The 55,127-nt window shown below is 73.5% G+C and carries 44 protein-coding genes (1 of these 44 only partly in view); 24 read left to right on the top strand and 20 right to left on the bottom strand.

What is annotated here, in order from left to right; all coding sequences use genetic code 11:
- On the bottom strand, positions 1–235 hold a 235-nt coding region (locus LDL48_RS34070), incomplete at its 3' end, for a sigma factor (protein WP_272493118.1).
- Between the two features lie 209 nt (positions 236–444).
- Between LDL48_RS34070 and ppgK the strand changes: the two genes are divergently transcribed.
- Together ppgK and LDL48_RS34060 are read left to right on the top strand one after the other, a co-directional pair.
- Positions 445–1,236 carry a polyphosphate--glucose phosphotransferase gene (gene ppgK, locus LDL48_RS34065; RefSeq protein ID WP_225259248.1) on the top strand — a complete coding sequence of 264 codons (792 nt, stop codon included), beginning with the start codon at positions 445–447 and terminating at the stop codon, positions 1,234–1,236.
- Positions 1,237–1,250: 14 nt separating this feature from the next.
- Complete coding sequence (locus tag LDL48_RS34060; RefSeq protein ID WP_225259247.1) at positions 1,251–1,715, top strand: PPOX class F420-dependent oxidoreductase; 465 nt, start codon at positions 1,251–1,253, stop codon at positions 1,713–1,715.
- A gap of 14 nt (positions 1,716–1,729) precedes the next feature.
- Here the strand turns inward: LDL48_RS34060 and LDL48_RS34055 are convergent, their stop codons facing one another.
- Positions 1,730–2,317, bottom strand: coding sequence for a hypothetical protein (locus LDL48_RS34055; RefSeq protein ID WP_225259246.1), 588 nt, complete (start codon positions 2,315–2,317; stop codon positions 1,730–1,732).
- Between the two features lie 347 nt (positions 2,318–2,664).
- On the opposite strand from LDL48_RS34055, the gene LDL48_RS34050 reads away from it, so the two are divergent.
- From LDL48_RS34050 to LDL48_RS34030, 5 genes are all read left to right on the top strand, one after another.
- Positions 2,665–4,632, top strand: coding sequence for an alpha-1,4-glucan--maltose-1-phosphate maltosyltransferase (locus LDL48_RS34050; RefSeq protein WP_225259245.1), 1,968 nt, complete (start codon positions 2,665–2,667; stop codon positions 4,630–4,632).
- 34 nt (positions 4,633–4,666) lie between these two features.
- Entirely contained in the window at positions 4,667–6,442 is a 1,776-nt protein-coding gene (gene treS, locus LDL48_RS34045) for a maltose alpha-D-glucosyltransferase (RefSeq protein ID WP_225259244.1), read from the top strand.
- Positions 6,439–7,749, top strand: coding sequence for a maltokinase N-terminal cap-like domain-containing protein (locus LDL48_RS34040; protein WP_225259243.1), 1,311 nt, complete (start codon positions 6,439–6,441; stop codon positions 7,747–7,749). Before treS ends, LDL48_RS34040 begins: the two co-directional genes overlap by 4 nt.
- A gap of 19 nt (positions 7,750–7,768) precedes the next feature.
- Complete coding sequence (glgB, locus tag LDL48_RS34035; protein ID WP_225259242.1) at positions 7,769–9,922, top strand: 1,4-alpha-glucan branching protein GlgB; 2,154 nt, start codon at positions 7,769–7,771, stop codon at positions 9,920–9,922.
- Between the two features lie 101 nt (positions 9,923–10,023).
- Positions 10,024–12,015 (top strand): cellulase family glycosylhydrolase, encoded by a 1,992-nt coding sequence (locus tag LDL48_RS34030; RefSeq protein WP_225259241.1) that lies wholly within the window; start codon positions 10,024–10,026, stop codon positions 12,013–12,015.
- Positions 12,016–12,684: 669 nt separating this feature from the next.
- Here the strand turns inward: LDL48_RS34030 and LDL48_RS34025 are convergent.
- Positions 12,685–13,341 (bottom strand): FMN-dependent NADH-azoreductase, encoded by a 657-nt coding sequence (locus LDL48_RS34025; protein WP_225259240.1) that lies wholly within the window; start codon positions 13,339–13,341, stop codon positions 12,685–12,687.
- 96 nt (positions 13,342–13,437) lie between these two features.
- On the opposite strand from LDL48_RS34025, the gene LDL48_RS34020 reads away from it, so the two are divergent.
- From LDL48_RS34020 to LDL48_RS34010, 3 genes are all read left to right on the top strand, one after another.
- Positions 13,438–13,983 carry a MarR family winged helix-turn-helix transcriptional regulator gene (locus tag LDL48_RS34020; protein ID WP_225259239.1) on the top strand — a complete coding sequence of 182 codons (546 nt, stop codon included), beginning with the start codon at positions 13,438–13,440 and terminating at the stop codon, positions 13,981–13,983.
- 82 nt (positions 13,984–14,065) lie between these two features.
- Complete coding sequence (locus tag LDL48_RS34015) at positions 14,066–14,824, top strand: SGNH/GDSL hydrolase family protein (RefSeq protein WP_225259238.1); 759 nt, start codon at positions 14,066–14,068, stop codon at positions 14,822–14,824.
- 19 nt (positions 14,825–14,843) lie between these two features.
- Positions 14,844–15,203 carry an MmcQ/YjbR family DNA-binding protein gene (locus LDL48_RS34010; RefSeq protein WP_225259237.1) on the top strand — a complete coding sequence of 120 codons (360 nt, stop codon included), beginning with the start codon at positions 14,844–14,846 and terminating at the stop codon, positions 15,201–15,203.
- On the opposite strand, the gene LDL48_RS34005 is transcribed toward LDL48_RS34010, so the two are convergent.
- Positions 15,196–15,918, bottom strand: a complete 723-nt coding sequence (locus tag LDL48_RS34005) for a PP2C family protein-serine/threonine phosphatase (RefSeq protein WP_225259236.1) — start codon at positions 15,916–15,918, stop codon at positions 15,196–15,198. The genes LDL48_RS34010 and LDL48_RS34005 overlap by 8 nt on opposite strands.
- A 61-nt stretch (positions 15,919–15,979) precedes the next feature.
- Here LDL48_RS34005 and LDL48_RS34000 point away from each other — a divergent pair, with 61 nt between their 5' ends.
- Positions 15,980–16,957 carry a LuxR C-terminal-related transcriptional regulator gene (locus tag LDL48_RS34000; protein WP_372472252.1) on the top strand — a complete coding sequence of 326 codons (978 nt, stop codon included), beginning with the start codon at positions 15,980–15,982 and terminating at the stop codon, positions 16,955–16,957.
- A gap of 49 nt (positions 16,958–17,006) precedes the next feature.
- Here LDL48_RS34000 and LDL48_RS33995 read toward each other — a convergent pair whose 3' ends face one another.
- From LDL48_RS33995 to LDL48_RS33980, 4 genes are all read right to left on the bottom strand, one after another.
- Positions 17,007–17,789: a hypothetical protein gene (locus LDL48_RS33995; protein WP_225259235.1), complete on the bottom strand. Its 783-nt coding sequence runs from the start codon at positions 17,787–17,789 to the stop codon at positions 17,007–17,009.
- Positions 17,790–17,878: 89 nt separating this feature from the next.
- Positions 17,879–19,339, bottom strand: coding sequence for a GTPase (locus LDL48_RS33990; RefSeq protein WP_225259234.1), 1,461 nt, complete (start codon positions 19,337–19,339; stop codon positions 17,879–17,881).
- Entirely contained in the window at positions 19,336–21,276 is a 1,941-nt protein-coding gene (locus tag LDL48_RS33985) for a dynamin family protein (RefSeq protein WP_225259233.1), read from the bottom strand. The genes LDL48_RS33990 and LDL48_RS33985 overlap by 4 nt, the downstream gene beginning before the upstream one ends.
- 94 nt (positions 21,277–21,370) lie before the next feature.
- The gene (locus LDL48_RS33980; RefSeq protein ID WP_225259232.1) at positions 21,371–22,234 is read right to left on the bottom strand and encodes an IniB N-terminal domain-containing protein; all 864 of its coding nucleotides are present in this window, start codon (positions 22,232–22,234) and stop codon (positions 21,371–21,373) included.
- Positions 22,235–22,554: 320 nt separating this feature from the next.
- Between LDL48_RS33980 and LDL48_RS33975 the strand changes: the two genes are divergently transcribed.
- From LDL48_RS33975 to LDL48_RS33935, 9 genes are all read left to right on the top strand, one after another.
- Positions 22,555–23,622, top strand: a complete 1,068-nt coding sequence (locus tag LDL48_RS33975) for an Hsp70 family protein (RefSeq protein ID WP_225259231.1) — start codon at positions 22,555–22,557, stop codon at positions 23,620–23,622.
- Complete coding sequence (locus tag LDL48_RS33970) at positions 23,619–26,258, top strand: helix-turn-helix transcriptional regulator (RefSeq protein WP_225259230.1); 2,640 nt, start codon at positions 23,619–23,621, stop codon at positions 26,256–26,258. The genes LDL48_RS33975 and LDL48_RS33970 overlap by 4 nt, the downstream gene beginning before the upstream one ends.
- Positions 26,255–28,027 (top strand): sensor histidine kinase, encoded by a 1,773-nt coding sequence (locus LDL48_RS33965; protein WP_225259229.1) that lies wholly within the window; start codon positions 26,255–26,257, stop codon positions 28,025–28,027. Before LDL48_RS33970 ends, LDL48_RS33965 begins: the two co-directional genes overlap by 4 nt.
- Positions 28,020–28,427 carry a DUF742 domain-containing protein gene (locus LDL48_RS33960; RefSeq protein ID WP_225259228.1) on the top strand — a complete coding sequence of 136 codons (408 nt, stop codon included), beginning with the start codon at positions 28,020–28,022 and terminating at the stop codon, positions 28,425–28,427. Before LDL48_RS33965 ends, LDL48_RS33960 begins: the two co-directional genes overlap by 8 nt.
- A gap of 17 nt (positions 28,428–28,444) precedes the next feature.
- Positions 28,445–29,275, top strand: coding sequence for a cellulose binding domain-containing protein (locus LDL48_RS33955; RefSeq protein ID WP_225259227.1), 831 nt, complete (start codon positions 28,445–28,447; stop codon positions 29,273–29,275).
- Between the two features lie 106 nt (positions 29,276–29,381).
- Positions 29,382–31,739: a sensor histidine kinase gene (locus LDL48_RS33950; protein ID WP_225259226.1), complete on the top strand. Its 2,358-nt coding sequence runs from the start codon at positions 29,382–29,384 to the stop codon at positions 31,737–31,739.
- A gap of 41 nt (positions 31,740–31,780) precedes the next feature.
- Positions 31,781–32,203, top strand: a complete 423-nt coding sequence (locus LDL48_RS33945; protein ID WP_225259225.1) for a roadblock/LC7 domain-containing protein — start codon at positions 31,781–31,783, stop codon at positions 32,201–32,203.
- A 2-nt stretch (positions 32,204–32,205) separates the two neighbouring features.
- A complete protein-coding gene (locus tag LDL48_RS33940) occupies positions 32,206–32,550 on the top strand; it encodes a DUF742 domain-containing protein (RefSeq protein ID WP_225259224.1) in 345 nt (114 codons plus the stop codon).
- A gap of 20 nt (positions 32,551–32,570) precedes the next feature.
- Positions 32,571–33,131, top strand: coding sequence for a GTP-binding protein (locus LDL48_RS33935; protein WP_225259223.1), 561 nt, complete (start codon positions 32,571–32,573; stop codon positions 33,129–33,131).
- A gap of 10 nt (positions 33,132–33,141) precedes the next feature.
- Here the strand turns inward: LDL48_RS33935 and LDL48_RS33930 are convergent, their stop codons facing one another.
- Positions 33,142–34,215, bottom strand: coding sequence for a tryptophan dimethylallyltransferase family protein (locus LDL48_RS33930; RefSeq protein WP_225259222.1), 1,074 nt, complete (start codon positions 34,213–34,215; stop codon positions 33,142–33,144).
- 215 nt (positions 34,216–34,430) lie between these two features.
- On the opposite strand from LDL48_RS33930, the gene LDL48_RS33925 reads away from it, so the two are divergent.
- On the top strand, positions 34,431–36,833 hold the full coding sequence (locus LDL48_RS33925; RefSeq protein ID WP_225259221.1) for a Tex family protein: 2,403 nt from the start codon (positions 34,431–34,433) through the stop codon (positions 36,831–36,833).
- A 64-nt stretch (positions 36,834–36,897) separates the two neighbouring features.
- On the opposite strand, the gene LDL48_RS33920 is transcribed toward LDL48_RS33925, so the two are convergent.
- Positions 36,898–38,685 (bottom strand): serine/threonine protein kinase, encoded by a 1,788-nt coding sequence (locus LDL48_RS33920; protein ID WP_225259220.1) that lies wholly within the window; start codon positions 38,683–38,685, stop codon positions 36,898–36,900.
- Between the two features lie 206 nt (positions 38,686–38,891).
- Here LDL48_RS33920 and LDL48_RS33915 point away from each other — a divergent pair, with 206 nt between their 5' ends.
- Complete coding sequence (locus LDL48_RS33915) at positions 38,892–39,206, top strand: hypothetical protein (RefSeq protein ID WP_225259219.1); 315 nt, start codon at positions 38,892–38,894, stop codon at positions 39,204–39,206.
- Here the strand turns inward: LDL48_RS33915 and LDL48_RS33910 are convergent, their stop codons facing one another.
- The 3 genes from LDL48_RS33910 to LDL48_RS33900 all read right to left on the bottom strand — a co-directional run bounded on the left by LDL48_RS33910 (position 39,207) and on the right by LDL48_RS33900 (position 44,601).
- Positions 39,207–40,955, bottom strand: a complete 1,749-nt coding sequence (locus LDL48_RS33910) for a serine/threonine-protein kinase (protein WP_225259218.1) — start codon at positions 40,953–40,955, stop codon at positions 39,207–39,209.
- Positions 40,956–41,288: 333 nt separating this feature from the next.
- Entirely contained in the window at positions 41,289–42,758 is a 1,470-nt protein-coding gene (locus LDL48_RS33905) for an NADH-quinone oxidoreductase subunit NuoF family protein (protein ID WP_225259217.1), read from the bottom strand.
- A gap of 73 nt (positions 42,759–42,831) precedes the next feature.
- Positions 42,832–44,601 (bottom strand): translation initiation factor III, encoded by a 1,770-nt coding sequence (locus tag LDL48_RS33900; RefSeq protein ID WP_225259216.1) that lies wholly within the window; start codon positions 44,599–44,601, stop codon positions 42,832–42,834.
- A 494-nt stretch (positions 44,602–45,095) separates the two neighbouring features.
- On the opposite strand from LDL48_RS33900, the gene LDL48_RS33895 reads away from it, so the two are divergent.
- Both LDL48_RS33895 and LDL48_RS33890 read left to right on the top strand, forming a co-directional pair.
- Complete coding sequence (locus tag LDL48_RS33895; protein ID WP_225259215.1) at positions 45,096–45,896, top strand: hypothetical protein; 801 nt, start codon at positions 45,096–45,098, stop codon at positions 45,894–45,896.
- A 93-nt stretch (positions 45,897–45,989) separates the two neighbouring features.
- A complete protein-coding gene (locus LDL48_RS33890; RefSeq protein WP_225259214.1) occupies positions 45,990–46,601 on the top strand; it encodes a DUF3455 domain-containing protein in 612 nt (203 codons plus the stop codon).
- Here LDL48_RS33890 and LDL48_RS33885 read toward each other — a convergent pair.
- The 7 genes from LDL48_RS33885 to LDL48_RS45215 form a co-directional block, all read right to left on the bottom strand.
- The gene (locus LDL48_RS33885; RefSeq protein ID WP_225259213.1) at positions 46,588–47,367 is read right to left on the bottom strand and encodes an arginase family protein; all 780 of its coding nucleotides are present in this window, start codon (positions 47,365–47,367) and stop codon (positions 46,588–46,590) included. The two genes, LDL48_RS33890 and LDL48_RS33885, sit on opposite strands and share 14 nt — an antisense overlap.
- Before the next feature lie 16 nt (positions 47,368–47,383).
- On the bottom strand, positions 47,384–48,115 hold the full coding sequence (locus LDL48_RS33880; protein ID WP_225259212.1) for a PP2C family protein-serine/threonine phosphatase: 732 nt from the start codon (positions 48,113–48,115) through the stop codon (positions 47,384–47,386).
- 9 nt (positions 48,116–48,124) lie between these two features.
- Positions 48,125–49,909: an RCC1 domain-containing protein gene (locus tag LDL48_RS33875; RefSeq protein WP_225259211.1), complete on the bottom strand. Its 1,785-nt coding sequence runs from the start codon at positions 49,907–49,909 to the stop codon at positions 48,125–48,127.
- Positions 49,910–50,240: 331 nt separating this feature from the next.
- Positions 50,241–51,113, bottom strand: a complete 873-nt coding sequence (locus tag LDL48_RS33870; RefSeq protein WP_225259210.1) for a methyltransferase domain-containing protein — start codon at positions 51,111–51,113, stop codon at positions 50,241–50,243.
- Between the two features lie 20 nt (positions 51,114–51,133).
- The gene (locus tag LDL48_RS33865; protein WP_225259209.1) at positions 51,134–52,099 is read right to left on the bottom strand and encodes an endonuclease/exonuclease/phosphatase family protein; all 966 of its coding nucleotides are present in this window, start codon (positions 52,097–52,099) and stop codon (positions 51,134–51,136) included.
- Positions 52,100–52,164: 65 nt separating this feature from the next.
- The gene (locus tag LDL48_RS33860) at positions 52,165–54,687 is read right to left on the bottom strand and encodes a LamG-like jellyroll fold domain-containing protein (RefSeq protein ID WP_225259208.1); all 2,523 of its coding nucleotides are present in this window, start codon (positions 54,685–54,687) and stop codon (positions 52,165–52,167) included.
- 117 nt (positions 54,688–54,804) lie between these two features.
- Positions 54,805–55,127: the 3' end of a pentapeptide repeat-containing protein gene (locus LDL48_RS45215; protein ID WP_225259207.1), read on the bottom strand. Its footprint extends 643 nt past the window's final position; only the last 323 of its 966 coding nucleotides appear in the window; its start codon lies off the right edge, out of view; its stop codon occupies positions 54,805–54,807.

Genomic DNA, 55,127 nt, shown 5'->3' with positions numbered 1-55,127 from the left:
CGGGGTCGAACTTGTCGACGGCCTTGATGAGTCCGACGGTGGCGGTCTGGACCAGGTCGTCGGTGGGCTCGCCGCGGCCGGAGTAACGGTGGGCGAGGTGGCGGGCCAGCGGCAGCCACGCCTCGATGGCCTTGGCGCGCAGGTCGTGCCGACGGGGGTCGTGGAGCGGCGTTTCGGCCATGGCGGCCAGGAGTTCGCCGGCACCGTCCGTTGCTGTTTCACGCACAGTAGTCATGGGGTTGGTCCTCCATTACGGGCAGAGAGCCGTGCCCGCACGCGGCGACCGTTCGTTCCCTTGAGGCTAACCGAGTAGCTTAGGCCTGACTAGCCGAAAGTATGAGTGAACCCCCAACGTGCTGCAGTCTGAGGGGTGGCGCAACGATTCGACTTCGGCTCCGCGTGGTACAGAGCACTGCAGTGTCCGTACGAAAGACGGGAAACCAGATGGCCATCCTCGGCATCGACATAGGCGGCTCCGGCGTGAAGGGCGCACCGGTGGACACCGTGCGCGGCGAACTGCTCGCCGAGCGGCACCGGGTGCCGACGCCCCAGCCGGCCGACGTGACCGGCGTCGTGGAGGCGGTGGCCGAGGTGGCGGACGCCTTCTCCGGGTACGACCGGATCGGCGTCACGTTCCCCGGTGTGGTGGTGGACGGGGTGACCCGTACCGCCGCCAACGTCGACAAGTCCTGGCTCGACGCGCCCGCCGCGCAGTTGTTCTCCGACCGGCTCGGGCGGCCGGTGTCGGTGCTCAACGACGCGGACGCGGCCGGGGTCGCCGAGGTGGCGTTCGGCGCGGGACGCGAGCAGCCCGGCCTGATCATGATGCTGACGTTCGGTACCGGCATCGGCAGCGCGCTGTTCCTGGACGGCACGCTGATCCCGAACACCGAGTTCGGGCACCTGGAGCTGCACGGCGCGGACGCCGAGCTGCGGGCCGCCGACCGGGCCCGCGAGCAGGAGGAGCTGAGCTGGGAGAAGTGGGCCGACCGGGTGCAGGAGTACCTGCGGCACGTGGAGATGCTGCTGTCGCCGCGCCTGTTCATCGTCGGTGGCGGCGTGAGCAAGAAGTCGGACAAGTTCTTCCCGCTGATCGACATCCGTACCCCGATGGTGCCGGCCACGTTGTTGAACAACGCCGGGATCATCGGCGCCGCGGTCACCGCGGAGCAGGCCGGCGGGCACCCCGGCGCGATCCAGGTGGACGCGGCCGACGCCGGCAGCCGGCCGGACTGACCGGAGGAGAGACCGTGGCCCGGAGCATCGCGACGAACACCCGCGCGGACCGTGCGGAGCTGCTGGAGTTCCTGCGCCCGCGGCACCACGCCATCCTGATGACGACCCGCCGCGACGGGCGCCCGCAGTCCTCGCCGAACACCTGCGGCGTGGACACCGAGGGGCGGATCGTCATCTCCACGTACCCGGAGCGGGCCAAGGTGGCCAACATCCGGCGCCGCCCGCAGGTCTCGGTCTGCGTGCTGTCCGACGAGTGGAACGGCCCGTGGGTGCAGGTGGACGGCACCGCCGAGGTGCTGGACCTGCCGGAGTCGGTGGAGCCGCTGGTCGAGTACTTCCGGGTGATCTCGGGTGAGCACCCGAACTGGGACGAGTACCGGCAGGCCATGCGGGACCAGGGCAAGTCGCTGATCCGGGTGACGATCGACGCCTGGGGCCCGATCGCCACCGGCGGTTTCCCCGCCCGCCTGGCCGACTGACCGCGGCGGGGTCGCTACTGCGGCACGCCGAGATTCTCCGCTGCGCGCTCGACGCCCAGCAGGTAGTAGAGGTCGGCGCGGTGCATGGCGGCGACCGGCTCCAGCAGGTCGGGGTGGCGCAGCAGCGCGGCCGCGGCGCGGTCCCGGGGGTCCGGGGCGGTGAGCCGGCGGAACTCGCTCGGCAGCCCGCCGGGGCGGCGCGGCCGGGGCCGGGGGCGGTCGTCGGCCGGCGGTACCGCGGCGGCCACCGAGTCCACTCCGCGGACGGCCAGCGCCGGGTCGGCCAGCAGGCAGGCGGCCCAGCTGACCACGACCTCGTCGACCCAGGTACGCCAGCCCTCCTCGTCGGCCATCTCGTCGTCGGGTTCGCTGCCGACCCGCCAGTCCAGCACCGCCGAGCCGCCCGGTCCGGCGATCGCCACCAGCGCGGCGTCGATCGGCGTCGGGTAGCGCAGCCAGGCGGCGACCGTGACGGCCTGCCGGGCCTGGAGCTCGGCGAGGGTGAGCGCGACGCTGTCCGCGGTGGCCGGCGGGTACGCCCGGGCCAGCCAGTGCGTGCTCGCGGCGATCACCGGCGACAGCTCGGCGGACGGTCCGGCCACGTGCCACTCCCCTGGGTCGGCGACGGCCCTGGCGGCCGGCGTCACCGCTACTCCTCGGCGGGCGGCGGGGTGGCTTGAGAAGGGTGGCCGCGATGGCACCACATGGCAACCGACGCGCTCCGCCGATCGCAACGGTGCGTCACGGCACGCGAGGCCGGGCCGGCCGCGTTCACCGGCGGCGCGCGGGCCCGCCTGGACGCGCCATCGTCACCCGGCTCCGGTAGGTTTGACGGTGGCGTCGCGGGACAGTTTGCGAACGCTCCACTACGGAAACCTTCCCTTTCGACGGCGGTTGCATTTTCCGGCGCCGCCAGCCCGCCCATGCCAATCTGACTACGGTGGAGATCATGACCGGTCGCTTTCCGATCGAAGACGTCACGCCCTCGGTGTCGTGTGGCCGCTACCCCGCGAAAGCGGTGGTCGGTGAGTTGGTGCCGGTCTCCGCGGTGTCCTATCGCGAAGGACACCACGCCCTCGGCGTGAACGTGGTATGGCAGGGGCCGGACGGCGACGCGCGGCCGTTCACCCGGATGCGGCCCGGCGAGCCGGGGCTGGACCAGTGGCACGCGGTGATCCAGCCGGACCGGGTCGGCCGGTGGACGTTCACCGTGGAGGCGTTCGACGACCCGTACCGGACCTGGCGCGACGCGGTGGTGAAGAAGATCGGCGTCGGACAGGGCCTGGAGGATCTGGCGAACGACCTGGTCGAGGGCGCCGAGCTGCTGGATCTGGCCACCAAGATCGTGCCGGAGCCGGAGCAGGACCGGGTGCGCGAGGCGGCCGCCGCGCTGCGCGACGACCAGCGCTCGCTGTTCGCCCGGGTGTCCCCGGCGCTGGACCTGGAGCGGCTGCTCTGGGACCACCCGGTGCGGCAGCTGGTGACCACCACCCGGTCGTACGCGCTGTGGGTGGACCGTAAGCGCGCGCTCTTCTCCGCCTGGTACGAGTTCTTCCCCCGCTCCGAGGGCGCGGAGATCGGGCCGGAGGCGACGCCGATCACCCACGGCACGTTCGCCACCGCGGCCGAGCGGCTGCCGGCCGTCGCGGCGATGAATTTCGACGTGGTCTACCTGCCGCCGATCCACCCGATCGGCAAGGTCAACCGCAAGGGCCGCAACAACACGCTGGTGGCGCGCCCGGAGGACGTCGGTTCGCCGTGGGCGATCGGGTCGGACGAGGGCGGTCACGACGCGATCCACCCGCAGCTGGGCACGCTGGAGGACTTCCGGGCGTTCGTGGCCCGGGCCGAGGAGCTGGGCCTGGAGATCGCGCTGGATCTGGCGCTGCAGGCTGCACCGGACCACCCGTGGGTCACCTCGCACCCGGAGTGGTTCACCACCCGCGCCGACGGCACCATCGCCTACGCCGAGAACCCGCCCAAGAAGTACCAGGACATCTACCCGCTGAACTGGGACAACGACATGAAGGGCCTGCGCGAGGAGGTCCTCCGCGTGGTCCTGCACTGGGTCGGGCAGGGGGTACGGATCTTCCGGGTGGACAACCCGCACACCAAGGCGCTGAACTTCTGGCAGTGGCTGATCGCCAAGGTGAAGGCGGTCGAGCCGGACGTGCTGTTCCTGGCCGAGGCGTTCACCCGGCCGGCCATGATGAGCGGGCTCGGCAAGATCGGATTCACCCAGTCGTACACGTACTTCACCTGGCGCACCACGGCCCAGGAGATGCGTGAGTACTGCGAGCAGCTGCTCGGCACGCTGGACTGGATGCGGCCGAACTTCTGGCCGAACACGCCGGACATCCTGCCGGAGCACCTGCAGCACGGCGGGCCGCCGATGTTCAAGATCCGTACGGTGCTGGCCAGCATGCTCTCCCCGTCCTGGGGGATGTACTCGGGACTGGAGCTGTTCGAGCACGTGCCGCGGCCCGGCGCCGAGGAGTACATCGACAACGAGAAGTTCGAGCTGAAGCCGCGCGACTACGCGGCGGCCGAGCGCTCCGGGCGCTCGCTGGCGCCGTACATCACCCGGCTCAACCAGATCCGCCGGGACAACCCGGCGCTGCACTGGCTGCGCAACCTCGAGTTCCACGACATCGACAACGGCTCGTTGCTGTGCTGGTCCAAGCGCGACGCGGAGACCGGCAACACCGTCCTGGTGATCTGCTCGTTCGACTCCGGCAACGTGCAGTGGGGCAACACGACGCTGAACATGCCCGCCCTCGGCATGGACTGGCACGAGCGGTTCACGGTGACCGACGCGATCACCGGCGCCTCGTACGAGTGGGGCCAGCACAACGCGGTCCGGATCGACCCGTACGTCGAACCGGCCCACGTGTTCGTGGTGCACCGGCACCTCTGATTGAGAACCTGCGGCCAGGGTAGGTGGACTTCTGATGGACTTGACGAGCGATCTTGATCCGACGGTGGAGCATGATCCCGCGGAGGGCAGCCACGTCGAGGACGGTGTGGTCGAGCACCCCACCGCGGACGACTTCGGCCATGCCCGGTCGCTGCCTGCCGACCGCACCTGGTTCCAGCGTGCCGTCTTCTACGAGGTGCTGGTCCGGGCGTTCTACGACTCGAGTTCCGACGGCTCCGGCGACCTGCGCGGCCTGATCGAACGGCTGGACTACCTGCAGTGGCTGGGCGTCGACTGCCTCTGGCTGCCGCCGTTCTACGACTCCCCGCTGCGCGACGGCGGCTACGACATCCGGGACTTCTACCGGGTGCTGCCCGAGTTCGGCACGGTGGACGACTTCGTGGCGCTGCTCGACGCCGCGCACAAGCGCGGCATCCGGGTGATCACCGACCTGGTCATGAACCACACGTCGGACCAGCACGCCTGGTTCCAGGAGTCCCGCCGCGACCCGGACGGCCCGTACGGCGACTACTACGTGTGGAGCGACACCAGCGACCGGTACCCGGACGCCCGGGTGATCTTCGTCGACACCGAGGAGTCGAACTGGACGTTCGACCCGGTCCGCCGGCAGTTCTACTGGCACCGGTTCTTCTCGCACCAGCCGGACCTGAACTACGACAACCCGGCCGTGCAGGAGGCGATGATCGACGTCCTGCGGTTCTGGCTGGACCTCGGCATCGACGGTTTCCGGCTGGACGCGGTGCCCTATCTCTTCGAGCGGGACGGCACCAACTGCGAGAACCTGCCGGAGACGCACGCGTTCCTGAAGCACTGCCGCAAGGTGATCGACGACGAGTTCCCGGGCCGGGTGCTGCTGGCCGAGGCGAACCAGTGGCCGGCCGACGTGGTGGAGTACTTCGGCGACGCGGACACCGGCGGCGACGAGTGCCACATGGCGTTCCACTTCCCGCTGATGCCGCGCATCTTCATGGCGGTCCGCCGGGAGTCGCGCTTCCCGATCTCGGAGATCCTGGCCCAGACGCCGGCCATTCCGGACATGGCCCAGTGGGGCATCTTCCTGCGCAACCACGACGAGCTGACGCTCGAGATGGTCACCGACGAAGAGCGCGACTACATGTACGCCGAGTACGCCAAGGACCCGCGGATGAAGGCGAACGTCGGCATCCGCCGCCGCCTGGCGCCGCTGCTGGAGAACGACCGGAACCAGATCGAGCTGTTCACCGCGCTGCTGCTCAGCCTGCCCGGCTCGCCGGTGCTGTACTACGGCGACGAGATCGGCATGGGCGACAACATCTGGCTCGGTGACCGCGACGGGGTGCGTACCCCGATGCAGTGGACCCCGGACCGCAACGCCGGCTTCTCCACCGCCAACCCGGGCCGCCTCTACCTGCCCGCCAACCAGGACCCGATCTACGGCTACCAGTCGGTCAACGTGGAGGCGCAGCGGGACAACTCGACGTCGCTGCTCAACTGGACCCGTACCATGCTGGCGGTGCGGCGCCGGCACGAGGCGTTCGCCGTCGGCACGTTCCGCGAACTGGGCGGCTCCAACCCGTCCGTGCTGGCGTTCCTGCGTGAGGACGGCGAGGACGTCGTGCTCTGCGTCAACAACCTGTCCCGCTTCCCGCAACCCATCGAACTGAACCTGCAGCACTGGGCCGGTTACACCCCGGTCGAGCTCACCGGACACGTGAACTTCCCGCGGATCGGCCACCTGCCGTACCTGCTCACGTTGCCGGGCCACGGCTTCTACTGGTTCCAGCTCTGCGGGTCGGAGGAGAAGCAATGACGCTGCCCTACGCCGAATGGCTGCCGCAGCAACGCTGGTACGCCGGGCGCGGCCGGACGCTGGAGTCGGTCAAACCGTCCAGTGTCACCGCGCTCCGCGACGACCTCGAGCTGGTCCTGCTGGACGTCGCGTACACCGACGGCAGCACCGAGCGGTACCAGCTCTTCGTCGCCTGGGACTCCGGCCCGATCGTGGAGTACAGCGCGGTGGCCACGATCGGCACCGACGGCGACCGCACCGGGTACGACGCGCTGTACGACCCGTCCGCGGCCCGGTACCTGCTCGGCCTGATCGACTCCGGTGCGCTGATCGACTCGGTGCGCTTCGAACGGGAACCGGACGTCGCGCTGCCGCTGGACGCGTCGCCGCGCGTGTTCGACGCGGAGCAGAGCAACACCAGCGTGATCTTCGAGCAGGACGCGATCCTGAAGATCTTCCGCCGGGTGGACTGCGGCATCAACCCGGACATCGAACTGAACCGGGTGCTCGGCCGCGCCGGCAACCCGCACGTGGCCCGGCTGCTCGGCTCGTTCGAGACGACGGAGAGCGGCGAGCCGTGCCCGCTCGGCATGGTGACCGCGTACGCGGCCAACTCCGCCGAGGGCTGGGCGATGGCGACCGCGAGCGCCCGGGACCTGTTCGCGGACGCCGAGATGGGCGCCGACGAGGTCGGCGGCGACTTCCAGGGCGAGTCGTACCGGCTGGGTGAGGCCGTGGCCGAGGTACACAAGACGCTGGCCGAGGAGCTGGGCTCCGGGCCGTCGCCGTTCCCGGTGGACGCGGTCGTGGCCCGGCTGGTCAAGTCGGCCGGCGCGGTGCCGGAGCTGCAGCCGTCGGTGCCGGCCATCGAGGAACGCTTCCGCAAGCTCACCGGTGAGCAGATCACCGTCCAGCGGGTGCACGGCGACCTGCATCTCGGTCAGGTGCTGCGCACGCCGTGGGCCTGGCTGCTGATCGACTTCGAGGGCGAGCCGGGTCAGCCGCTGGACGAGCGGCGCCTGCCCGACTCGCCGCTGCGCGACATCGCCGGCGTGCTCCGCTCCTACGAGTACGCCGCCTACCAGCTGCTGGTCGACCAGGACGACGACGAGCATCTCGCCGCCCGGGCCCGGGAGTGGGTGGACCGCAACCGCGACGCGTTCTGCGACGGGTACGCCCATGCGGCCGGTGCCGACCCGCGGGAGCAGGGGCCGCTACTGGCGGCGTACGAGCTGGACAAGGCGGTCTACGAGGCCGCCTACGAATCCCGACACCGGCCCGGATGGCTGCGGATCCCGCTGCGGTCCATCGCCCGGCTCGTCGGCTGACATCCCCCCGGAGGAACCGATGATCGGGCACACCACCTCTGCGTTGGCCGCCGACCAGCGCGCGATGAACAGCGTGATCGCCGGTGACACCCACGATCCGCACGCCATCCTCGGCGCCCACCCGAGCGGCACGAACACCGTCGTCCGGACGCTGCGCAAGGGCGCCAAGGACGTGGCGGTCGTGCACGACGGCGAGCGCACGCCGATGACCCTGGTGCACCAGGACGGCATCTTCGCCGCCGAGCTGTCCGGCACGGTGCTGGACTACCGGATCGACGCCGACGGCACCGAGTACGACGACCCGTACCGCCACCTGCCCACGCTGGGCGAGCTGGACCTGCACCTGATCGGCGAGGGCCGGCACGAACGGCTGTGGACGGTGCTCGGCGCGCAGCCCAAGGGCGACGGCGTGGCGTTCGCGGTGTGGGCGCCGAACGCCCGCGGCGTGCAGGTGATCGGCGACTTCGCCGGCTGGGGCCCGTACGACGGCTGCCCGATGCGCTCGCTGGGTTCCAGCGGGGTCTGGGAGCTGTACGTGCCGGCCGCGCACCTCGGCACCCGGTACAAGTACAAGATCCTCGGGCCGGACGGCGTCTGGCGGGAACACGCCGACCCGCTGGCCCAGCACACCGAGGTGCCGCCGGCCACCGCGTCGGTGGTGTACCGCTCGGAGTACGAGTGGCAGGACGCGGAGTGGATGCGGCAGCGCGCCGGCAAGCAGTGGCACCAGGAGCCGATGACCGCGTACGAGGTGCACCTCGGCTCGTGGCGGCCCGGCCTGTCCTACACCGAGCTGGCCGAGCAGCTGGTCGACTACGTGGTGCAGACCGGGTTCACCCACGTCGAACTGATGCCGGTGATGGAGCACCCGTTCGGCGGTTCCTGGGGCTACCAGGTCACCGGCTACTACGCGCCCACCTCCCGGTTCGGCACGCCGGACGAGTTCCGCCACCTGATCGACAAGCTGCACCAGGCCGGCATCGGGGTGATCTTCGACTGGGTGCCCGCGCACTTCCCCAAGGACGAGTGGGGCCTGGCCCGCTTCGACGGCACCCCGCTGTACGAGCACGGCGACTGGCGGCGCGGCGAACACCCCGACTGGGGTACGTACGTCTTCGACTTCGGCCGCACCGAGGTCCGCAACTTCCTGGTCGCCAACGCGCTGTACTGGTGCGAGGAGTTCCACGCCGACGGCCTGCGGGTGGACGCGGTCGCCTCGATGTTGTACCTGGACTACTCGCGCAAGGACGGCGAGTGGACGCCGAACCAGTACGGCGGCCGGGAGAACCTGGACGCGATCAGCTTCCTGCAGGAGATGAACGCGACCGTCTACAAGAACTACCCCGGCGTGGTCACGGTCGCCGAGGAGTCCACCGCCTGGCCCGGTGTCACCCGCCCCACCCACCTGGGCGGCCTGGGCTTCGGGTTCAAGTGGAACATGGGCTGGATGAACGACACCTTGTCCTACATGGAGAAGGAGCCGATCTACCGGCAGTGGCACCACCACCAGATGACCTTCGCCACGGTGTACGCGTGGAGCGAGAACTACATCCTGCCGATCAGCCACGACGAGGTGGTGCACGGCAAGGGCTCGCTGACCGGCAAGATGCCCGGTGACCGGTGGCAGAAGCTGGCCAACACCCGGGCGCTGCTGGGCTTCATGTGGTCGTTCACCGGCAAGCAGCTGATCTTCATGGGCGCCGAGATGGGCGACGAACGGGAGTGGAGCGAGGAACGCGGGCTGGACTGGGACCTGCTGGCCGACGAGCGCGGCGGGGGCGGCGTCCACCGCCTGGTCCAGGACCTGAACCGGGTCTACAAGGAGACGCCGGCGCTGTGGACCCAGGACACCGCGAGCAACGGCTTCCGGTGGATCACGTCCGAGGACTCGCAGCACAACACGTTCTCGTTCCTCCGCTTCGCCCCCAACGGTGACGCCCTGGCCTGCGTGGTCAACTTCGCGGCGGTCCCGCACGAGGACTACCGCATCGGCCTGCCGCGCGCCGGTCGCTGGCGCGAGGTGATCAACACCGACAGCGAGCTGTACGGCGGTTCCGGCGTCGGCAACCTCGGCGAGGTGCACGCCGAGGACGTCCCGTGGCACGGCCTCAACGCCTCGGCCTCGCTCCGGGTGCCGCCGCTGGGCGCGGTCTGGCTGCGTTACGAGCCCTGATCCGCGCCTACTTAACCGAGCTGTGCTCGTTGACATCGACGTTGGTCTAACTCTAGCGTGGCGGCTTAACCGGTTCACCTCACCCGCCCGGAGGCCCGTCCATGGGCAGACGTCTGCTTGCCGTTCTCGCCGCCGTGGCCACGGTGCTGGGCTCCGCCACGCCGGTCGTCGCCGCGCCGGTCGTCGCCGCGCCGGAACGGCCCACCCCCGGCTTCGTCATCCGCCAGGGCGACCGGCTGGTCCTCGACGGCGTTCCGTTCCGGTTCGGCGGCACCAACAACTACTACCTGTTCTACAAGAGCCGGGCGATGGTGGACGACGTGTTCGCCGACGCCCGGGCCGCCGGATTCACCGTCATGCGCACCTGGGGATTCGGCGCCATCGGCACGCCCGGCGGCGACGACTCGGTCGCGGACGCCCCGGACGGCGTCTACTTCCAGTACTGGGACGGCACCAAGCCGGCGATCAACGACGGCCCGGACGGCCTGGAACGCCTCGACTACGTGATCGCCGCGGCGAAGGCGGCCGGCCAGAAGCTGGTGCTGCCGCTGACCAACAACTGGTCCGACTTCGGCGGCATCGACCAGTACGTACGCTGGCGTGGCGCGGACCACCACGACGACTTCTACACCGACCCGGTGATCCGGGGCTGGTACCGCGACTACCTCGCGCACGTGTTGAACCGCACCAACACGATCACCGGGGTCAAGTACAAGGACGATCCCACGATCATGACGTGGGAGCTGGGCAACGAGCCCCGGTGCAAGGGCTCCGGGATCTACCCGCAGAGCCCCGACTGCACTCCCGAGACGATCACCGCCTGGGCCGACGAGATGTCCACGTACCTCAAGTCGATCGACCGCAGGCACCTGGTCAGCGTCGGCGACGAAGGCTTCTTCTGCGACGGCCCGAACAGCCCCGACTGGATCGACAACTGCGGCGAGGGCGTCGACACGGTCGCGCTCACCCGGCTGCCGTCGATCGACGTGATGTCGTACCACCTGTATCCCGATGGCTGGGGCAACCGGACCGCGCAGTGGGGTGCGGATTGGATCGAGCGGCACAACCGGGAGGCGAAGCTGGCCGGCAAGCCCGCCATGCTCGGCGAGTTCGGGTGGCGCGACAGGAACACCCGCAACCCGGTGTACCGGCAGTGGACCGAGGCGTTCATCCGTACCGGCGGAAGCGGTTTCCTGTATTGGATCCTCTCCGGCGTGCAGGACGACGGCACGTTGTACCCCGACTACGACGGGTTCACCGTGTACTGCCCGAGCCCGGTGTGCACCACCATCTCCAACGCCGCCCGGGAGATCCGCTCCGGGCAGCGTGCCACCGCCCCGGTCGCCGACCACGACACCGCGGTCACCGACTTCGGCACCCCCGCGACGCTGCGGCCCGCCGCCAACGACATCGCCTACCGCACCACGGTACGGCCGGACAGCATCGACCTGGACCCGGCGGCGTCCGGCATCCAGCGCAGCCGCACGGTCACCGCCGGGACCTTCGCCGTGGTCCCCGACGGCACCCTCACCTTCACCCCCACCGAAGGGTTCGCCGGCCGCGCCACCGTCGACTACACCGTCCTGGACCAGGCCGGCCGCCGCTCCAACGTGGCCACGGTGACCGTCACGGTGAAACCCGACCCGGCCGGTGTGCAGGTGCTGGCGTCGTTCGAGGACGGCACGGACGGCTGGGCGTCCGCGTCCTGGCAGCCCAACGGCGGCACGGTGACCCAGACCGGGGAGTTCGCCACCCACGGTACGCACGGGCTCCGGGTCGCCGCCGCGGACGGCGGCTGGTTCGGCATGACGTTCGCCGAACCGGTCGACCTGTCCCAGCGGATCGCCCTGAAGTACGACCTGCGGACCAGCGCCACGGCCGGCACGAACGTGGCGATCGCGGTGCAGACCGGACCGGAGCTGACGTGGTGCCAGTCCACGTTCAGCTGGGTCAACCAGGACAGCACCACGACGGCCACGATCGACCTGCTGTCCGCGATGTCCTGCGACGGCGCGGCGCTGGCCGACGTCCGCCAGCTGTACATCTACGTCAATCCCGGCGCCCACGACCTGGACCACGTGCGGGTGGAGTGACGCCGCCGGCCCACCGTGGTCCGGTATGCGACTTTCGGGCGGCAGATCTTGGAGGCCCGGTCAGATCTTGGAGGCTGGGCGAGATCTTGGAGGCGGAGACGAATCTTGGAGCGCCATGGCCCCCATAGGGGCGTTGCGGCTCCAAGATTCGTGTGGGCCTCCAAGATCTCGCCGGAATAAGACCGCATACCGGGCAAAGCCGCCCGCCGGGCAGGGCCGGGAGCCCGGGCAAAGCCGCATACCGGGAAGGCCGAGAGCCGGGGCAAGGCCGCCACCGCGAGGGCCGAGAGCCGGGGCAAGGCCCCATTTCAGACATGTCGGGGTCGCCGATCCGTCAAACCCGCCGCATCCCAGAGGAGTAGCCCGCCCGCCGGAAGCCGTTTAACCGACGGAAGCCGTTCCAGCCGCCTGAACCCGGCACCACCGCCCGGACGGTCACCCGTTTCGGACCAGATTCGTCGGAGCCTCCAAGATGTGCCGGGTCAGCGGCGAACATCTCGTGCATTTCCGACCCGGCGGAGTGGGTCGGCCACCTTCGCGCCACCTCACCCGGCGCGACCAGGGCGACGATCGAGGTCGGATCACGCCCGGCGTCCGGGTTCAGCAGGCGCCGGGGCTCCGGTTCCTCCCGCGCAGGGCGATGGTGAGCCGACGCCGGCCGCCGGTCTCTCAGGGGGCCGCCGTCAGCACGCTCCGGGCCAGCAACTCCCCGTGCCGACCGGCCGAGGCGTGGCCGGCGTCCAGGAGCTGCCGGGCCAGGTCGCGCAGGTCGGCCATCGCCGGGGTGGACTCGGCGAGGGTCAGTTCCACCTCGCTGACGTGCAGGTCCAGGCCGAAGAGGTCGCCGAAGATCCGCCGGTAGTACGGCGTCGCATGGTCCCAGCCCTCCTTCGGCGTGCCCGGGCCGTAGCCGCCGCCGCGGGTCACCACGAGCGCCGCCGGCCGGCCACGCATCGGCTGTTCGCCGGGGCGCAGGCGCGGGTCGGTGAGCAGCACGTCGAGCCAGGACTTGACGTGCTGGGACACCCCCCAGTTGTAGAGCGGCACCGCGAACAGGTAGGCGTCCGCGGCCAGCAGGTCGTCGGCCAGCGACGCGGCCCGTGCCACGGCGTCGGCGTGTTCGGGGGTGCGCTGGTCCGGCGGGGTGAACGCGCCGGCCAGTGCCGCGGTCCAGGTCTCCGTGCTCACCGGCGTGGCGGCCAGGTCGAGCCGGGTCACGGTGCCGTCGGGGTGGCTGCGGGCCCACGCCGCCTCGGCGGTGTCGGCGACGGCGCGGCTGACGGACTGGTCGCCGCGGATGCTGGCATCGAGTCGGTAGAGGTTCATGACTTCATCGTGCGCGCAGATGATTTGCAGTGCAACACGTTGTGCCTCAGATCATTGGTTAGACATCACGTTTGTCGGCTCGACTACTATGCGGGTATGCCGCGCCGGCCCGCCCGTTCCCAGCCCGTCGCGTCCGCGCCGCCGGACGTCCAGCCGGCCGCCGGCCTGCTCAAGGACGACTTCGCGTGGGCCCTCGGGGTGATCCTCCGGCGCTACCTGCGAGCGGTGGACGACATCATCTCGGACATTCCGGGCGGTCCGCGGGGCTGGCTGGTCGTCGCCAACGCGAGTCAGGACCTGGCCGCCAACCAGGTCGTGATGGCCGCGCAGCTGGGCATCGACCGCAGCGTCCTGACGTACCTCATCGACGATCTGGAGACCGCCGGCCTGGTGGCCCGTCAGCTCGACCCGGCCGACCGCCGGAACCGGCGGGTGGTCGCCACCGACGCGGGCCTGGCGCTCTGGAAGGAGCGCCGGGAGAAGATGCTGCGGGTCGAGGACGAGATCCTGGCCACGCTCGGCGACCGCGGGCCGGAGTTCAAGGAACTGCTCCAGCGGGTCGCCGTCTTCGCCGACCGGCTCGACCCCACCCGCAATCCCTGCGAGGCCGTGACCGGGCTCACCGACGACCCGACCTGCTGAGCGCCGTTCCGGGTGCGCGAAAACCCCCTCGGACGGGGCAAGATACCGGTGGGTAGCTTGCGGCGCGGACGGAGGACGGGGCATGCGGTACGTGGCGATCGGGGACAGTTTCACCGAGGGGGTCGGCGACGAACTCCCGGACGGCACGGTGCGCGGCTGGGCCGACCTGGTGGCCGCGGGGCTGGCCGGCGCGCTGGGCGACGGGGTGCGGTATGCGAACCTGGCCGTCCGGGGCCGCCTGCTCGAACCGATCGTGACCGAGCAGCTGGAGCGTGCGCTGGCCCTGACGCCGGCGCCCACGATGATCACGCTGAACGGCGGCGGCAACGACATGCTGCGGCCCGGCGGTGACACCGGCCGCCTGGTCGCGCTGACCGAGCGGGCGGTCCGGCGCTGCGCCGAGGCGGGCGTACGGCTCGTGCTGCTCAGCGGCGCCGACCCGTCCGCGCGGCTGCCGCTCGGCGGCGTCATGCGCCGGCGGGGCACGGCACTCGGCGCGGCCGTCGGAAAACTCGCCGCGCGGCACGATCTCACGTTCGTCGACGTCTTCGGCGACGCCGAGATCCGCCGGGCCGGCTACTGGTCGCCGGACCGGCTGCACCTCAACGCGGCGGGGCACCGGCGGGTGGCCGGCCTGGTGCTGACCGCGCTCGGGCACGCCACCGCCGCGCACGTGGTCGACCCGGGACCCGCGGAGAGCCGCCGGGTGCTGGCCGAGGCGCGGTACTACCGCGAGCACGTGCTGCCGTGGCTGCACCGGCGGGTCCGGGGCCGCTCGTCCGGCGACGGGCGGACCGGCAAGTTCGTCGACTGGGTCCCGGTCGACGCCACGGCCCCCTGACACCGGGCAGAATATCCGCGTGGACCTTGCCCGCCTGCGTACCGTCTGCCTGGCGTTCCCCGAGGTGACCGAGCGGCTCAGCCACGGGACCCCGGCCTGGTTCGTCCGCGACAAGAAGATGTTCGTGATGGTGTGGGACTCCGGCCATCACGATCTCGCGTTCGCGCACCTGTGGTGCGCGGCGCCGCCGGGCGCGCAGGAGGAACTCGTCGCGGCCGGCCCGGACCGGTTCTTCCGGCCGCCGTACGTGGGGCACCGGGGCTGGCTCGGCGTCCGGCTGGACCGCGACCCGGACTGGGCCGAGATCGCCGAGCTGTGCCAGGACGCGTACCGGACCGTGGCGCCGGCGACCCTGGTGCGCCGGCTCGACCTCAGTTGAGGCTGACCACGTCCGCGACGATCACCGTGACGTTGTCCGGTGCGCCGGCCTCCAGCGTGCGGTGGACCAGTTCGGCCGCGCAGGTCTTGCGGTCGGTGCAGTTCCGCAACGTCTCGGCGATCACGTCGTCGGCCACGTAGTCGGTGAGGCCGTCGCTGCACAGCAGGAAACGGTCGCCCACGTGGACCGGGATCATCCGGCCGGCCGGACGGAACGGGCCACCCTGCACGGCCTGGGTGACCAGTGCGCGCTGCGGGTGCCGGCGGGCGTCGTCCGGGGTGAGCACGCCCTGGTCGACCAGTGCCTGGACGTACGTGTCGTCGCGGGTCAGCTGGGTCAGCTCGCCGTCGCGGATCAGGTAGCACCGGGAGTCGCCCACGTTCAAGGCGGCGACCCGGTCACCGGCCAGCATCAGTGCGGTGACCGTCGTACCCATGCCGTCGCGGGCGTCGTCGTCCGCCACCGCGGCCTCGATCCGCCCGTTGGCCGTCTCCAGCGCCGCGATCAGGTCCTGCAACGGCTCGCCGCCGTCCGGCATCTCGTCCACCACGGCCAGCGCCCGGACCAGGATGTCGCTGGCCAGCTCGCCGGCGGGCAGGCCGCCCATGCCGTCGGCGACCACGAACAACCGGTTGCCCACGAAGACCGCGTCCTCGTTGTTGGACCGCACCAGGCCCTGATCGGTGGCGGCGACCGCGCGGACAGCAAGCGTCATGACACCAGATTGCCAAGAACCTGCCCGGCTGTCTCTAGTACCTACTACGTAGTGTTGGGTGGTGATGCCGGTGCCGATGGTGGGACGCGCCGCCGCACTCGAGGAGTTGCGGCGGGCCTGGACGCGTGTCCAGCACACCGGGCGGGCCGTGCCCGCCGTGGTCACCGGCCTGCCGGGGACCGGAAAGACCACGCTCGCGGCGGCCGCACTGCAGGCCATCGACCCGGACCGGGTGGTGCGCGGCTCGGCCCGGCTGCACACCCCCGCACCCTACGACTGGCTGGCCGCCGCGCTGGCCGGCCGCGACGTCACCGGATTGCCGGTGCCCCGGGACGCCCTGTCCTGGCTGGCGCAGGACCCGGATGTCCCCCGGGAGCGGTACACCCCGGAGGCGCTGCTGCGGATCGCCGTCGCGACCGTACGGGCGCTGGTGGACTGTGGCCCGGCCGTCCTCGTGGTGGAGGACCTGCACGCGCTGGACCCGGCGAGCCTGACCCTGATCGCCGAGCTGGCCGGCGCGGACGTCCCGGCGCTGCTGCTGGTCACCAGCCAGCCGCCGGACGCGGCGGTGTCCCCGCTGCTCACCTCGCGCACCCTGGCCCGGTTGTCCGGCGCGCCCGGCGCGGTGCGCCAGCATCTGGGCTCGCTCGACGCCGAGCAGGTGCGGCAGGTGCTCAGTCAGGTGTACGCGGACCACGAGGTGACGCCCCGGATGGCCGCCTCGGTGTGGCGCCGCACCGGCGGGAACCCCTACCGGCTCAGCGAACTGATCGCGGTCGAGGGCAGCGGCGGGCCGGGTGCGCTGGCCGGCGAGCCCGGCGACGCCCCGGCCACCGATCTGACGGCGCGCGAGCGGGAGGTGCTCGGCTGCCTGGTCGAGGGCATGTCGAACAAGCAGATCGCGGCGGCGCTGGGCATCTCGGTGCGGACCGTGACCGTGCACGTGTCCAATCTGCTGCGCAAGACCGGCGCGCCGTCGCGGACCGCGGTGGCGTTGTGGGCGGTGCAGCGCAACATCACCGAGGGCGCGGCGAGCTGAACCGGCGGCCCGCCGTACGGGCCGGCCGCCGGGCCGGAAGCGCCGTGGGTCAGCAGCCGACGCGCTCGGTGGCGAGCGCGATGTCGTCGATCCGGAGGCTGAACCGTTCGGGCGTGGTGCCGCCCTGGTACAGCTGCCAGCCGATCTTGACGGTGTCCACGGTGGGCAGGACGAACGGCACGTCGTTGCCGCCGTGCGCGTTCTCGGAGGCGGTGAGCACCGCTCCGGCGCCGCCGTCGAACCAGGTGGTCACGGTGTTGGTGGCCGGGTCGAGCCGCCACTCCACGCACTGCCAGCGGTCCTCGGTGGTCGGTGCCTCTTCGGTCCAGGCGGTCCAGTCACCGGTCGGGCCGCCGTCCGCGCCGATGCCCCAGAGCGAGCGGTCCAGGGTCGGCACGTACTGGCCGCCGACCGGCCGGACGATCTCCGCACTGCTCGACCCGGTGGCCTCGACCAGCGTGAAGTGAGCCCAGTCCGGCGCCGTGGGGAACGCGTCGACCCGCAGCCGCATCCGCCCGTAGAACCCGGTCGGCGGGACGGTGAGATCGTCCGCGCGCAGGAACGCGCGCCCGTTGTCGCGGGTGGTGATGTGCAGCTGCTTGCCGCCGCGGCGGGCCGGCTCGACGGCGAGCGTGCCGTTGCGGGTGTCCACTCCCCAGCGCAGCGTGCTGGGGCCGCCGGTGGGCAGGCGGTCGAAGTCCTCACAGAACAGCACGCCGGGCACGCGGCAGCCGCCCGGCCCGGCAGCCGCGTGCCCGGCGGCGTTGCCCCCGGCGACCAGGGTCAGGGACAGCGCGGCCAGGGCGGTGAGCAGACGGGTGGTGGTTCTCATGAAGTCCTCCGCATTGATGCACGTCAGTAGATGGGAGCGCTCCCATATTGGCAGACGGGTATCCTCGGGAACAGCCCGGCGGTACCGGGTCAGCCGAGTTGCTGCAGGATCGCCTCGCAGCTGCGCAGCACCACCTGCGCCGTGCGGCGCTCCCGGGTCGGCCGCCCCGGCTCCTGCGACTCCCGCCGCCAGCGCTCGGCGGCCGCCGCGGCCCGCGCCCACAGCTCCTCCGGCGGGGCCTCGGCCGGCAGCCCGAGCCGCTCGGACATGCTCGCCCCGGATCCACCGGCGAGGCGGCGCGCCTCCACCGCCATCTCGGCCGGCAACCCGGCCCGGCGGGTCCGCAGCGCGGCCAGCAGGCGCAGCTCGGCGAACTCGTGCGCCTCGCTCACCACCTGCTCGACCTCGGTCAGCAGGTAACCGGACTGCGGGCGCGGTTCCCGGTGGGCCAGCTGCTCGATCGCGGACAGCGCGACGCGCGCCTTCAGCACGCTGCGCCGCGCGGAGAACAGGTCGGCCACCACGGACTGCAGCTCGGCCAGGCCGCTGTGCCGCAGCAGCGCCTCGGCGAGCGCGCGCGGGTCCTGCGCCCCGGACCGGACCAGGGTGGTCGCCAGCCGGACGCCGGTCAGGCCGAACCGGTCCAGCAGCCGTTCCCGCCAGGCCGGATCCAGCGGGACCGCGTCGGCGGACCGGAAGCGGTCCACCGACAGCAGGTGCGGCTCCAGGTCGGTGCGGGACTGCACGGCCAGCGCGGCGAGCGCGTCGTACTCGTCCTGGCGCAGCGCGCGGGCGGCGTACCCGATCAGGCCGGACACCGCCACCACGTCCTGGCAGATCAGCGTCAGGTCGGGCTCGCGCCGCCGCCGGCGGGCGATCTGCTTGGCCGCCAGCAGCGCGTCCACCCGGCCCCCGGCGGTCTCGTCCGCCCGGGACAGCACGACCACGACGTGCAGGGGCAGCGCCGTCGCGGCCCAGCCGCCCCGGACCGGCGGCATCCGGCGCAGGTCGGCGGCCGACAGGGTACGGCTGAGGAACAGCACCGCGTCCGCGTCCTGCCAGATCCCGGCGGCCGTCTCCCAGCCCGCGTCGGCCGGCGGCAGGCCCGGGGTGTCCAGCAGATGGGTGTGCCGCAGCGACCGGCTCGGCCACTCCAGGAGCACCTGGTGGATCGCCTCGGCCCCGGAGGCGTACATCGCGGACGGTCCGGCCAGCCGCAGGCCGCGGTCGGCGCGGTGCAGCGGCAGCTCGTACGGATCGCCGTACCACGGGCTGACCTGGGCGCGCGGCTGCGGGCCGTCCACATACCAGGTCAGGTGCCCGGCGGCCTGCTCGGACGCGACCGGGGCGACGCTCTCCCCCACCAGCGCGTTGACCAGGGTGGACTTGCCGGTGCCGGGCGGCCCGGTGACGGCCAGCCGGAGCGGCCCGTCCAGCCGGACCAGGTGCTGGTGCAGCCACTCCTGGGCCGGCCCGTTGTCGTGGTAGATGCGGACCGCCTCGACGAGCAGGTCGTGCACCCGGTCGGCCAGCCGGTCGCCGGAGGTCACCCCGGCCCGATCCCGGTGGCCGCGATCGCCGGGCTGTGCCGCCCGGTCAGCGCCTGGGCCTGCGTGTAGAGGCCGGAGAGCTGGTTCAGCTCGTGCTCGATCCGCCGGGCGCGCTGGGCCCGCTCGGCCAGGTCGCGGTCCGCGGCGGCCTTGGCGGACCGCAGCGACTCCATGATCGCCTCGTGGATGTCCTCGGTGACGCCGCTGTAGTGGTCGCGCAGCGTGCGCTGCAGCCGGCGGACCGAATCCTTGGCGTCCTTGGCCAGGCCGATGAAGATCTGGTCGACGTGGCGCTGCACGGCCAGCTTCGCGGTGGCCTGGCGGCGCTTGAGCAGCGACTTGCCCTCCTCGCGGATGGTCCGGCCGCCCATCAGGGCACCGCCGCCGATGGAGAGCGGGTTGATCAGCGACATGCCGGCCATGCTGGTGGCCAGCCCGACCATCAGGATGCCGCCGTACGAGCCGCGCAGGCCGGTGAACAGCTTCTGGGTGGTGGTGAACTTCTCCACCGTGGGCGGGGTGAGGCCGCCGGACCGGTCCGGCACCTCGTCGACCGGCACCGACGCCCACGCGGGCAGCACCTGGTCGCCGTACTCGGGGAACTGCTCGGCCACCCGGTGGGCCAGCCACTCGGAGCGCTCGGCGAGCCAGGCGAAGCTGGACTCGGCCGCCTCCTGCACCGCCTGCCGCAGCCAGGGCTCGAACTCGTCCCAGGACCGCGCCGGGTCCAGCGTGTCGAGCGTCGCCTCCGCCTCGGTGAGCACCGCACGGGTGCGTTCCCGCAGGTCCTGTTCGATGTCGGAGAGCAGGTCGCCGGATTCGTCGGCCAGGCAGTTCTGCCAGCGGGTGGTGATCCGCCGGAGGTCCTCGAGCCGGCGCTGCGCCTCGTGCAGCTGGGCCACCGCGTCCGACGGTTCGGCGCTGCGCAGCAGATCGGCGCGCAGCGGGGTGGCGACCCGCTCGACCGCGAGCCGGCCCAGCAGGGCCACCGTGTTGCGGGCCAGCTCGTCCTGCTTGGTGGCGACCGTGTGCTGCAGGTGCGCGATCAGGTGCGGGTAGCCGGACTCGTCGTTCAGCGGGCCGCTGCCGGAACGCACGGCGTGCTGGCGCAGCGTGCTGGAGACGGCGATGACGGTCGCCGGCACCCCGGCCTCGGTCAACCGGTCCCGGGTCTGTGCCAGGGCGTCCCGCCAGCGCGGGGCCACATCGGTCTTGGTGAGCGCGACCAGCACGTGCGGGTACAGCCGGGAGAGGTCGGCGAGGACGTCGAGTTCCGCGTCCGTCACGTCCCGGGTGGACTCGCAGGCGAACAGCACCAGGTCGGCGCGGGCGTAGGTGACGAGCCCGCGCAGGTCGGCCACCGCGCCGGGGCTCTGCTCCGGCAGATCGGTCAGCGGCGGCGTGTCGATCAGCACCAGCCCCTCGGCGAGCAGCGCCCGGGGCACCTCCACCTCGGCGTGCAGCAGCGCGGTGACGCCGGCCGGCTGGGCCAGCACGGCCTCCGTGACCGCGTCGGTGAGACCCTCGGTACGCAACGGGATGCGGTCCCGCGGGCCGGCCGGCGCGGTCCACGGCGTGGTCGGCCCGGCCCGGGTCACCAGGTGTGCGGCCGGTGCCTCGCCGTGCCGGACCACGGTCGCCACGCTGGTCCGGGAGGTGTCCGAGACCGGGCACACCGGCGCGTTGATCAGCGAGTTGACCAGGTGACTCTTGCCCTGACCGGCGGCACCGGCGACGAGCACCCGCAACTGCGGATGGAGCAGCTGGGTGCGCCGGCCGGACAGCCACTCCTGCAGCTCGGCCCGGCCGTGCGCGGCGCACCGCTGGATCGTCGCGTCGAGGACCTCCAGCCAGCGCGGGGCCGCGGTGGACTGCAGCTCACCGCGGCCGTCGGGCGGCACCGGCGAGGTGGGGGCCACCGATGACGTAGCCCCCACCTCCCAGTGCTGCATCGTCCCGCCCGTCCTGCTCGTCCGAACTCGTGCCCTGCGTCGGACCGTTACCGCCCGGCTCCGGCGCGACCGGGCGCGCTCAGAACAGCAGGTCGGTGACAGCCCCGTGGTTGTCCACCTCGGTCTCCCGCTCCGGGCGGAGCCCGAGGCCGTCGACCAGGCCGGTCGCGGTCGACGTGACATCGCCGGCGACGTCGAGGGCGCCACCCACCGGATCGGCCGTGACACCGTCGAGCGTGTCGGAATCGGTCACCGTACCGACGACGGAAGAGACTGCCGGGTCGAGGTGGGCCACGTCAAGGTCCACGACGTCGGACAGCCCGGCCGAACCCGCCACATCGGTCACCACGCGCGAGGTGACGTCCAGCGTGGCGCCGGCATCGATACCGGTGGACGCGACCAGGCCGTCGCCGTCCGTGACGACCGTGGACACCACACTGGTGGCGGTGGACACGCCCGCGTCCAGGCCGAGGCCCGGGTCGTGCACCGCGGACAGCGAGTCGTCGGCCGGGGTGTAGGCCGGCGACTGCACCGTGACGGCGTGCTCCAGGCCGGCACCCACCACCGGGGCACCGGGCAGCAGGCCGTCGCTGGTCACCATGACCGCGCCGGCGGTGGCCGCGGTCAGGTCGGCGGCCGGGTGGCCACCGGTGGAGAGGTGGGCGGTGACCGCCTGCAGGTGGGTGACGGCGCCGGTGACGTCCAGGTCGGCCACGCCGCTGGTCACCTCCGTCACGCCGAGCGACCCGACGACCGAGCCGACCTCGGCGAGCGGCGCGAAGTCGACGACGAGCGGGATGACCTCCTGCACGTCCGCGGCGGTGACGTCACCGAGCCCGGCACTCTCCAGCACGCCCTGCGGGTCCAGCTCGAAGGCGTTGCGGGCCAGCGGGTCGTAGATCAGGTTGAGGACGAAATCCTGCAACGTGGGGGAGGAATCCATTGTGGGGTGCTCCTGTGATTGTGGTCGGTTCGGCGGCTGCCGGGAGGGCCGTACCCGGCAGCCGCGGTCGAAGGAGCCGGATCGTCACCCGGCGAGTCCTCACGGTAGGGATCGGACCGCCCGGGGGGCATCGGGGCGGACTCCCCTTTCCCAGGTGGGCCGCCCGGTGATCGGCGCCCGCGCCGGATTAGGGGCTTAGGGGATCCACACGCCGAACTTTGGGGGACGATCTTCGATGCCTGATCTGGTACGAACGTTACGGCCCTATCCGTACATCTTGATCGCCGCCGGTCCGACACCGGCGGCAAGGAGCGAACCACGTGCCGTACCTGCTCGGAATCGACATCGGCGAAAGCTCCGTGGCGGCTGCCGTGTGCCGGCGGGTGAACCGCTCGCCGCACGGCCGCGCCCCGGAGGCCGCCGACGCGCACTGGGGCCCGGCGCAGCCGGTGAACCTCGGCGCCACCGATCCGGCGGTCGCCGCCACGCTGCTGCTCGCCCCGGGCGGCGGACTGGTCGCGGCGGACAGCGGCACCGGGCCCGGCCGTCCCGGCGAGTACGCGGCCGGCTTCCTCAGCCGGGTCGGCGACGACGTCGGTGTCCGGCTGGCGTCCCGGGGCTTCCCGGCGCAGACGCTGGTGGCCGGGATGGTGGGCTGGGTGGCCGGCCGGCTGTGGCAGCTGCAGGGACAGGCGCCGGAGCAGATCGCGGTGGCGCATCCGACCGGCTGGGGGCCGTACCGCCTGGGCCTGCTCCGCACCGCCCTGGCCGAGGCGGGGCTCGGCGAGCCGGCGCTGGTGTCGCGGGCCGGTGCGGTGGTCACCGCGTTCCAGGCCGCGGACCGTCTCCCGCCGACCGGTACGGTGCTGCTCGTGTTCCGACTCGGCGCCACCGGCCTGGAGGTGTCGCTGGTCGCCCTGCACCCGTCCGGCCAGCACGAACTCGTCAGCACGGTGGAGTGCCCGGACGTCAGCGGGTCCGACGTGGACGATGCCGCGGACGCCGACCGCCGGGCGCTGCTGCAGGCCGGGGTGGACCTGGCCGTACGGACCGTGACCGCGTGCGGGATCCCGGCCACCGACCTCTCCGCCGTGCTGCTGGCCGGTGACGCCGCCGGGCACACCGTGCTGTCCGATCTGCTCGCCGCCGCGTTCGGGGTGCCGGTCCTGCAGCACGGCGACCGGCGGCTGACCGTGGCGTGCGGCGCCGCCCTGTCGGTGCGCCCGCGGATCCGCCGGCCGGCCGCCGTACCGGCCGTGCCGGACTTCCCGACCAGCGAGGCGCCGGTGATCGGCCCGGCCGAGACCGTCTCGCCGGGCCCCCAGGCGGTGCTGCCGCCACCCCGGCCGCCGGTCCGGGTCAGCGCGGCATCGGTGGGCGGTCGATGAGCCCGCCGGTGGCCACCCTGTCGGCCGCGCTGCTCAGCGCCGCGGCGGCCGCCCTGGTGGAACAGGTCCGCGCGGATCCGGCCGCGCCGCTCAGCGTCGCGGTGAGCGGCGCCGGCGGGTACGGCAAGACGACCCTGCTGCACGAACTCGCGGCGGCGTACCGGGCCGCGGGCGTACCGGTGGCGACGCCGTGGCAACCGGCCGGCGGCGATCCGGAGTCCGCCGTGCTGCTCGTCGACGACGCGCACCTGGTCGACGACGCCCGCCTGCGGGACATCGCCGGGCGGGCGGAACGCCCCGGCGTGCGGACCCTGGTGGCGTACCGGCCCTGGCCGCGGCCCGACGCGCTGCCCGCCCTGATCGACGTGTTGCGCCGGCACCGGGCGCCGGTGTCGCTGCCGCCGCTGACCGGCCCGCAGGTCCGCGACCGGGCCGCGCCCGCGCTCGGCGGCGACCCGCCGCCGGCCTGGACCGAGTGGATGCTCGCCCAGAGCGGCGGCGTGCCGCGCTACCTGGACCGTCTCGTTCCGGCGCTGAGCGGCGCCGACCTCGCCGGGCCGCCGCCGGACCGGGCCCCGGCGGCGGCGCTGGCACCGTTCGCGGCGGACTTCGAGGACCTGGACCCGGACCTGCTCACCGTGCTGCTGGCCGTCGAGGCCGGGGCCGGGCTGTCACTGGAACTGGTCGGCGCGCTGCTGGACCGCGACCCGGACCGGGCCGCCGCTCTGGTGGCCGCTGCGAAGGCCACCGGCATGCTGGCCGGCACCGGCACCCTGGTACCGCTGGCCTGGCAGGCACTGGCCGTGCACGGCCCGGTGGCCCACCGCATCGACATCCGGCAGCGCCTGGCCGGCTGGCAGCTGGCCCGGGGCGGGCCGGTGCTCGCCCTGATCAGCCCGCTGCTGCGGTTCATGCCGGACACCGGGCCGGACGCCGCGATCGGTGGACCGGCGGTCGGCCTGGTGCCCGGCGCGGACGGCACCGGACTGGGCGACGCGTTCCTGGCGGCCGGCGACGAGGCGCTGCGCGGCGACCCCGCGCTCGCGGCCCGGCTGTTCGCCGCCGCGTCGCGGGCCGGCCGGCCGGCCACCGCCCGGCGCGCGCTGGCCACCGCGCTGGCCGGCGACCTCGACCTGGCGTCGCTGCTCGCCGACCAGGCGCTGGCCGGCGGCCCGCCGGACCAGCGGGCCGAGGCGGCGTGCGTGGCCGCGGCGACCCTGGCGCACCGCAACCAGCTGGCCCGCGCGGTGGAGCTGTACCGGTGGGCCACGCCCCGGCTGGCCGCCGGTTTCGGCGCGGTCGGCCTGGTCGGCACCGGCCGGCTCGACGCCGCCGAACGGCTGCTGGCCGCCGCCCCGGACGAGCCGGCCGATCCGCTGGCCGGTCCGCCGACGCTGCTGAGCACGGCCGCGTACGGGATGGCCCGGGGCGTCTGCGACTCGGCCGGCGGCTCGCCGGTGACCGCACTGTCCGCGCTGGTGCAGGCGGCCCAGCTGCTCGAACCGTCCGGTTCGGCGGTGCTGCTGCCGGACAGCCCGGCCGCGCTGGCCGCCCTGGTGGCCGTGCACGGCGCCGAGTTCGGCACCGCGCAGTCGGTCCTGGAGCGGGCCCTGGAGACCGGGCTGGGCGGCCCGCTGTTCGTCCGGCGGCACCGCCTGATGCTGGCCTGGACGCTGATGGCGCAGGGCCGGCTGGCCGCCGCGGCCGAGGAGGCGGCCCGGGCCGGCGTTCCCACCGGCGCCGCGGCCGCCACCGCCGCGCCGGAGCCGTCCGCGCTCCCGGGACGCGACCTGGTCTTCGCCGCCGCGCTGCGGATCGCCCTGGCCCGCCGCAACAGCGACCTGGTCGGGCTGCGGGCGGCCTGGCCGCAGGCGGCGCAGGCGCTGATCGGGCAGCCGGTCGACCTGTTCACGCTGCTGCCGCTGGGCGAGATCGCGGTCGCCGCGGCCCGGCTCGGCGAGCAGCGGCAGGTGCAGCCGGCGCTGGCCGCCGCGGACGACCTGCTGCGGCGGCTCGGCGACCCGGCACTGTGGAGCGTTCCGCTGCACTGGGCCCGGCTGCACGCGGCCACCCTGACCGACGACCGGCCGGCCGGCGAACGGCACCTGGCCGCGATGCGCGAGCAGCAGGACCGCAGCCCGTACGCGGCGGCGCTGGCCGCGGCCGGACAGTGCTGGCTGGACCTGCTCGCCGAGCGGATCGACCCGGACGCCGTCGAGGCCGCCGCCCGCGCCATGGCCGAACTCGGGCTGGCCTGGGACGGCGCCCGCCTGGCCGGGCAGGCCGCGATCCGCACCCCGGACCGCAAGGCGATGACCGCGCTGCTGGACTGCGCCCGCTCGCTGCAGGCCCGGCCCACCGCGGCGGAACCGCGTACCGCCGGGGACCGCCCGGCCCGGCCGGTGCTCAGCGACCGGGAACAGGAGGTCGCCACGCTGGTGCTGGCGGGGTTGACGTACAAGCAGGTGGCGGACCGGCTCTACATCTCGGCGAAGACCGTGGAGCACCACATGGCCCGGATCCGGCAGCGGCTCGGCTGCACCGACCGGCGCGACCTGCTGGCCCGGCTGCGCACGCTGACCAGCGAACCCGCGGCACCGGCCGGACCCCGGGACACCGGCGGGGGGCAGCCGTGACCGAGACCGCCGGGCGGACCCGGACACGGCTCTGGACCCAGGTCGGCGCGGGCCTGCTGATCCTGTTGTGGGCGGCGGCCGCCGTCCCGCTGACCATGGACGCGGTCGAGGTGGTCCGCACGCACACGGTGACCCGGGTGCTGGGCGCGCCCACCGACGAGGTGGTCGTGCAGCTGCAGGAGGAACGCCGGCTGTCCGCCGGTTACCTGGCCGGCGTGGTGGACCGCGGCGCGCTGGCCGCCCAGCGGGCCCGGACCGACCGGGCCGGCGAGCGGCTGCGTACCGCGCTGTCCGGCCGCGTCCGGAGCACCGCGGCGGGCGCGGAGGCGGTCCGCCGCACCGACGACCTGCTCCGCGCGTTCGACGGCCGGACCCGGCTGCGGGCCACCGTGGACGCTCGCTCGGCCGCCCTGGAACCGGTGCTGGCCGGGTACACCGGGATCGTCGCCGCGGCCTTCGCCGGCGCGCCGTGGCTGTGGCCGGACCGCACCACCGGCACCGGCTCGGCGCTGCTCGCGCTGGGCCGGGCCCGGGAGGCCCTGTCCCGGGAGGACGCCGCGCTGGTCGGCGGGTCCGGCCGGGCCGGGCTGGACGGGCCGGCCCGGGCCCGGGTGGCGGAGCTGGTGCTGACCCGGCGGGTGCTGCTGGCCGAGGCCGCCGATCAGCTCCCGGCGGCGTCCCGGCCGGACTTCCGGGCGCTCGCCGACGGTCCGGCCACCGGCCGGCTGCGGGCGCGCGAGGACGAGCTGATCGCCGCGGCGCCGGACGACGTCGACGCGGCCGCCACGGCCCGGTCGACGGAGCTGGACGAGTACCGCACCCGGCTGCGCGGGTTCGAGGTCGCCGCGGTCCGCGAGGCCCGCCGGGCCGCGGTGCCCGGCGCGATGGCCACCGTGGCGGGCGCCGGCCTGCTCGCCGGGGTGGGCCTGGTCGCCGTGGTGGCGGTGCTGGCCGCCCTGCGCCGCATCGTGGGCCGGGCCGGTGCGCCGGCCGCCGCGGCCCCGGTCGTGGCCGGCGCCGGTTCGCCCGGCGCCGGCGCTCCCCTGCTGCACCTGCTGCTCGAGCAGAACCGGCGGAACCAGGCGCTGCTGCACCGGCTGCTGCGGCTGCTCGACGGCCTGCAGCGCCGGGTCGGCGACGACGCGACGCTGGGCGAGCTGTTCCGGATCGACCACCTCGCCAGCCGGGTACGCCGCAACGTGGAGAAGAGCGTGGCGCTGACCGGCGGCACACCCGGCCGGCGCTGGACCCGGCCGGTGCCCCTGGAGGAGGTGGTCCGGGCGGCCGCGGCCGAGGTGCCCGACTTCGAGCGGGTGTCCACCGCACAGGTGGAGCCGGCCGGGCTGGCCGGTGCCGCGGTCGCCGACGTGATGCACCTGCTCGCCGAGCTGATCGAGAACGCGGTGGTGTTCTCCCCGGCGGAGACCCGGGTGCGGGTCTCCGGCCGGCGCGACGCGGACGACTACCTGCTCACCGTGGCCGACCACGGCCCCGGAATGTCCGACGACGACCTGCGGACCGCCGCCGAGATGCTGGACCGGCCCACGCCACCGGAGACCGACACCTGGCACGGCCTGTACGCCGCCGGTCGCTTCGCCGAGCGGGCCGGCGTCGCGGTGCGGTTGCACAGCGACGACGACGGCCTGCGTGCCGAGGTGCGCCTGCCGGCGGCACTGCTCGTCGCGGACGCCGGGCCGGCCACCGACCGGCCCGCACCGCGCCGGGTCCGGCCCGGCGCCGCCATGGCCGGGGTGGGTGGCGATGACTAGCCGGCTGATCGGCCACGGCCCGGCGCGACCGCGCGGCGGGCCGGAGGACGCCTGGTACGACGAGCAGGCCGGCCCGATCGTCCGGCTGTACGCGACGACCGGCGGGCGGGCGACCGCGGCCGGCCACGAGTTCACCGTCAGCACCCTGGTCCGCCGCACCGGCGACCGCACCGAGGGCGCCGATCTGTCCGCGGACAAGTCGGCGATCCTGCGGTTGTGCACGCGGGCGCTGTCCGTCGCCGAGATCGCCGCCTATCTGGGCCTTCCGCTCGGCGCGGTGGAGGAACTGCTGGGCGACCTGCGCGGCGCCGGGCTGGTCCGGACGCCCGAGGAGCCGCCGGACGGACATCCGCCGATCGACGTGATGGAACGGTTGCGCGACGGGTTGCTGACGCTGTGAGAGACGAGAGGCCCGGAATGTCGGACGCACCGCGGCGGGAACGCCGCTCCCCGATGGTGATGCTGCTGGACGCCGCCATGCGCCTGGCCGTCGCCGCGCAGTCGGGGCCCCAGCCGCGGCTCGAGGCGGCCGGCCGGCCGCGGCGGGCCGGGATGGTCTGGCTGGTGGCGGGTGCGGTGCTCGCGGTGGCGGGCACCGGCGTCGTGGTCGGGACGCTGCTGACCGGGCGGGACGATCTGGCGTCGCTGCCGCCGCACGCGACCGCGCGGGCACCGGTGGCCGACGCGGCACCGTCCGCACCGACCGGCACGCCGCCGGTTCCGTCCGCCACCCGGCCCGCCGCGGGGGCGACCGCGAGTGCCACCAGCCCGGCGCCGGGCGTGTCGACGACCGCACCCCGGCCGGGCGGCACCGGCACCGGTCCCGGCTCCGGCACCGGGAACGACAGCGGGAACGGCCGGCCCGCACCGCCGGCTCCGGCACCGCCCGCACCGGTCCCGTTGACCGCGAGCTACGAGTTCGCCGACGGCGGCACCGGGTTGCTCGGCTACGCGGCCGACGTGGCGGTCAGCAATCCCGGCGCGGCCGGGCGGGACGGCTGGCAGCTCACCCTGACCCTGCCCCGGCCCACCCTGCAGATCGCCAAGGTGTCCGGCGCGGTGGCCAGCCAGGACGGTTCGACGTGGACGTTCGAGCCGGACGAGACCACCCGGACGGTACCGGCCGGCGGGTCGGTGCGGATCTCCTTCCAGGTGCGCGGTGCCACGCTGCTGGCGGCGGCCCCGGAGGACTGCCGCATCGACGGACGGCCGTGCGCCGGGGTCGGAGGGGCGGCCCTGCCCGGATGAGCGGACCGGACGGCAACACCGGAGACGAGCACCAGCCCGGACGAACCGGGGAGGCGGCGGCCCGCACGGACCGTGCCGACTCCCCACGACCCAGATCGCGAGCACAGTGAGCAAGAACAGCGAACCCGACGAGGCTCTGCGCGGCCCGGAGAAGTCCATCAAGCGCCGCATCGCCCGCCTCATCCTCGTGCCCGGTGTGGCCGCCCTCGTGCTGTGGCTGGCCACGTCGACGTACCTGGTCTTCAACGGCTTCTACGACCGTGAGGTGGCCAACGGGGTGCGGCAGGTGTCCATCCCCGCGGTCCGTACGCTCGCCGCGATCCAGGTGGAGCGCCGGGAGAGCGTCGACTACCTCTCCAACCCGGCGCGGGACCTGCCGTCCCTGATCGAGCAGCGGCGGCAGACCGACGTGCTGGTGGAGCGGATGCGGACGGCCGCCGGTTCGGTGCTGGCCCGGGCGCCGCGGCGGATCGCGGTGCGCTGGGACGCGTTCTCCGACCGGCTGGACCGGCTGCCCGCGGTGCGCAGCACGATCGACTCCGGGCGGGCCGGGCGGGCGCAGACCACGGACTACTACAACGATCTGCTGGACTCGGCGATCAGCCTGTTCGACACCCAGGCGCGGGTGGTGCCGGGTTCCGAGGCGACGCAGGGCGGCATCACCGGCGTGGACGCGTTCCGGGCCGGCGACGAGATGTCCCGGGCGGCCTCGATCGTCTCCGGGGCGTTCGGTGCCAAGGTGCTCGGCGCGCCGGAACACCTGCAGTTCGTGAACCTGGTCGGTGGCTATCACAACACGCTCGGCGACGCGGCCCCCCACCTGCATCCGGACGCGCGCGCCGAGTACGACCGGATGATCGCCAGCCGCGAGTGGGCCATGCTGACCGCCGCGGAGAACGCGCTGATCACGGCCGGGCCGTGGCGGAACCGGCCGCCCAAGGCGATGCAGCTGACCCCCGAGCAGTGGGCCACGGTCAGCACCGCGATCTCCGACCGGCTGGTGAACCTCACGATCATCCAGGCCGACCGGGTCTCCGCCGAGACCCTGCGCGACGGCAACAACCAGCTGCTGGCCGCGGCCCTGGGCAGTGCGGTGGCCCTGCTGATCGCGCTGACCGCCATCATCTCCGCGATCCGGCAGTCGCAGATCCTGGTGAACCAGGCGCTGTCCGTGCGCCTCGCGCAACTCGGCAAGGACGCCGTCGCGGTGGTCGACGAGCGGCTGCCGGCGATCATCGCCCGGCTGCGCCGCCGGGAGAAGGTGGACGTCGCGCTGGAACTGCCCAACCGCGACTACGGCCGGGACGAGATCGGCCACCTGGCCACCGTGCTGAACCGGTCGCTGCACGCCGCGGTCGACGCCGCCGTCGAGGAGGCCACCACCCGGGCCGCGGGCATGGCGATGCTGATGGGTGTCGCCCGCCGCCCGCAGCGCCCGCTGCAGCACGGCCTCAAGGTGATCGAGGACCTGCAGAACCGGATCGGCGACGAGCAGATCCTGGCCGAGCTGTTCGACATCAACCACCAGCTCACCCAGACCCGCCGGTTCCTGGAGAACCTGATCATCCTGGCCGGCGGTCAGGCCGGGCGGCGGTTCGCGCGCCCGGTGCCGGTCCGGCGGGTGCTGCTGGGCGCGATCGCCGAGACCCGGCAGTACCAGCGGGTCACCCTGCGCCGCACGCCCGAGGTGGCGATCAGCGGCTCGGCCGTCGCCGGCATCACCCACCTGCTCGCCGAGCTGCTGGACAACGCGCTGGTCTTCTCGCCGCCCGACTCCGAGGTGTGGATCAGCTGCACCCAGGCGCACCACGGCGTGGTGATCGAGATCGAGGACGCCGGCGTCGGCATGACTCCGGAGGCGATGGACCGGGCCAACGTGCTGCTGTCCACCGCGCCGACGCCCGACCTGAGCGGGCTGAAGGGCGGCGCCCAGGTCGGCCTCTGGGTGGTCGCGGAGCTCGCCAAGCGCGGCGGCATGCAGGTCACGCTGCGCACCTCGGCGTACGGCGGGGTGCTGGCCGTGGTGCTGCTGCCGGCGAACGCGCTGGCCTCGGCGGACGACCTGCACCGGATCGCCCCGGACCCGGTGGAGGAGGAGGAGACGCTCGGCGCCGTGCCGCCGGTCGGTTCCTCGTTCTTCGAGGCCGCTCCCCCGCCGGCCGTACCGGTGCCGGCGCCGGTGAGCGCCGAACCGGTGCCGGTCCCGGTGGCCCGGGCCGCGACCGCCGGGCCCACGCCGCCACCCCGGTCCGCCTCGGTGGTCGCCACGGCGCGCCCGCCGCTGCCGCAGCGCCGCCCGCAGGAACACCTGGCGCCCCAGCTGAAGGACGACTCCGCGCAGGCCCAGGCGGCCGGGCCGGCGCACTCGCCGGAGGCGGCCCGGAACCGCTTCGCCAGCTACCAGCAGGGCTGGCGCGCCGGCCGGACCGGGGACATCACCCCACCGGCCCGCGGCAGCGAGTGACGTCACCCCACGCACCACAACCGACAGGGACGGGAAGAGCCATGGAATCCACCGCAAACCAAGACCTGACCTGGATGCTCGACGAACTGACGTCGGTGGACCAGGTGCTGCACGCACTGGTGCTGTCCACCGACGGCCTGGTCGTGCAGAAGTCCGCGTCGCTGGCCCAGGACGCCGCCGAGCTGCTCGCCGCCGCGGCGTCCTCGCTGTACAGCGTCGGCGCCGGGGTCGGCCGCCGGTTCGGCAGCGGCCCGGTGGACCAGATCATCATCGAGTTCCAGGACCGCACGCTGTTCATCGCGTCCGCGGGTGAGAACGCTCGGCTCGCGGTGCTCGGTGACGAGGACGTGGACATGGGCACGGTGGCGTACGAGATGGGCCGGCTGGTCACCCGGATCGGCGTGTACCTCGGTGCGCAGCGGCGGGACGGCACGTCCGCGGTCAATGGGCACGCCGGGGCCTGACCGTGCACAGCGACCGCGAGTCCGAACAGCTCGTACCGCTGTACGTGCTGGTGAACGGGCGTACCACGCCGCGTAACGCGGCCCTGGACCTGGCCACCCAGGTGGTCGCGCTCCCGGCCGACACCACCGTGCTGGAGCCGGAGTACCAGCAGATCCTGCGCCAGTGCCAGGACTGGATGTCCATCGCCGAGATCTCCGCCTACCTGTCCCGGCCGCTGACCGTGGTGAAGGTCCTGGTCGACATCCTGCTCGAACAGGGTTACGTCACGCTCGGCTCGGCCGCGCAGCGAACCGTCTACGACCGTGCCCTGCTGGAGACGCTGCTCGGCGGCCTCCAGCGGCTATGACCCGAGGATCTGACACACATATGGAACGCACATCGGTCAAGGTCGTCATCGCCGGCGGCTTCGGCGCGGGCAAGACGACCCTGGTGTCCTCGGTCAGCGAGATCGCGCCCCTGACCACCGAGGAGGTCATGACGGAGGCCAGCATCGGGGTGGACGACCTGGCCGGGCTGGAGTCGAAGACCCGGACCACGGTGGCCCTGGACTTCGGCCGGATCACCATCAACGACGAGGTGGTCCTCTACCTGTTCGGCACGCCGGGGCAGGACCGGTTCTGGTTCATGTGGGACGAGCTGACCCAGGGCGCGCTGGGTGCCGTGGTGCTGGTCGACACCCGCCGGCTGCCGGCCAGTTTCGCGTCGGTGGACTACTTCGAGCGGCGGAACATCCCGTTCGTGCTGGCGGTGAACACGTTCTTCGGCGAGTGCGCGTACTCCGACGACGAGATCCGCTCCGCGCTGCAGCTCAACCCGGACGTGCCGCTGGTGCGGTGTGACGCGCGCCGCGCCGGCTCCAGCGTGGAGGTGCTGATCGCCCTGTTGCAGCACGTCCTGGCCATGCTGCCGGCGGCGAGCGCGCCCTGACCGCACCGGGCTACCGGACCGGCACCGGCCGGGTGGGCGGGGTCCGCACCTGGTACGCCTCGGACGACAGATAGACGGTGACGCCGGGCCGCGGCTGCCCCACCCGCAGCGACACGTGGGCGATCAGGCCGCTGCCGGCCTCCAGCGGCCGCGCGGCGACCGCGGCGATCGCCGGGTCCAGCCGGTCCGGGTCGACGCCGTGCCGGCTCAGCAGGACCCGGGTGCGGTCGCGGGCCTGCCGGTCGTCGGTGACGTAGCTGCGGATCGGGACGTACACGCTGTAGCCGACCGGTCGGGCCGCGTCCGGCACGAACGTGTAGCTGCTGATCACCGGCCGCCCCGCGAACGGGCCGGCCGAACCGGTGGCGAGCCGGCAGAACTCGGTGACCTCGGCCGGGTCCACGCCGTCGACGACCGCGGCGGCGCGGGCCACATCGGCCAGGTCGGCGTGCGGGTGCGACACGTACAGCTTGATCCGGGACGTCGCCGCGTCGTGCAGGTCGAGCGCGAAGAACGTCAGGCGGTCCGCACCGGGCCGCAGCGCCCGGTGCCGGACCGTCCGGTAGGCGGGCGTCGCGCCGAGCCGCCCGAGGGCCTCGGCGACCAGCGGTCCGGCCTGGTCGGCGCCGCGGATCTCCGGGTTCAGGTACACCTTGAACTCGGGTGCGGCGCGCAGGATGAGCGAATGCCACATGCCGAAGACGCCCTGCGGGCGGTGCGTGGTGAACAGGTCACCCACCCGGTCCAGCCGGGACAGTGCGAGCCGGTGCCGGCTGCTCTGCCGGCGCAGGAAGGCCAGCGCGGGTGACAGGTCCGCCGGGGTGGCCGGGTCGGGCACCGCGGCCTCGGCGAGCACCCGCAGCGTGGCGCCGCCGTGGTGGTCGAAGGCGAGGGAGAACTCGACCGGGGTGTGGTCGTCGGCGACGTCCGAGGGCCAGGCCGGTCCGGCGTGGATCGGCCGCTGCCCGGCGGGTCCGAGCAGGTCACCGATCAGGTCGGCGGACATCGCCGGGTCGGCCCCGGCGACCCGGCAGAGGCGGGACAGCTGATCGGTGATGTGCGTGACGAGGGAGACGACCGCCACCCAGCCTCCACTAAGGACCCCACGACAAAAGCCAGACCTATTAGATCAGCGATCTTCGATAACGTCAGCGGGCTGTCGATCACTATCCGGTGTTGCGTTGATCACATTGCGCGCCCGGCCGGGATGATCCTCCGGGCCGACCGAGCGGGGCGCCGCGACAACCCGGATCGGGCTTCGGCAGAATCGGATCGTTGTCGACGCGGGAGAGGTGACGGGTGACCACCACGATTCATCAGCGCATCGCCGAGGAACTCGGGGTCCGGGAGAACCAGGTGGCCGCCGCGGTGGACCTGCTCGACGGGGGCGCCACCGTGCCGTTCATCGCGCGGTACCGCAAGGAGGTCACCGGCACCCTGGACGACCAGCAGCTGCGGGTCCTCGAGGAACGGCTCGGCTACCTGCGCGAGCTGGAGGAGCGGCGGACCGCCGTGCTCGAGTCGATCCGCTCCCAGGGCAAGCTGGACGACGCGCTGGAGGCGCAGATCCTGGCCGCCGACTCCAAGGCCCGGCTGGAGGACATCTACCTGCCGTACAAGCCGAAGCGCCGGACCCGCGCCCAGATCGCCCGCGAGGCCGGCCTGGAGCCGCTCGCGGACCTGCTGCTCGGCGACGCCGAGCGGGACCCGCGGGCCGAGGCGGCGGCGTTCGCCGACCCGGAGAAGGGCGTGGCGGACGCGGCGGCGGCGCTGGACGGCGCCCGGGCGATCCTGGTGGAACGGTTCGCCGAGGACGCCGACCTGATCGGCACGCTGCGCGAGCGGATGTGGACCCGGGGCCGGCTGGTCGCCAAGGTGCGCGACGGCAAGCAGACCGAGGGCGCCAAGTTCGCCGACTACTTCGACTTCGCGGAGCCGTTCACCAAGCTCCCGTCGCATCGCATCCTGGCGATGTTCCGCGGCGAGAAGGAGGGCGTCCTGGACCTGACCATGGAGCCCGAGGAGGGCGTCGAGGACGGCGCGCCCAGCTCGTACGAGCCGTTCGTCGCCGGCCGGTTCGGCATCACCGACCAGGGCCGCCCGGGCGACCGCTGGCTGAACGACACGGTCCGCTGGGCGTGGCGTACCCGGATCCTCATCCACCTCGGCGCCGACCTGCGGGTCCGGCTGTGGCAGGCGGCCGAGGACGAGGCGGTACGCGTGTTCGCCGCGAACCTGCGCGACCTGCTGCTCGCCGCCCCGGCCGGCAGCCGGACCACGATGGGCCTGGACCCGGGCTTCCGTACCGGCGTGAAGGTGGCCGTGGTCGACGCCACCGGCAAGTGCGTGGCCACCGAGACGATCTACCCGCACGTGCCGCAGAACAAGTGGGACGCCTCGATCGGCACGCTGGCCCGGCTCGCCGCCCAGCACCGGGTCGACCTGGTGGCGATCGGCAACGGCACCGCGTCGCGGGAGACCGACCGGCTGGCCGCCGACCTGATCAAACGGCACCCGGACCTCGGGCTGACCAAGGTGATGGTGTCCGAGGCCGGCGCGTCGGTGTACTCGGCCTCGCAGTACGCGTCGCAGGAACTGCCCGGGCTGGACGTCTCGCTGCGCGGTGCGGTCTCCATCGCCCGCCGCCTGCAGGACCCGCTGGCCGAACTCGTCAAGATCGACCCGCGTTCCATCGGGGTCGGGCAGTACCAGCACGACCTGTCCGAACAGAAGCTGTCCCGCTCGCTGGACGCGGTGGTGGAAGACTGTGTGAACGGGGTCGGGGTGGACGTGAACACCGCGTCCGCTCCGCTGCTCACCCGGGTCTCCGGCATCGGTGCCGGGCTCGCCGAGAACATCGTGCTGCACCGCGACACGCACGGGCCGTTCCGGAACCGCTCGGAGATCAAGAAGGTGGCGCGGCTCGGCCCGAAGGCGTTCGAGCAGTGCGCGGGCTTCCTCCGGATCCCGGACGGCGACGACCCGCTGGACGCCTCCAGCGTGCACCCGGAGTCGTACCCGGTGGTGCGGACCATCCTGGCCACCGCCGGCGCCGACCTGAAGACGGTGATCGGCAACAGCCCGCTGCTGCGGGCGCTGCGGCCGGAGACGTTCGTCACCGACACCGTCGGCCTGCCCACCGTCACCGACATCCTGCGCGAGCTGGAGAAGCCGGGCCGGGACCCGCGGCCGGCGTTCACCACGGCCACGTTCGCCGAGGGCGTGGAGAAGATCGCCGACCTGCGGCCCGGCATGATCCTCGAGGGCGTGGTGACCAACGTGGCGGCGTTCGGCGCGTTCGTGGACGTCGGCGTGCACCAGGACGGCCTGGTGCACGTGTCCGCGCTGTCCCACACGTTCGTGAAGGACCCGCGCGACGTGGTGAAGTCCGGCGATGTGGTGAAGGTGCGGGTGGTGGAGGTCGACGAGGTCCGCAAGCGCATCTCCCTGACCATGCGGCTGGAGGACAAGCCGGAGCAGCGCGGGCCGCGCCGCGACCCCGGAGACCAGCCGCAGAAGCGGCCCGGTGGGCCGGGTCAGGGCGGCAAGGGGAAACCGCGGCAGGAGGGACGCCAGGGCGCCCAGCGCCAGGGCGGCGGGCAGCGCCAGGGCGGCGGGCAGCGCCAGGGCGGCGGCCAGGGCGGCTTCTCCGGCGGCGCGATGGCCGACGCCCTGCGGCGGGCCGGGCTGACCCGGGACTGAGCCACCCGGCGGCTGCCGGGTCCCCGCCACCGCGGTCGGGGGCCCGGGCCGGACGGGTGGGCGGTCAGGGATCCAGCGCGTAGATGTCGACCTGGTCGAACGCCACCCGGTACGGCGGGATGTGGTCGGCCTGCTCCGGCTCGGTGAAGAGGCCGAGCACCACCCGGCCGCCGGTGATCTGCGGATCGGTCAGCGGCACCGAGCCGACCACCTTCCCGTCCCGCTGCACCTCCGCGAAGCCGTCCCGGGTGGTGAGCGTGATCCGGGTGGACGGCCCGCCCACCGGCACCGGCGCGCCGTCCAGCGGGAACGTGCGGTACACCTCGACGTCGGCGTCCTTGTGCGTGCCGACGTACACCGCCCGCTCACAGATCCTGACCTGGTAGCCGGAGTACGGCCGGAACCAGAACCAGAGGGCCGCGCAGCTCCCCTTGGCGAGCAGCCGCACCCCCACCTCCACCTGCAGGTTGTTCGGTTCGGCGTCGGCCGGGCCGCGGCACCGGAACGAGCCGACGGTCCGCCGGCTCACCACCAGCGCACCGTCGGCGAACGTGCAGCGGCCGCCCTCCTTGGTGTCCGAGGACTTCTCCCACAGCCGGGCGTCGTCCAGCGGGTCGGTGATCAGCAACGTGCGGCGCAGGTCGGGCGGCGGGGTGGTGACCACCGGCGCGACGGGACCGCCGGCCGAGGCCCATGGCAGGTCGCCGCGCAGCACCAGGACCGCGGCGACGACCAGGGTCAGCACGCACAACAGGACCAGCAGCGGCAGCAGCCGGCGCCGGCGGGGCAGCGGGCCGCGCAGCGGTGGCCCGCGGAAGGCGTCCGGGCGTACCACCCGGGTCGAGCGATCGTCGGCGGCCGGGCCGGGACCGGCCGGGGTGCCGTCCGGGTGGCCGGCCAGCCCGGGCGGCGGGGCCAGCGCGGTCTGGTGCCGGTGCGACTGGTAGGCGGTGGCCACCTGCGCCTCGTGTGCGGCGGCCCGCAGACCCGGCTGGCGGTCCAGCACGGCCGGCGTGGCGGGCCCGGCGACCAGCCCGTTGAGCAGTTCCCGGGCGGTCGGCCGGTCGGCCGGGTCCTTCGCCAGCGCGTGCCCGATCAGCTCGCGCAGCGGCCCGGTCAGGCCGGACAGGTCGGGTGGCTGGGTGAGGATGCGCGCCGCGGTGGCCGGCGGCGAGTCGGCGTGGAACGGGGTGCGGCCGGTGCCCGCGTAGGTGACCACCGCGCCCCAGGCGAAGACGTCCGCAGCCGGGGTGAGCGCGCTCGCCGAGTCCGGGCCGAACCGCTCCGGCGACATGTAGGCCACCGTGCCGACCATCTGGTCGGTGCGGGTGTGCTGGCTGGTCGCCTCCAGCGCCCGGGCGATGCCGAAGTCGATCACCTTGGGGCTGCCCGGCGGGAGCAGCACGTTGCGCGGCTTCAGGTCGCGGTGGATCACCCCGGCGCCGTGGATCGCGGTCAGCGCGGTGGCCACCCCGATCGCCACGCCGTGCAGGTTGGCGGTGCTGAGCGGGCCGCGTTCCTGCACCACCTCGGCCAGGCTGGGCCCGTCGACGAACTCCACCACCAGGTAGGGCTGCTCGGCGTCCAGGTCCGCGTCGATCATCTCGGCGGTGCAGAACGGCGGCACCTGCCGGATCCGGTTCACCTCGCTGCGGAACCGGCGGCGGAACTCCTCGTCCAGCGACAGGTCGCCGCGCACCATCTTGACCGCGACCTGGTTTCCGGACGGGTCCCGGCCCAGGTAGACGGTGCCCATGCCGCCCTCGCCCAGCCGGGCCAGCAGTTCGTACGGTCCGAGCTGCCGCGGGTCGCGGGGGTGCAGCGGCGCGTGCGCTGCCCGCTCGGCCGTCATGGTGATCCCGTACCCCTCATCCGCCCGGCCTCGCGGCCGCCGCCCCCCGGCAGACTGGCACCCTACCGGGCGCGCCGCGGGCCTGCGAAGACCCACCGGCCGCTTTGGCGCCGAATCGACACCCCGCACTGCGCCCGAGCACCCCGGCCGGCCGCCACCCGGGTGGGGGGTGTCGGCGCGGAGATCCGATACGGAAAACTGCGGACATGACCCCGGAGGATCGTTTCGACGCCCTCGTGGCCGAACTGTCCGCTGTGGACGGGGTGGCGACGCCGGCCGGCGGCCGCCGGTTCGGGGCGCAGGCGGTGCGCCGGTACGGCCGGATCGTCGCCATGCTGTCCCACGGCTGCCTGGTGGTGAAGCTGCCCCGGGTACGCGTCGACGAGCTGGTCGCGGCCGGTGAGGGCACCCGGTTCGACGGCGGCCGGGGCGCCCCGATGAAAGAGTGGTTCGTCCTCTCCCCCACGTCCGCGCTGGACTGGCACGGTCTGGCCCACGAGGCGGTCACGTACGCAGGCTAGTCAGAACGACCGGATGTCCACGTCGGCGAACGAGACCGCGAACGGCCCCGGGTCGTCCAGCGTCTCCACGGCGATGCCGAGCTGCACCTGGCCCTTGGTGAACCCGCGGGCCGGGAGCCGGACCGCGCCGGCGTGGGTGCCGTCGAGGAACACGTCCACGGTGCGGCCACGGACCACGACGTGCGCCCGGACCCGGTCCTTCACCTTGATCGGCCGGTCCAGTTCCAGCGTGCCGTAGACCCGGCGGTCGTTCGGCATGTCCGCGGCGATCCGGATCTCCTTCTCGCAGAGGTACGCCACGTGGCCGCCCAGCTCACCGCCGTTCCAGTGGAACCACACGCCCGCGCAACTGCCCGCGGCGGCCAGCGTGGTGTCGACCGCGACACCGAAGTCGTCGGCGATCTCCTCGTCCGGGCCGGCGCACTGGAAGACCCCGCGGTCGACCCGCTTGGCCTGCATCGTGCCGCGGATCACGCAGTCGGCGTTCTCCTCGCTGATCGAGCTGTCCAGCCACTGCCCCGGCCGGTTCAGCGGGTCCTGGATGATCGGCTCGCCGCCCCGGGGCTCCGGCTTGCGCGCCTCCGGTGCCGGCTCCGGGTCGGCGGGCAGGACGGTGCGCCGCACGGCCGGCTTGGAGGTGGTCGGTTTCCCGGACGGCGATCGCGGCGGCTGCCCGGACTGCGCCGGCGCGCCGGCCGCCGAGCCGTCCGAGCGCGCCGCGCCGGAGAGCGGGACGTCGCCGGCCGGGTTGTGGCCGACGACCAGCGCCGCGACGGTGCCGAGGCCGGCCAGCAGCAGCAGCGCGGCGAGCGCGGCCGCCCACCGGACACGGCGGGTGCGGTGCCGGGGCGTGGCGGCCGAGCCGGTCGAGGTGGCCAGGCGCGGGCTGCGCGGCGGTGGCGGCGGGCCGCCGGCCGCGCCGCTGACCAGCATGTCCAGCAGTTCGTGGGCGGTCGGCCGGTCCTCCGGGTCCTTCGCGAGCGCCAGTTCGACCAGGCCGCGCAGCGGCTCGGCCAGCCCGTTCAGGTGCGGTGGCTGGGTGAGGATGCGCGCCGCGGTGGCCGGCGGTGAGTCGCCGTGGAACGGGGTCCGGCCGGTGCCCGCGAAGCCCATGACGCAGCCCCAGGCGAACACGTCCGCGGCGGCGGTCAGCGCGGTGCCGGGCGCCGACGAGAACCGCTCCGGCGCCATGTACGCCACCGTGCCGACGAACTGGTCGGTGTTGGTGTGCTGGCTGGTCGCCTCGAACGCCCGCGCGATGCCGAAGTCGATCACCTTGGGGCTGCCCGGCGCGAGCAGCACGTTCTCCGGCTTGAGGTCGCGGTGGATCACCCCGGCGGCGTGGATGCCGGCCAGCGCGGTCGCCACCCCGACCGCCACCGAGTGCAGGTTGGCCGGTGACAGCGGACCCCGCTCGTCCACCACCTGGGCCAGGCTGGGTCCGTCGACGTACTCCACGACCAGGTACGGCGGACGGTGGTCGAGGTTCGCGTCGAGCACCTCGGCGGTGCAGAACGACGGCACCTGCCGCACCCGGTTGACCTCGCTGCGGAACCGGGACCGGAACTCTGAGTCACCGGCCAGATGCGCGTGCACGAGCTTGATCGCCACCGGGCCGCCGCGCGGGTCGCGGGCCAGGTAGACCACGCCCATCCCGCCGGAGCCGAGCCGCCCGACCAGGCGATACTCGCCCAGCCACGCAGGATCGCCCGGAAGTAACGGGCCGGCCCGCCGGCTGTCGACACTCATCCGCGCTCTCCTGCCACCATCTCGGCCGGTCGTCCGGTACCCGGCGTCCGGACCGCGGCGGTCCTTGATCGCCGGGTGAGCAGACTACCGGCTGTAGCGAGAAATGCCAGGCTCAGGAGCGCCCCCGCGAACCCTGCCGCGCCCACCCGGCCAACCACGTCACCTAACCCGTGCTGCCAGTCGGACACCACCGCGACGACCGGATCGTGCCCGGATGTGCCCCGATCTCTGCGCAGACGCAGCTCGTGCCGGCCGTACCAGGCCAGGCAGCCGCCGGCGACCAGCACCGAGAGGTACGCGGGCTCCTGGCGGTCCAGGTAGCCGGTGTGCACGTCACTTGCCGGCCTCGGTGAGGCGCAACGCCAGCGCCGGGCACACGTTGACCGCCTTGCGGGCGCCGTTCTCCAGCCACGGCGGCAGCGGCGTCTGCGGGAACGCCGGGAACCCGTTCGCGTCCAGCCGGATGATCTCCGGCGCCACCGCGGAGCAGAGGCCGTGCCCGTCGCACCGGGCCCAGTCCACGGCGAGCTTGCGGGCGCCCTGCTCGGCGGTGTACGGCAGCGGCAGGATGCCGCGCACCTGCTTGCCGCAGCCCTCGCCGTTGGCGTGCGCCTCCACGTCCCGGGCGAACACGTCCAGCGCGGAGAGCGCGAACCGGGCGGTGCCGTCCGGGTGGCTGCAGGCGCCCCGGCCCTTCACCACACCCGCCGCCGCGCGCACGTTCTCCAGCGCGCTGCCGCCCAGCGACACCAGGGTCACCGCCCGGGCCAGGTCGGGCAGACCCAGCCGGCACGGACCGCACTGGCCCGCCGACTCACCCGCCAGGTACTGGGTGACCTGGGCGACCTCGCCCAGCGGGCAGGTGGACGAGCCGATCGGGATCAGCATGCCGGCGCCCAGGGTGCCGCCCACCGAGGCGAACCCCTTGCGCGAGACGGTGACCGTCTGCGCGGCCTCGGCACTGATCCACTTCCCGTGGTACCCGCCCACCAGCAGCCCGGGGCCGATGTCCGCGCCGCACATGGTGAGGATGTCGATCAGCGGCGTGCCGGTCGGTGCCTCGATCACCGCCGGGGCGGTGGCCGACCCGCCGACCGTGAGCATCACGGTGCCGGGTTCCTCCGGGATGCCGACCGCGTTGTACTCCCACGGCCCGAGCCGGGCCGCGATCGCCAGCTGCGAGTACGTCTCCGCGTTGGACAGCAGCGTGGGCAGCCCGCCGACGCCGTTGTCGCTGGACCGCACCTTGCGCCCGGGCGGGATGTGCGCCTCGCCGTTGATGCCGCGGACCAGCGCGCCGCCCTCGCCGGAGATGAACCGGTGCGGCACCGTGACGATCCGGGTCGGCACCGGCATCCGGCGCTCGGCCAGCGCGGCGGCCAGCGACGCCTGCCCGATGCCGTCGTCGGCGATGCCGATCACGATCTCCTCGGCGTCCAGCGCCGCCGCGGCCAGCGCCGCGCCGTCCAGGATCAGGTGCGGGCCCCGGGTCAGGATGGCCTTGTCCTTCCAGGACGGCGGCTCACCCTCGGTGGCGTTCACCACGATCACCGGTGGAAGGTCCTGGCGGCGGCAGGAGTCCAGCACGGCCCGCACCTTGCGGGCGAACGGGAATCCGGCGCCACCGCGGCCGCGCAGCTCGATCCGGTCGGCCAGGCCGATCAGCTCACCGGAGGAGAGCGCGGCGAAACCGCCGTGCACCTCCTGGTGCGCGATCAGGTCGAGGCGCCCGTACTCGTCGAAGCCCGCGGTGATCCGCGGGGTACCGATCGCGGTGACCGGCGGGACCTTGCCCGCGCTCACCGTTCCCCTCCGCTGCGTCCCGTGGTGCCGGGAGCTGCGGCGCCACGGATCCGAGCGGGGTGCTCACACTGCATCACTGTGCTTCTCCCCTGAGCTGACGCCAGTACTGCTGGTCGTCGAGCGCCTCGTCGGTGTTCCGTCCCCGGTTGCGGCGAGCCCCCCGGCTCGCCCGGGCCGGTTCCTGCTGCTGGGTCTGCCGGCGGGCCCGGCGGGCCGCCATGTCGACCAGCGTCGGCGTTTCGTCCGGTTCCATGTAGTGCGGGTCGGCCGGTCCGTCCCGCCACGGGTCGGCGGCCGGGGCCAGGTCGACGAACTCGCTGCGGCTGTGCCGTCCGGAGTCGGCGCGGTCGACGTCGGCGCCCCGGTCGCGCCGGGCCCGGGGCGCATCCCGGTCGTCCTCGGCGTAGCGGGCGGCCCGGCCGGAACGCGGCGCCGGGTCCTCGGCCCACCGGCCGTCCGGGTAGCCGGCACGCGAGCGGGGCGCGTCGTCGTACCCGTCGTCGTCGGCGTAGCGCCGGCCGCGGGGCTCGTCCGGCTCGGCGTACCGGCGACCGCGCGGGGCGTCGTCGGCACCGCGGCGCGGCTGCGGCACCGCGACCTCGTCCGGGTAGCGGGGCCCGGACGGCGGCATCTCGGCGGACCGGGCCGGGAGGTACTCCTCGGCGTCGATCCGGCGGGACCGGCGGCCCGGCTCGTCGGCGTCGGCCCGGCGGGACCGCGGGGCGGGCTCCTCCTCCGGCTCGGCGTACCGGCGGCCGCGGGCGGGCGGTTCGGCGAGGTACCGCTCGTCCTCCACGGCCCGGCGGGAGATCCGCCCGGTCTCCTCGTCGAAGCCCTCGGTGGTGACCCGGCGGGACCGGCGGCCGGTGTCGGTGTCGTCGTCGGCGTAGCGCCGGGCCGGGGGCGCGTCGTCGTCGGCGTACCGGCGGCCGCGCGGCTCGTCGTCGGCGTACCGGCGGCGCCCGTAGCCGTCCTCGGCGTACGGCGCGGCGCTCACCGGCATCCCGCTGACCGGCATCGCGCTGACCGGCATGCTGCTGACCGGGCGGGCCGGCGAACTCACCGGCGCGGCGGCCGGCGCCCAGGTCTCCACGGCGGCCGGCGCGGCGCTCTCGGCGCGGGCCGGCTCGGCGTCCCGGCGGCGGGACGGGATCCGCTTCTTGGGAGCCGGCGCCTGGGTCGGCACCAGCGAACCGACCGGCTTGATCGAGCCGGTGGAGGTGGAGGAGAAGTCCTTGCGCCGGTTCAGGCTGACCGACAGCCGCACGGCGAGCGCCACCAGCACGAACATCACGCAGACCACGTAGCTGACGACCACCCAGGTGGCCGCGGCGCGGCCCGCGGCGAGCCCGTGCACCAGCGCGATCGGCCAGGCGAGGTACGCGACGCTGTGCATCGAGCGCCACATCCACGGCTTGCCGCGGCCGGCGAACTTGGCCCGGGCCAGGCCGGTCCAGAGCACGCTCACCATCAGCATCCCGGCGACCGTGCCCAGGCCGACGTAGAGCGTGTTGAAGCCGGCCAGGAACGGCACGAAGATGTCCAGCACGCCGATGTGCGCGATGGCCAGCTTGGTGAGCACGTGCACGACGAGCGAGGCGACCGCGATCACGCCGGTGGTGCGGTGCGCGGACTGCAGCAGCACCCGCTGGCGGATGGACAGCACCAGGCGGTCCGTCGCCACCAGGCCGATCATCACGGTGATGGACAGCGACACCAGGGTCAGCACGCCCATGTAGAACTCGGCATACAGGAAGACGTAGACGTAGGCGACGCGGCCGAACGGCGTCAGCATCGCCGTGGCCCAGACCGCAAGGACGATGGACGTGGCCAACAGCGCCACCGTCATCTTCGACGGCGGCGTTCGACCACCCGTGGCGCCCATCGGCACGGCCACACGATTGGCGGATCGTTGGTTGAGCTTCGTCCGGGCCATTGACTCCTCGTTCTCCGCAGCGGTCACGTCCGTCGTCGGGCGGTCAGGACGCCGACACCCGTGGGGGGTGCCCCGCGCTGTTACGTTCGGGCCGGGCCTTGTTGTTGCCTTTCTGCACACTGCGTTGCGGCCTGTTCGTGCCCTCCCCCATCTACGTAGGGCGGGCCGGTTCGGATGAACCTTGCCGAAGTTCTTTCCGGCGCAGTTTGCGACGGCCTGCTGATTCAGCCCCGGCAGACCGCTCTGAGCTGGGAAAACATCGAGTCGAAACCTCTGGCTAAGGCAAAAATAATGTCCGCGCCCCCGGGTGACCCGACGCACCCGGTGAACCTTTCGGCCGGTTCCTGCGAACTACCACACGAGCGTGCTACTCGACGCCTCTGCGTAAGGAGCTGATCGCCGTGCGGCATCGCGCTGCTGCTGTCCTGTCGACCGCCCTGGCCGTGGCGACCACGGTTCTGGCCGGGCCGGCGCCTGCCCGGGCGGCGGCGGACGGCTTCGACGTGACCATCACCGAGTTGCCGGCCCGGTTCACCGCGGGCTCGCAGGCCCGGACCGTCACCGTGGTGGCGTCCGCCGAACCGGGACAGGGCTGCCGCAAGGTGCGCTGGTCGATGCTGCTGGGCGTGGGCGACGTCGGCCTGGACGAGGTCCAGGTGGACCGGGTGGAGGAGGACGGCTCGTTCCCGCTGCAGGTGCAGACCAGCGGCGCGACCGCCCGGCTCACCGACGTGCAACTGGACCCGGGACGACTCTGTCCCGGGCGTACCGTCACCGCCCGCTACCAGGTCGCGTTCACCGACGGCGCCCGGGAGGGCCGGGTGACGTTCCAGGCCCAGGCGTTCGACGCGGACGCCCGGCTGCTGGAGGAGGCGTCCGCCAGCAGCCGGGTGGTCGGCGGGGCGGCCGAGGCGTCGCCCAGCCCGACGCCCTCGGAGTCGGCGGACGCGGCCGAGGAGGAGGACGCCGCCGAGGACGGCGCGGCGGGCGGCGACGAGGCCAGCACGCCACCGCCGGCCGCCGGCGACGACCTGGCCGCGAACCCGGCCTCCAGCGAGGGCGGCGTACCCAGCCTGCTCGGGCCCGGCCTGGTGATCGGCGCGGTGCTGGTCTTCCTCGGGGTGGGCCTGCTGTTGCGGCTGCGGCTACGGCTGCGCGCCGCGAAGGCGCCGATGCGGACGACCGCGTACCCGACCCGCTGATCCTGCGGAGAATTTGTGGCCCGCTTAAGGAGGCTCTGTGGTGACTCCCCCTAGGGTCGGCGGCGCATCGTGACCGCCCTGTGTGGAGGAACCTTGAAGAAGCGTACTTTCCGGATCTCGGCCGCGGTCGGCGCTCTGACGCTGGCCGGCGTCGCGGTGTCGGCCGGTGTCTCGTTCGCCGGCACGTCCACCGCCCGCGAGCCCTCCGCCCCGGCGGCGGCCGACCCCGCCGCCGCCCAGGCCGACGGCTTCGTCGGCGGCCGGCTGGCGGTGCCGGACGCCCTGGTCCCGCCGGCCGGCCACGTGCTCGGCTCGGTGTTCAAGGCGCGCGGCGTGCAGATCTACGGCTGCACCGACGCCAAGTGGACGCTGGTCGAACCGGCCGCCTCGCTCACCGGCATCACGCTGGACCCGGTGCAGCGGTCCACCGCCCTGCACTTCCGCGGCCCGAGCTGGCAGTCCGACACCGACGGCTCGCTGGTCGAGGGCACCGGACCGGTGTCCGCGCCGTCGGCGACCCCGAACAGCATCCCGCAGCTGCTGATCACCGCGAAGACCACCCGCGGCGGCGGCGTGTTCGGCGGGGTGACGTACATCCAGCGGCTGGCCACCACCGGCGGCGTGGCGCCGGCCGGCGCGTGCACCGCGGGGCAGACCACGGCGGTGCCGTACCGCGCGGTCTACCGCTTCTTCACGACGGCCTGACGGCCTGTCCGGCGGTCAGCGCGCGCAGCAGGTCGCTGCGGGTCCGCCGGACCTTCTCCACCTCGGTCGGCCGCCACGGGCAGGCCACGTCCAGCACGGTGACCCGGCCGGTGTCCTGCACCCGGCGGACCGCCGCGACCACCTCGGACGTGGACGGCCCGCCGGGCGCCGGGAACAGCAGTCCGGGCATCTCGGCGGCGTCCACCACGTCCACATCGACGTGCAGGATCAGCGGCCCGGCCGGCAGCGTCGCGGCGTCCAGGTCGGCCGCCGTGGTGCGGCGTACCGCGCTGCCGGCCAGGTAGTCGGCCTCGGCCGGGTCCAGGTCGCGGGCGTCCACCAGCACCGTGCGGTCCTCGGTCAGCGGCTGCAGCCCCAGCGGGCGCGCCAGCAGCTCGGGGTGGGCGCCCAGCGCCAGCCGCAACGACAGGCCGCCCAGGTAGCCGGACGTGGTGGTTTCCAGGGTGTGCACGTCGCCGTGCGCGTCGAACCACACCATCGCCGGATGCACCCCGCCGCGTTGCGCGCCGGCCAGCACGCCGACCGCGATCAGGCAGTCGCCGGAGAGCACGGTGGTCGGCACCCCGGCGCGGACCGCGGCGGCCACCTGCTCCGCCACGGCGTGGTGCAGCGCGGCCAGGCGCGGCCATCGGTCGCCGTCCGGCAGGTGCGGGTCCAGCACGAGGAACTCGCCGCCGGACGACAGCGGGATGACGTCGTCGGCCAGCCGCTGATCCTGGTGGTACGGCACGACGAGAATGGCCATGACGCCAGGTTACGGCTTAGGCACGGGGCGCAGCGACCCCCTCCTCGTCGACCGCGATCACCACGGCCGTGGCGTTGTCGTCGCCCCCGGCGGTCAGCGAGTCGGCCACCAGCGTGGCGGCCCGGGCGGCACAGTCCCGCCGCCCGCCCAGCACCTCGGCCAGCCGCTGGTAGCCGACCTGCTCGGCGATCCCGTCCGTGCAGAGCAGGTAGACGTCGCCGGGCCGCAGCGACACGTTCAGCACGTCCGGCTCGGGCGCGTCCGGGTGGCCGGCGAACCGGATCAGGTGGTACCGGGCGGCGTGCGCCTCCGCCGAGTCGTGCGGGTACCAGCCGTAGACCGCGCCCAGCCACGCGACGGTGTGGTCCACGGTGAGCAGTTCCAGCACGCCGTCCCGGAGCCGGTACGCCCGGGAGTCGCCGAGCTGGACGATCCACGCGTCGTCCGGCCCGCCGACGAACGCGGTGAGCGTGCAGCCGGTCAGCCCGGCCACGTCCTGCCCGGCGGCCCGTACCCGGCGCTGCACCTCGGCGACCGCCGCCCGCAGCTCCGCCGGGCCGGCCGGGGTCGGCACCGCGGCGGTGAAGACGTCCACCGCGGTACGCCCGGCGATCGCACTGCCCCGGCCGTCGCCCATGCCGTCCGCGACCACCGCGAGCCGCCGGCCCGGATCGGTCCACACCACGTCGAAGTTGGCCGAGTAGCGGTTACCGACCACGGTGTCGGCAGCCATGTCGAGCTGCGTCATGGACGCACCCTACGGGGCGCCGGGTGGGCCGGTGCGGATCGGCCGGCGTGCGCCCAGCCGCAGGGCCGCGCCGGCCAGCACCAACAGCACCCCGGCGACCAGGCTGGCCCCCGGACCGGTGATCGGCAGTCCGCCACCGCCGCCGCCGCCCTCCGGGGTGCCCTGCCCGAACATGCTGTAGGACACCCCGCCCGGTCCGGCGGCCAGCACGAACACGGTGTACCGCCGGCCGTTGCGCAGACCGTCGACGGTGCAGGTGAGCGTCCGCGCCGAGGCGCAGGACCGGGCGTCCTCCAGTGCGGACGGGGAGGTGCCGGCGGACGCCACCGCCACGTACTCCTCGACCGGGGCGGCCCCCGGGTCGGCCGGCGCCGCCCACCGCACCGCGAGCGTGCCGTCACCCGCCCGGGCCCGGACGCCGGTGACCGGTCCCGGCCCCAGCGGCACGGCGCGCAGCGCGGCGGCGTCCGTGGTCGTGCCGTCGCCCAGCTGGCCGGTGTCGTTGCGGCCGGTGCAGTAGACCGCGCTCACCACGTCCGCCGCGCAGCCGTGCGCGGCGCCCAGGACGATCTGCGTGACCATCGAGCGCCGCACGCCGAACAGCAGCCGGACCGGCGCCGGCACCTCGACGCCGCCGAGGTCCACCAGGGCCGGCGCGGCGTGGCCGGCCGGGTTGCCGGTGCCGAGCTGCCCGTCCGGGTTGGCGCCCCAGCAGTACCCCTGGCCGGTCGCGGTGGTGGCGCAGGTGGCGTCGCCGCCGGCGCTGACCGAGACGTACCCGCGGTCGCCGGCGACCGGGCCGGGCCGGGAGCGGTCGGGCGCCGCCGTGCCGTTGCCGAGCTGACCGGCGCCGTCCTCGCCCCAGCAGTACGCGCGGCCGGACAGCCGGGCCGACGTCTGCAGCGCGCACACGTGCCGCCGTCCCACGCTGATCTGCATGAACCCGCCCGCGATACCGGCGGTGGTGACCGCGGTCGGGGTGGGCACCGCGGTGCCGGACGCGCCGCCGCCGTTGCCGAGCTGGCCGTGCGTGTCCGACCCCCAGCACCAGGCGCCGCCGTCGGACCGCAGCGCGCAGGTGTTGTTCTCGTTGGCGGAGAGCGCCACCACGTCGGTCAGGCCGGGCACCTCCTGTGGCGTGGGATCGCTCGCCCCGGTGACGCCGACGCCGAGCTGGCCGACGTCGTTGGCGCCCCAGCAGGACACGGTGAGTTCCAGGCTCAGCGCGCAGGTGTGCGCGTCGCCGGCGGCGACCGCCACCACGTCCGCGGCGACCTCCACCGGACGGGTACGCCGGGCGGTGCCGCCGTCGCCGATCTGGCCGTCGTCGTTGCCGCCCCAGCAGTAGGCGCCGAACCCGCCGGGGTCGAACGCCACCGCGCAGGTGTGCTCGCGGCCGGCCGCCACCCCGAGGAACACCTTGTCCCGCAACCGGCCGGTGGCCGACGTCCGGACCGGCCCGGGCGCCGCGGTCACCCCGCCGACGCCGAGTTGCGCCCGGTCGTTGGCGCCCCAGCACCACAGGTGGGCATACAGGACGATGGCGCAGGTGTGCCCGGCGCCGACCGCGAGGCCGCTGCCGAGGCCGAGCGCCATCTCGGAGTCGGCGGTGGCGCCGGGCCGGCGCAGCACCTCGGCGACCCGGGCGAGCGCCTGCCGCGTCCGGTCGGCGCCCGCGATCGTGCCCGAGTCGTCCGGACCGGCCGCCGCCGGGGCGGCGATCAACGGCGCCAGGACGGCGACGACCGCCGCCAGGGCGGCCCGGCGCCGCCATCTCCGCAGGTTTGTCCGCATGCGGCCCAGAAGATCACATCAGACCGGTCATAGAGGACAAAATACCTAAGTGGTACGGGTGTCGGTGGGCCTGAACCGCCCGGGCGGCCGCCACCAGCTCCGGCGCCCTCCTCGACCTGGGTCTGCCCGCCCGGCGGCAACGAGCAGCGGCGCATCCGGACCGCGTCCACCGCGTCCCACGGCACCGTGACGTCGACCGCGGTGCCGGTGCGGATGCGCAGCCCGGCGGGACCGACCGCATGCGGATGGCGCCGCATGGTGACCCACGACCCGGCCATCCAGAGCACGCCGTACGCGCCCAGTGCCCGCCGCACCGCCGCCCCGCGCGGCGTCACGGCCGGACGGCCCGCAGGTACGCCGTCGCCAGCGTCAGCCGCCGCGGCGCCCCGGCCGCGAGCCGCTCCCGGATGGCATCCTCCAGCCGCTCCCGTTCCGCCCCGGTCAAGGTGGCCTCCATCGCCTCCTCGTACGTCGGCACCAGCGGATTCGGCGCGGTACGCCGGACCGCCGCCCAGTCCGGCGACGGCCCGTCCAGCAGCACACCGACCTGCGCGCGGTAGTCCAGTTCGATCCCGGTGAACCCGGCCTGCTCGACCCGGGCGAGCAGGTCCCGCTCGTCGAACGCGACGATCGGCGCCTCGTCCGGCTCGCTCGCCCGGTACACCGCCTGCACCTTGTCGACCAGGTCCGCCACCGGCGCCAGGTCGAGCCCGAGCCACCGGCCCTCGTCCCGCCCGACCAGGAACCGGTTGACCGGCTCGAAGATCGACAGCCGCCCGCCCGGCCGCAGCACCCGGGCGAACTCGGCGAACGCCGGCCGCTGGTCGGCCAGGTACATCAGCACCGACCGGGTGGTCACCACGTCCACGGCGGCGTCCGCGACGCCGGTCAGGTCGTCCGCGGACGCGTGCAGGAAGGAGCACCGCGGATCGTCGCCGGCCCGGCGCCGGCACTCGTCGAGCAGCGCCGCCGACACGTCATTGAAGATCACCCGGCCGTCCGGGCCGACCCGCTCCAGCGCGCCGAAGCCGACCAGCCCGGCTCCGGTGCCCACGTCGAGCACCACGTCACCGGGCCGGATCGCGGCCCGCGCCAGCACCCCGTCCCGGTACGCGTGCAGCGCCGGCGCGAACTGGCGGCGCAGGGCCGGGTCCTCGCCGTCGCGCCGGGACAGCACCCACCTCGCCCACCGGTCCGTGGTCATCCGCTCACGGTAGCGGCCGGCTACGGCAGGTCGAACGTCGCGACCACCGGAGCGTGGTCGGACTCCGGGAACTTGCGGTCGTCGGCGAACGCCGCGGACTCGTCGTGCAGCACTTCATTGTGGATCTCCGAACCCCGGTAGTACGCCAGCAGGTTGCGGGTCACCAGCAGGTGGTCGAGCATCTCGCCGCGCCCACGGTGGAACAGCGTGTACCGGCTGCTGGACGGGACCGTGTTCTCGATCGGCACCAGCACCCGCCCGGTCAGCGCCGGGTTGCCGGTGTCCTCGATGTCGCCGCGGATGGCCAGCACCGGGATCTCGTCCGGGGCGGCGTTGAAGTCGCCGGCCACCACGATCCGCGCCTCCGGGTCGGCGTCCAGGATCTGGTCCACCAGCCGGCGTACCTCCAGGGCCTGCGCCATCCGCTTCATCGACGACAGGAAGACGCCCTCCGCCCACCCCTCCGCGGTCCGCCAGGTGAACATGTCCACCATCTGACCCGGCACCGGCGTGGGGATCTTCGACTTCAGGTGCACGTTGATCAGGTGCAGCGGCCGGCCGCCCGCCTCCACCACGACGTGCAGGATCGGCCGCTCCACGCCGATCTCCACCGGGAACGGGTCGGTCGGCAGCGCGGTCAGCCGCCGGTACGTCGGCGCGGCCACCAACTCGTTGCGCAGCTGACGGCGGCCCAGCACCGGCAGTCCCGTGGCGACCACCAGGTTGCGCTCGCGGAACACCCCGTCGTCCTTGGGTTTCGTGCTGACCAGCGACGCGGCGCCGAGGCCGGTGCCGGCGAGCAGGGCGCGCAACGCGTGCAGACCGCGCGGCTCCCCGGGACGGTCCTGGCCGTGCACCTCCTGGAAACAGGCGATGTCGGCACGCAGCCGGACGATCTGCGGGCGCATCATGGTGATCCGGCCGGCCAGGTCCGGTCCCTCGTCGAAGTTCTCCAGGTTGAACGTGGCGATACGCAGAACGGCCATGCCGTCACGCTACGTGCGCGTAACCGGCATGGCCGTCGCTGCGTCGGTGATCCGCTAGTCGTCCGTCAGTTGCCGGACTCGTACAGCGCCTTGATCTCGGTCGCGGACAGCGCCCGGTCGTACAGGTGGACCTGGTCGACCGTGCCGTCCAGGTAGTCCACCGGGTTGCCGCCGTACTTGCCGCGCCCGATCACCGTGTTGCCGGTCGCCGCGGCCTGCGGGTGGCAGGCGCTCGCCTGGCCGGCCAGCACGCCGTCCACGTACAGCCGCAGCTCGCCCTTCACCGAGTCACGCACGCCGACCAGGTGGTACCAGCGGTTCGGCTCCGGCTTGACCGGGCCGAGCGCCCGCACCCCGACGAAGCTCATCGCCCAGCGCTGGTCGGCGCCCGAGTACTGCAGGAAGAAGTCGCTGTTGCTGGCGCCGTCCTGGCTCACCACGGTCTGGAACGCACCGCCCGCGGCGTCCAGCTTCACCCACGCCGAGGCGGAGTAGTCGGACGCGGTGTTCAGCACCGGGGCGCCGGTGTCGGCGTACTGCGACGAACCGTTCAGCGACAGGCCCTGCCCGGTCCGGCCCGCGACGTAGCCCGGCCCGCCGACCAGCGTGGCGTCCCGGTTCCCGGCGGTGTCCTCGGTGGTGCCGTCCAGCGGGTAGGCCGCGACGCCCGCCAGGCCCGGCGTACCGGCCGGCGGCTCCGGCAGACCGGTGCCCGAGCCGTCGGCCTCCCGGATGATCCGCCGGTTCACGTTGCGCACCTTGGTGAAGTCCATCTTCTCCACCTGACGGTCGTACGTGTAGAAGCCGTTGACCTCGTGCTCCACGTCGGTGATCTGGGTGTAGATCGAACCGCTGATGCCGCACCGCTGGGCGGTGGCGATGAGTTCCTGCTCGTTGCTCACGTACCGGCGGGTCAGCGCGTCCGAGCTGGGCAGCAGATCGGCGTACCCGTGGCCCTCGCCGAACCACATGTGGTTGGGCACCTCGAGGCCGAAACCGCCGTGCTCGCCGTCGATCGACACCCGGTTGGCGTCCGGCGCCGGCGCTGCCGGGCCACCCTGGTTGTACTCGTGGAAGTCGATCACGTCGCCCTTGCCGGAGTCACCGTGCGAGTTGCAGCAGTTCACCCCGCTGTGCGCGTTGACCAGCCGGGTCGGGTCCTGAGCCCGGACCTCCTCGGCGATCCGGCCGGTGTCCTCGCGGCTCCACTCGCCCCAGCCCTCGTTGAACGGGACCCAGGCGATGATCGACGTCCAGCTGTCGTGCTCGCGTACCATCTCGTGCAGTTCCGCCTCGAACTGACCGCGCCACTGTTCCGGAATCGGCCCGGTGTTGGCCGACGGCATGTCCTGCCACACCAGCAGGCCCAGCCGGTCCGCCCAGTAGAACCAGCGGTCCGGCTCCACCTTGATGTGCTTGCGCACCGTGTTGAAGCCGAGCCGCTTGTGCGCCTCCAGGTCGAACCGCAACGCCGCGTCGGTCGGTGCGGTGTTCAGCCCGTCCGGCCAGAAGCCCTGGTCCAGCGTGGACAGGTTGAACAGGATCTCGCCGTTCAGCGCGATCCGCAGCTTGCCGTCCGCACCCGCCTTCTTGCCGATCTCACGCAGGCCGAAGTACGACCCGACCGAGTCCACCAGCGTCCCGCGGTCGCGCAACGTCACCTCGAGGTCGTACAGGTAGGGCCGGTCCGGCGACCAGAGCTTCGGGTTGCGCACCGGCAGCGTGAGTTCCGCGCCCGCCGCGCCGGTGACCTGCCCGACCACCACGCCCTTGTCGTTGCGGGCCACGGCCTTCACGGTGTGTCCCGAGGCGCCGTTCGCCCGCACGGTGAGCTTGAGCGCGCCGGCCGAGACGTCCGGCGTCATCTTCAGACCCTCGATGTGGGCGTCCGGCACCGGCTCCATCCACACCGTCCGCCAGATGCCGGAACTGCCCTGGTAGAAGATCCCCCGGTCGCTCTGCCGGCGCTGCTTGCCGATCGGCTGCCCGGTGGCGTCGGTGAGATCCTCGGCCCAGACGATCAGCTCCTGCGGCCCGTTGCCCTTGAGCGCGCCGGTGACGTCGACGTCGAACCCGTCGTAACCGCCGCGGTGGGTGGCGACCTGGACCCCGTTCACCCACACCTTGGCGTCATAGTCGACCGCGCCGAAGTGCAGCACCAGGCGCTGCCCCTGCTTCACCTTCCAGGCGGCGGGCACGGTGAACGTGCGCCGGTAGAACATCCGGTCCTCGTGCCGCTGGATGCCGGAAAGAGCGGATTCAATGGGGTACGGCACCAGCACGCGCTCGCCCAGCGTCCGGCCGACCGGGGGCGCCTGGTTCACGTCGGCGCGGGCGAACTCCCACACACCGTTGAGGTTCTGCCAGGCGTCGCGGGTGAGTTGCGGCCGGGGATACTCCGGCAGAGCGTTGTCCGGACCCACCTCGTCGGTCCACGGGGTGGACAGTGGCGGAACGCCCTTCTGCCAGGTCGGTGCGGCGGCGGCGCGCGACGGCGCAGCGCCCGCCGGGCCGGCGAGGCCGACCGCGAGCAGGGTCGCGGCGGCCGCACTGAGCGCCCGCCTGGTTCGTGAACCGGGTGTGGTCATGCGCGAACGTCCCTTCGGAGCGGAAGAGTCAGGTGCCGCGAACAGCACCCACAGCACTCGGGCAATCCACACCGGACCGACCGTGACCGCTCGCGGACCGCCATGAGCCAACACATTTCAACAACGTTGCGCAGGTAACGTCAAGGTTTCCTCGCAAAGATCGTCAATCCTTGGACACTTTCCAACATGGACCCCCACCGCCCTCAGGGCCCCACATCGTCGATTCTGGAGCCGTGGTGCCCGATTCGTCGGCGTGGTGTGGCGTTGTTCGACGCCACCTCGATCCGGCGGCCCCGCGAACGACCGGTCCGCAACGGCATGTGGACGAACGACCCGCTCCGCGCCCTCAACCCCGGCACGACGTGTAGACAAACGGCCTGCTCCGCGGCCGAAACTCGACACACCACCGCCGCCCTTCCACCGCGCGCAGAGAAAGGGGT

The organism is Jidongwangia harbinensis (assembly GCF_020216025.1).
GTDB classification, from domain to species: domain Bacteria; phylum Actinomycetota; class Actinomycetes; order Mycobacteriales; family Micromonosporaceae; genus Actinoplanes; species Actinoplanes harbinensis.
This window is presented reverse-complemented; position numbering and strand designations above follow the sequence as displayed.

Coding starts and splice junctions, on each gene's coding strand:
- LDL48_RS33970 (WP_225259230.1), top strand. CDS start 23,619: ATGAGCCCGCCGGTGGCCACCCTGTCGGCCGCGCTGCTCAGCGCCGCG.
- LDL48_RS34020 (WP_225259239.1), top strand. CDS start 13,438: ATGCCGCGCCGGCCCGCCCGTTCCCAGCCCGTCGCGTCCGCGCCGCCG.
- LDL48_RS33955 (WP_225259227.1), top strand. CDS start 28,445: ATGTCGGACGCACCGCGGCGGGAACGCCGCTCCCCGATGGTGATGCTG.
- LDL48_RS33980 (WP_225259232.1), bottom strand. CDS start 22,234: ATGGATTCCTCCCCCACGTTGCAGGATTTCGTCCTCAACCTGATCTAC.
- LDL48_RS34050 (WP_225259245.1), top strand. CDS start 2,665: ATGACCGGTCGCTTTCCGATCGAAGACGTCACGCCCTCGGTGTCGTGT.
- LDL48_RS33880 (WP_225259212.1), bottom strand. CDS start 48,115: ATGACGCAGCTCGACATGGCTGCCGACACCGTGGTCGGTAACCGCTAC.
- LDL48_RS34030 (WP_225259241.1), top strand. CDS start 10,024: ATGGGCAGACGTCTGCTTGCCGTTCTCGCCGCCGTGGCCACGGTGCTG.
- LDL48_RS34005 (WP_225259236.1), bottom strand. CDS start 15,918: ATGACGCTTGCTGTCCGCGCGGTCGCCGCCACCGATCAGGGCCTGGTG.
- LDL48_RS33915 (WP_225259219.1), top strand. CDS start 38,892: ATGACCCCGGAGGATCGTTTCGACGCCCTCGTGGCCGAACTGTCCGCT.
- ppgK (WP_225259248.1), top strand. CDS start 445: ATGGCCATCCTCGGCATCGACATAGGCGGCTCCGGCGTGAAGGGCGCA.
- LDL48_RS33935 (WP_225259223.1), top strand. CDS start 32,571: ATGGAACGCACATCGGTCAAGGTCGTCATCGCCGGCGGCTTCGGCGCG.
- LDL48_RS33875 (WP_225259211.1), bottom strand. CDS start 49,909: ATGCGGACAAACCTGCGGAGATGGCGGCGCCGGGCCGCCCTGGCGGCG.
- LDL48_RS33945 (WP_225259225.1), top strand. CDS start 31,781: ATGGAATCCACCGCAAACCAAGACCTGACCTGGATGCTCGACGAACTG.
- LDL48_RS33865 (WP_225259209.1), bottom strand. CDS start 52,099: ATGGCCGTTCTGCGTATCGCCACGTTCAACCTGGAGAACTTCGACGAG.
- LDL48_RS33995 (WP_225259235.1), bottom strand. CDS start 17,789: ATGAGAACCACCACCCGTCTGCTCACCGCCCTGGCCGCGCTGTCCCTG.
- LDL48_RS34025 (WP_225259240.1), bottom strand. CDS start 13,341: ATGAACCTCTACCGACTCGATGCCAGCATCCGCGGCGACCAGTCCGTC.
- LDL48_RS34015 (WP_225259238.1), top strand. CDS start 14,066: ATGCGGTACGTGGCGATCGGGGACAGTTTCACCGAGGGGGTCGGCGAC.
- LDL48_RS34040 (WP_225259243.1), top strand. CDS start 6,439: ATGACGCTGCCCTACGCCGAATGGCTGCCGCAGCAACGCTGGTACGCC.
- glgB (WP_225259242.1), top strand. CDS start 7,769: ATGATCGGGCACACCACCTCTGCGTTGGCCGCCGACCAGCGCGCGATG.
- LDL48_RS33920 (WP_225259220.1), bottom strand. CDS start 38,685: ATGACGGCCGAGCGGGCAGCGCACGCGCCGCTGCACCCCCGCGACCCG.
- LDL48_RS33870 (WP_225259210.1), bottom strand. CDS start 51,113: ATGACCACGGACCGGTGGGCGAGGTGGGTGCTGTCCCGGCGCGACGGC.
- LDL48_RS33860 (WP_225259208.1), bottom strand. CDS start 54,687: ATGACCACACCCGGTTCACGAACCAGGCGGGCGCTCAGTGCGGCCGCC.
- LDL48_RS33960 (WP_225259228.1), top strand. CDS start 28,020: ATGACTAGCCGGCTGATCGGCCACGGCCCGGCGCGACCGCGCGGCGGG.
- LDL48_RS33885 (WP_225259213.1), bottom strand. CDS start 47,367: ATGGCCATTCTCGTCGTGCCGTACCACCAGGATCAGCGGCTGGCCGAC.
- treS (WP_225259244.1), top strand. CDS start 4,667: ATGGACTTGACGAGCGATCTTGATCCGACGGTGGAGCATGATCCCGCG.
- LDL48_RS33910 (WP_225259218.1), bottom strand. CDS start 40,955: ATGAGTGTCGACAGCCGGCGGGCCGGCCCGTTACTTCCGGGCGATCCT.